General features: G+C 61.9%; 56 protein-coding genes and 1 pseudogene (1 of these 57 only partly in view). 19 read left to right on the top strand and 38 right to left on the bottom strand.

What is annotated here, in order from left to right:
• The 9 genes from NKH49_RS27045 to NKH49_RS27005 all read left to right on the top strand — a co-directional run.
• Window positions 1–324 carry the end of a hypothetical protein gene (locus NKH49_RS27045; RefSeq protein WP_352471863.1) on the top strand. The gene continues 408 nt to the left of window position 1, outside the view, so 324 of the gene's 732 nt are visible here — the last part of the coding sequence; the start codon falls outside the window, past its left edge; its stop codon occupies window positions 322–324.
• Window positions 325–598: 274 nt separating this feature from the next.
• Window positions 599–1822 (top strand): septal ring lytic transglycosylase RlpA family protein, encoded by a 1224-nt coding sequence (locus tag NKH49_RS27040; protein WP_352928698.1) that lies wholly within the window; start codon window positions 599–601, stop codon window positions 1820–1822.
• Between the two features lie 101 nt (window positions 1823–1923).
• The gene (locus NKH49_RS27035; RefSeq protein ID WP_352928696.1) at window positions 1924–3084 is read left to right on the top strand and encodes a D-alanyl-D-alanine carboxypeptidase family protein; all 1161 of its coding nucleotides are present in this window, start codon (window positions 1924–1926) and stop codon (window positions 3082–3084) included.
• Window positions 3085–3148: 64 nt separating this feature from the next.
• Window positions 3149–3823 carry a dTMP kinase gene (tmk, locus tag NKH49_RS27030; protein WP_352448921.1) on the top strand — a complete coding sequence of 225 codons (675 nt, stop codon included), beginning with the start codon at window positions 3149–3151 and terminating at the stop codon, window positions 3821–3823.
• Complete coding sequence (locus NKH49_RS27025; protein WP_352928694.1) at window positions 3820–4875, top strand: DNA polymerase III subunit delta'; 1056 nt, start codon at window positions 3820–3822, stop codon at window positions 4873–4875. Before tmk ends, NKH49_RS27025 begins: the two co-directional genes overlap by 4 nt.
• A gap of 122 nt (window positions 4876–4997) precedes the next feature.
• Complete coding sequence (gene metG, locus NKH49_RS27020; protein ID WP_352928737.1) at window positions 4998–6584, top strand: methionine--tRNA ligase; 1587 nt, start codon at window positions 4998–5000, stop codon at window positions 6582–6584.
• On the top strand, window positions 6584–7378 hold the full coding sequence (locus tag NKH49_RS27015; RefSeq protein ID WP_352928692.1) for a TatD family hydrolase: 795 nt from the start codon (window positions 6584–6586) through the stop codon (window positions 7376–7378). The genes metG and NKH49_RS27015 overlap by 1 nt, the downstream gene beginning before the upstream one ends.
• Before the next feature lie 3 nt (window positions 7379–7381).
• The gene (locus tag NKH49_RS27010) at window positions 7382–8200 is read left to right on the top strand and encodes an MBL fold metallo-hydrolase (RefSeq protein WP_023675062.1); all 819 of its coding nucleotides are present in this window, start codon (window positions 7382–7384) and stop codon (window positions 8198–8200) included.
• 205 nt (window positions 8201–8405) lie between these two features.
• Entirely contained in the window at window positions 8406–8996 is a 591-nt protein-coding gene (locus NKH49_RS27005; RefSeq protein ID WP_352928690.1) for a hypothetical protein, read from the top strand.
• A 102-nt stretch (window positions 8997–9098) separates the two neighbouring features.
• On the opposite strand, the gene NKH49_RS27000 is transcribed toward NKH49_RS27005, so the two are convergent.
• The 4 genes from NKH49_RS27000 to NKH49_RS26985 are packed head-to-tail and all read right to left on the bottom strand — an operon-like array spanning window position 9099 to window position 11721.
• Complete coding sequence (locus NKH49_RS27000; protein ID WP_352682718.1) at window positions 9099–9653, bottom strand: DUF2076 domain-containing protein; 555 nt, start codon at window positions 9651–9653, stop codon at window positions 9099–9101.
• Window positions 9654–9685: 32 nt separating this feature from the next.
• The gene (locus NKH49_RS26995) at window positions 9686–10393 is read right to left on the bottom strand and encodes a Bax inhibitor-1/YccA family protein (protein ID WP_352448927.1); all 708 of its coding nucleotides are present in this window, start codon (window positions 10391–10393) and stop codon (window positions 9686–9688) included.
• A 24-nt stretch (window positions 10394–10417) separates the two neighbouring features.
• Window positions 10418–11191 (bottom strand): anti-sigma factor family protein, encoded by a 774-nt coding sequence (locus NKH49_RS26990; protein ID WP_352471852.1) that lies wholly within the window; start codon window positions 11189–11191, stop codon window positions 10418–10420.
• Entirely contained in the window at window positions 11188–11721 is a 534-nt protein-coding gene (locus NKH49_RS26985) for a sigma-70 family RNA polymerase sigma factor (protein WP_502907949.1), read from the bottom strand. The genes NKH49_RS26990 and NKH49_RS26985 overlap by 4 nt, the downstream gene beginning before the upstream one ends.
• Before the next feature lie 218 nt (window positions 11722–11939).
• Between NKH49_RS26985 and NKH49_RS26980 the strand changes: the two genes are divergently transcribed.
• Window positions 11940–13124 carry an amino acid aminotransferase gene (locus NKH49_RS26980; RefSeq protein ID WP_352928686.1) on the top strand — a complete coding sequence of 395 codons (1185 nt, stop codon included), beginning with the start codon at window positions 11940–11942 and terminating at the stop codon, window positions 13122–13124.
• Window positions 13125–13260: 136 nt separating this feature from the next.
• Complete coding sequence (gene mazG, locus NKH49_RS26975) at window positions 13261–14085, top strand: nucleoside triphosphate pyrophosphohydrolase (protein WP_352542010.1); 825 nt, start codon at window positions 13261–13263, stop codon at window positions 14083–14085.
• A gap of 6 nt (window positions 14086–14091) precedes the next feature.
• Here the strand turns inward: mazG and hflX are convergent, their stop codons facing one another.
• From hflX to dusB, 8 genes are all read right to left on the bottom strand, one after another.
• Window positions 14092–15483, bottom strand: a complete 1392-nt coding sequence (hflX, locus tag NKH49_RS26970) for a GTPase HflX (RefSeq protein WP_352542009.1) — start codon at window positions 15481–15483, stop codon at window positions 14092–14094.
• A complete protein-coding gene (gene hfq, locus NKH49_RS26965) occupies window positions 15484–15729 on the bottom strand; it encodes an RNA chaperone Hfq (RefSeq protein WP_006202172.1) in 246 nt (81 codons plus the stop codon).
• A 145-nt stretch (window positions 15730–15874) separates the two neighbouring features.
• Window positions 15875–16738 carry a D-amino-acid transaminase gene (locus tag NKH49_RS26960; protein ID WP_352928683.1) on the bottom strand — a complete coding sequence of 288 codons (864 nt, stop codon included), beginning with the start codon at window positions 16736–16738 and terminating at the stop codon, window positions 15875–15877.
• Between the two features lie 88 nt (window positions 16739–16826).
• A complete protein-coding gene (gene ntrX / locus NKH49_RS26955) occupies window positions 16827–18188 on the bottom strand; it encodes a nitrogen assimilation response regulator NtrX (RefSeq protein WP_352471845.1) in 1362 nt (453 codons plus the stop codon).
• On the bottom strand, window positions 18178–20463 hold the full coding sequence (locus NKH49_RS26950; RefSeq protein ID WP_352928681.1) for a sensor histidine kinase NtrY-like: 2286 nt from the start codon (window positions 20461–20463) through the stop codon (window positions 18178–18180). Before NKH49_RS26950 ends, ntrX begins: the two co-directional genes overlap by 11 nt.
• A 128-nt stretch (window positions 20464–20591) precedes the next feature.
• Window positions 20592–22052 carry a nitrogen regulation protein NR(I) gene (gene ntrC, locus NKH49_RS26945; RefSeq protein WP_254817199.1) on the bottom strand — a complete coding sequence of 487 codons (1461 nt, stop codon included), beginning with the start codon at window positions 22050–22052 and terminating at the stop codon, window positions 20592–20594.
• On the bottom strand, window positions 22049–23191 hold the full coding sequence (locus tag NKH49_RS26940; protein ID WP_352747246.1) for a two-component system sensor histidine kinase NtrB: 1143 nt from the start codon (window positions 23189–23191) through the stop codon (window positions 22049–22051). Before NKH49_RS26940 ends, ntrC begins: the two co-directional genes overlap by 4 nt.
• Window positions 23188–24213: a tRNA dihydrouridine synthase DusB gene (gene dusB / locus NKH49_RS26935; RefSeq protein ID WP_352928679.1), complete on the bottom strand. Its 1026-nt coding sequence runs from the start codon at window positions 24211–24213 to the stop codon at window positions 23188–23190. Before dusB ends, NKH49_RS26940 begins: the two co-directional genes overlap by 4 nt.
• Window positions 24214–24393: 180 nt before the next feature.
• Here dusB and NKH49_RS26930 point away from each other — a divergent pair, with 180 nt between their 5' ends.
• Both NKH49_RS26930 and NKH49_RS26925 read left to right on the top strand, forming a co-directional pair.
• On the top strand, window positions 24394–25614 hold the full coding sequence (locus NKH49_RS26930; RefSeq protein WP_352772860.1) for a bifunctional 2-C-methyl-D-erythritol 4-phosphate cytidylyltransferase/2-C-methyl-D-erythritol 2,4-cyclodiphosphate synthase: 1221 nt from the start codon (window positions 24394–24396) through the stop codon (window positions 25612–25614).
• Entirely contained in the window at window positions 25611–26120 is a 510-nt protein-coding gene (locus NKH49_RS26925; RefSeq protein ID WP_352815539.1) for a CinA family protein, read from the top strand. Before NKH49_RS26930 ends, NKH49_RS26925 begins: the two co-directional genes overlap by 4 nt.
• Here NKH49_RS26925 and NKH49_RS26920 read toward each other — a convergent pair.
• The 11 genes from NKH49_RS26920 to eno all read right to left on the bottom strand — a co-directional run bounded on the left by NKH49_RS26920 (window position 26096) and on the right by eno (window position 36313).
• The gene (locus NKH49_RS26920; RefSeq protein ID WP_352815538.1) at window positions 26096–26557 is read right to left on the bottom strand and encodes a type II toxin-antitoxin system RatA family toxin; all 462 of its coding nucleotides are present in this window, start codon (window positions 26555–26557) and stop codon (window positions 26096–26098) included. The two genes, NKH49_RS26925 and NKH49_RS26920, sit on opposite strands and share 25 nt — an antisense overlap.
• A gap of 12 nt (window positions 26558–26569) precedes the next feature.
• Window positions 26570–27535 carry a lipoyl synthase gene (gene lipA / locus NKH49_RS26915; RefSeq protein WP_352448938.1) on the bottom strand — a complete coding sequence of 322 codons (966 nt, stop codon included), beginning with the start codon at window positions 27533–27535 and terminating at the stop codon, window positions 26570–26572.
• A gap of 137 nt (window positions 27536–27672) precedes the next feature.
• Complete coding sequence (locus NKH49_RS26910; RefSeq protein ID WP_023675081.1) at window positions 27673–27930, bottom strand: GlsB/YeaQ/YmgE family stress response membrane protein; 258 nt, start codon at window positions 27928–27930, stop codon at window positions 27673–27675.
• 98 nt (window positions 27931–28028) lie between these two features.
• Window positions 28029–29474: a dihydrolipoyl dehydrogenase gene (gene lpdA / locus NKH49_RS26905; RefSeq protein ID WP_352471838.1), complete on the bottom strand. Its 1446-nt coding sequence runs from the start codon at window positions 29472–29474 to the stop codon at window positions 28029–28031.
• 11 nt (window positions 29475–29485) lie between these two features.
• The gene (locus NKH49_RS26900) at window positions 29486–30124 is read right to left on the bottom strand and encodes an SGNH/GDSL hydrolase family protein (protein ID WP_023675083.1); all 639 of its coding nucleotides are present in this window, start codon (window positions 30122–30124) and stop codon (window positions 29486–29488) included.
• The gene (locus NKH49_RS26895) at window positions 30121–30540 is read right to left on the bottom strand and encodes a hypothetical protein (RefSeq protein ID WP_352815536.1); all 420 of its coding nucleotides are present in this window, start codon (window positions 30538–30540) and stop codon (window positions 30121–30123) included. The genes NKH49_RS26900 and NKH49_RS26895 overlap by 4 nt, the downstream gene beginning before the upstream one ends.
• Window positions 30541–30557: 17 nt before the next feature.
• Entirely contained in the window at window positions 30558–31934 is a 1377-nt protein-coding gene (locus tag NKH49_RS26890) for a pyruvate dehydrogenase complex dihydrolipoamide acetyltransferase (protein WP_352815534.1), read from the bottom strand.
• A gap of 18 nt (window positions 31935–31952) precedes the next feature.
• The gene (locus NKH49_RS26885; RefSeq protein ID WP_352815532.1) at window positions 31953–33356 is read right to left on the bottom strand and encodes a pyruvate dehydrogenase complex E1 component subunit beta; all 1404 of its coding nucleotides are present in this window, start codon (window positions 33354–33356) and stop codon (window positions 31953–31955) included.
• 15 nt (window positions 33357–33371) lie between these two features.
• Window positions 33372–34412, bottom strand: a complete 1041-nt coding sequence (gene pdhA / locus NKH49_RS26880) for a pyruvate dehydrogenase (acetyl-transferring) E1 component subunit alpha (RefSeq protein ID WP_502906897.1) — start codon at window positions 34410–34412, stop codon at window positions 33372–33374.
• Window positions 34413–34583: 171 nt separating this feature from the next.
• Window positions 34584–34904 (bottom strand): FtsB family cell division protein, encoded by a 321-nt coding sequence (locus NKH49_RS26875; protein ID WP_023675088.1) that lies wholly within the window; start codon window positions 34902–34904, stop codon window positions 34584–34586.
• A gap of 134 nt (window positions 34905–35038) precedes the next feature.
• Window positions 35039–36313: a phosphopyruvate hydratase gene (gene eno, locus NKH49_RS26870; RefSeq protein ID WP_352815531.1), complete on the bottom strand. Its 1275-nt coding sequence runs from the start codon at window positions 36311–36313 to the stop codon at window positions 35039–35041.
• Window positions 36314–36515: 202 nt separating this feature from the next.
• Here eno and NKH49_RS26865 point away from each other — a divergent pair, with 202 nt between their 5' ends.
• Entirely contained in the window at window positions 36516–36638 is a 123-nt protein-coding gene (locus NKH49_RS26865; protein ID WP_084642452.1) for a hypothetical protein, read from the top strand.
• A 77-nt stretch (window positions 36639–36715) separates the two neighbouring features.
• On the opposite strand, the gene NKH49_RS26860 is transcribed toward NKH49_RS26865, so the two are convergent.
• The 7 genes from NKH49_RS26860 to NKH49_RS26830 all read right to left on the bottom strand — a co-directional run bounded on the left by NKH49_RS26860 (window position 36716) and on the right by NKH49_RS26830 (window position 43519).
• Window positions 36716–37081 carry a PRC-barrel domain-containing protein gene (locus tag NKH49_RS26860; protein WP_352928675.1) on the bottom strand — a complete coding sequence of 122 codons (366 nt, stop codon included), beginning with the start codon at window positions 37079–37081 and terminating at the stop codon, window positions 36716–36718.
• 122 nt (window positions 37082–37203) lie between these two features.
• A complete protein-coding gene (kdsA, locus tag NKH49_RS26855; RefSeq protein WP_352815529.1) occupies window positions 37204–38055 on the bottom strand; it encodes a 3-deoxy-8-phosphooctulonate synthase in 852 nt (283 codons plus the stop codon).
• Complete coding sequence (locus tag NKH49_RS26850; RefSeq protein ID WP_352541999.1) at window positions 38052–38939, bottom strand: VOC family protein; 888 nt, start codon at window positions 38937–38939, stop codon at window positions 38052–38054. Before NKH49_RS26850 ends, kdsA begins: the two co-directional genes overlap by 4 nt.
• A gap of 306 nt (window positions 38940–39245) precedes the next feature.
• The gene (locus tag NKH49_RS26845) at window positions 39246–39533 is read right to left on the bottom strand and encodes a Dabb family protein (protein ID WP_254817185.1); all 288 of its coding nucleotides are present in this window, start codon (window positions 39531–39533) and stop codon (window positions 39246–39248) included.
• Window positions 39534–39636: 103 nt separating this feature from the next.
• Window positions 39637–39771, bottom strand: coding sequence for a hypothetical protein (locus NKH49_RS26840; RefSeq protein WP_292655342.1), 135 nt, complete (start codon window positions 39769–39771; stop codon window positions 39637–39639).
• A 371-nt stretch (window positions 39772–40142) separates the two neighbouring features.
• On the bottom strand, window positions 40143–42122 hold the full coding sequence (locus NKH49_RS26835) for a bifunctional 2',3'-cyclic-nucleotide 2'-phosphodiesterase/3'-nucleotidase (protein ID WP_352471831.1): 1980 nt from the start codon (window positions 42120–42122) through the stop codon (window positions 40143–40145).
• A gap of 131 nt (window positions 42123–42253) precedes the next feature.
• The gene (locus tag NKH49_RS26830; protein ID WP_352928673.1) at window positions 42254–43519 is read right to left on the bottom strand and encodes an NAD(P)/FAD-dependent oxidoreductase; all 1266 of its coding nucleotides are present in this window, start codon (window positions 43517–43519) and stop codon (window positions 42254–42256) included.
• Window positions 43520–43699: 180 nt separating this feature from the next.
• Between NKH49_RS26830 and NKH49_RS26825 the strand changes: the two genes are divergently transcribed.
• A complete protein-coding gene (locus NKH49_RS26825; protein WP_352471829.1) occupies window positions 43700–44356 on the top strand; it encodes a 5-formyltetrahydrofolate cyclo-ligase in 657 nt (218 codons plus the stop codon).
• A gap of 13 nt (window positions 44357–44369) precedes the next feature.
• Here the strand turns inward: NKH49_RS26825 and NKH49_RS26820 are convergent, their stop codons facing one another.
• Entirely contained in the window at window positions 44370–44843 is a 474-nt protein-coding gene (locus tag NKH49_RS26820; protein WP_023675099.1) for an Lrp/AsnC family transcriptional regulator, read from the bottom strand.
• Between the two features lie 157 nt (window positions 44844–45000).
• Here NKH49_RS26820 and ald point away from each other — a divergent pair, with 157 nt between their 5' ends.
• Window positions 45001–46116, top strand: a complete 1116-nt coding sequence (gene ald / locus NKH49_RS26815; protein WP_352928671.1) for an alanine dehydrogenase — start codon at window positions 45001–45003, stop codon at window positions 46114–46116.
• A gap of 244 nt (window positions 46117–46360) precedes the next feature.
• On the opposite strand, the gene NKH49_RS26810 is transcribed toward ald, so the two are convergent.
• The 6 genes from NKH49_RS26810 to NKH49_RS26785 all read right to left on the bottom strand — a co-directional run bounded on the left by NKH49_RS26810 (window position 46361) and on the right by NKH49_RS26785 (window position 51095).
• Entirely contained in the window at window positions 46361–46828 is a 468-nt protein-coding gene (locus tag NKH49_RS26810; RefSeq protein ID WP_352471826.1) for a DUF1203 domain-containing protein, read from the bottom strand.
• Between the two features lie 77 nt (window positions 46829–46905).
• Window positions 46906–47712 carry a 4-hydroxy-tetrahydrodipicolinate reductase gene (dapB, locus tag NKH49_RS26805; RefSeq protein ID WP_352928669.1) on the bottom strand — a complete coding sequence of 269 codons (807 nt, stop codon included), beginning with the start codon at window positions 47710–47712 and terminating at the stop codon, window positions 46906–46908.
• 149 nt (window positions 47713–47861) lie between these two features.
• Window positions 47862–48425 carry a GNAT family N-acetyltransferase gene (locus NKH49_RS26800; protein ID WP_352448953.1) on the bottom strand — a complete coding sequence of 188 codons (564 nt, stop codon included), beginning with the start codon at window positions 48423–48425 and terminating at the stop codon, window positions 47862–47864.
• Between the two features lie 5 nt (window positions 48426–48430).
• On the bottom strand, window positions 48431–49282 hold the full coding sequence (gene sseA / locus NKH49_RS26795; protein ID WP_352928667.1) for a 3-mercaptopyruvate sulfurtransferase: 852 nt from the start codon (window positions 49280–49282) through the stop codon (window positions 48431–48433).
• 35 nt (window positions 49283–49317) lie between these two features.
• Complete coding sequence (locus NKH49_RS26790; RefSeq protein ID WP_023675105.1) at window positions 49318–50061, bottom strand: alanyl-tRNA editing protein; 744 nt, start codon at window positions 50059–50061, stop codon at window positions 49318–49320.
• Window positions 50061–51095 carry a cysteine synthase A gene (locus tag NKH49_RS26785; protein ID WP_352457507.1) on the bottom strand — a complete coding sequence of 345 codons (1035 nt, stop codon included), beginning with the start codon at window positions 51093–51095 and terminating at the stop codon, window positions 50061–50063. Before NKH49_RS26785 ends, NKH49_RS26790 begins: the two co-directional genes overlap by 1 nt.
• 215 nt (window positions 51096–51310) lie before the next feature.
• Between NKH49_RS26785 and NKH49_RS26780 the strand changes: the two genes are divergently transcribed.
• Entirely contained in the window at window positions 51311–52132 is an 822-nt protein-coding gene (locus NKH49_RS26780; protein WP_352502944.1) for an SDR family oxidoreductase, read from the top strand.
• Window positions 52133–52160: 28 nt separating this feature from the next.
• Window positions 52161–52312, top strand: a pseudogene (locus tag NKH49_RS26775) (alpha/beta hydrolase); the annotation flags it as partial.
• A 102-nt stretch (window positions 52313–52414) separates the two neighbouring features.
• Here the strand turns inward: NKH49_RS26775 and NKH49_RS26770 are convergent.
• Window positions 52415–53833 (bottom strand): DEAD/DEAH box helicase, encoded by a 1419-nt coding sequence (locus NKH49_RS26770; RefSeq protein ID WP_352928665.1) that lies wholly within the window; start codon window positions 53831–53833, stop codon window positions 52415–52417.
• Window positions 53834–54221: 388 nt separating this feature from the next.
• On the opposite strand from NKH49_RS26770, the gene NKH49_RS26765 reads away from it, so the two are divergent.
• Window positions 54222–55428: acyl-CoA carboxylase subunit beta (locus tag NKH49_RS26765; RefSeq protein WP_352928663.1), on the top strand; the 1207-nt coding region annotated here is incomplete at its 3' end.

The following is a 55428-nucleotide window of genomic DNA, read 5'->3' as shown; positions in this document are numbered from 1 at the left end:
CTGGGCTGCCTGTCGTTGATCTGCATTTGCGACGGAGCAGCGTTCCCCCTGGTGTTGATGCCGCGCCGAATGTTGCACGGTGTTATCCGATGCCACCAAGTCATCTATTGCCGCTCGCTTGCGGATTTGAGCCGCTGCGCCGGCGCGATGGGGCGCTTTCTCTTGCGAAGCGGAATCCTGGTTTGCTTTGTCGACGCCAAGGAGCCGATTCCAGGCTTGGTGGGATGGTACCGCCCCAACAAGGGGCTGAAATACTTCAAAGGTCCCAGACCACCCGCACCTGGAGATCTGACGTTCACCGAACTTGTGATATTCGGTCCCTGAATCTGCGCTCGCAGCCACGCCAAGCCAGGGGCAAAGTGCGCCACCAACGAGCGTTTCTGATCGATAAGCGATGATTTTCATGCCGATCAGCGAAGCGGTCCATGCCACAATCTCGCCCGGTTCCGACCACAATCGGTTAATACGGTGATAAACAATTCCTGCGCACAAAAAGGATTGGGGTAGGGCGTCGCCGGCGTTTCCGGAGTGGGTGCTTTGGCATCGCTGACGTTCATGCTGCGGTGCCTTCGTCGATGCTATAGGGGACAATCAAAATATGCAGACCACGGCGCGCCCGCGTCTTCGTCGCGCTTCCGCTTTCGCGCTGTTTGCCTTGTCGGCAGCCTTTCTTGCAGCATGTGCCGGGCCGCAGCAAAGGGCGATGGTCAACAAGAAACCTCGCTCCAAGGAATATTTTTCCGAAGCCGAATACGGCGTGAAAGCCAGCCCGCGCGTCATGTTCAAGACGTCTCGCGGACGCGACCAGCTCGGCAAGCCCTATCAGGTGCGCGGCAAGTGGTATTATCCGAAGGAAGACAAACGTTACGCCAAGGTTGGCCTCGCATCCTGGTACGGTGAGGCCTTCCACGGCCGGTTGACGGCCAACGGCGAAGTCTACGACATGGCAGATCTGACGGCGGCGCATCCGACCATGCCGCTGCCGAGCTATGCGCGGGTCACCAACATGAAGACCGGCAGCTCGGTGATCGTGCGCGTCAACGACCGCGGGCCCTATCATGATGGACGCATCATCGATGTGTCGAAGCGCGCTGCTGAAATGCTCGATTATGCCAATGTCGGTACGGCCGAGGTGAAGGTCGAATATGTCGGCCGTGCGCCGCTCGAAGGCAATGACGGGCAGTATCTGGTGGCTTCGTATCGTCCAGGCAACAGGGCGCCGGATCCGTCGGACGGTCTGCCCAGCGGCGTCATGGTCGCGATGAATGGGCCGTCGCCAAGCCTGCCGGTGAGCGCTGCTGCCGTGCCGTTCCCCGGTCAGCTGACGAATTCCGGGCAGGGATCCGATGCACGGCCTGTCATGGCGGTGCAAGCATCTGCTTCGGGAGACATTGTACTGCCCGATTTCGGCCCGATCGTGCCGGAGCGTCCGGAGATCAACCTGCCGGCGCAATCGCCGTTCACCATGGCGTCGCTGTCTTACGTCGACGAGCGCGTGCAGCGCGCCTCTAACGCGTTTGCCGGGCTGGATCGCACCGGCATGTCGTCCGCCGAGCTTCTTCAACCGTGGAAGCGGCAAGCCCCTCCAGCCGGGTCGCCCACCGCCTATGTCGCGGCGGGTTCATTCGAGAATGCCGCCGAAGCGGAGCGTGTGGCTGCCCAGCTTTCCAGCTTCGGCAAGACCGAAATCCAGCGCTCGGAACTTGAAGGCAAGGACTGGTACTCGGTCAACCTCTTTGCCAACGGTCGTGGCAGCCTGGACGAGATGCTGCAGGCAGCGTGGTCGCATGGTGCGCCGGATGCGCTTGCGGTACGCAACTGAGTTCGGGGCTGCCTGGTTTTTTCGCGCGCGATTGATCCGCCAGGCAAAACCCTGATAGCTTCTGCCAACTTGCAAAAGCGCTGGCTCACTGGTCGAACCTGATGAAATCTTTTCACCCTTTCACCGGGCTTGTGGCGCTCGGCCTGCTGCTGCTCTCGCTTGCGCAGGCCTCAGCTCAGCTTTTCGAGACCAAGGCCGCCCAGGCCTTCATGATCGATGCCGAAACCGGAACCGTGCTGTTTTCCAAGGACGCCGACAGGTTGATCCCGCCGGCCTCGCTGGCCAAGCTGATGACGATGGAAGTGGCTTTCGACGCCATCAAATCAGGGCGCATGACGCTCGATGACACCTTCGTGGTGAGCGAGAACGCCTGGCGCAAAGGCGGCGCTCCTTCGGGGACATCGACCATGTTCGCCAAGCTCAAGTCGACGATCCGGCTGGAAGACCTGATCCAGGGCGTGACCGTGCAGGCGGCCAATGACGGCTGTATCGTCATCGCTGAAGGGATGGCCGGGTCCGAAGCAAACTTCGCGGCGCAGATGACCGGGCGTGCCCGCCAGATCGGCTTGCAGAAATCGACTTTCGTCAATTCCACCGGTCTGCCGGCCGATGGGCAGCAAACGAGCGTTCGCGAACTCGCGCTTCTGGCGCTGCATATCTGGCGCAACTACCCGGATCTCTACCGCTATTACGGCCAGAAGGATTTTACCTGGAACAAGATTTCCCAGAGGAACCGCAATCCGCTACTGGCCATGGACATAGGCGCCGACGGGCTCGCGGTCGGTGCCAGCGAGCAATCCGGGTTCGGCATTGTCGGCTCGGTCAGCCACAACGGCACAAGGGTGATCGCGGCGATGAGCGGTCTGGCAAACGACCGTGAGCGGGCTGAGGAAGCGCGAAAGCTGCTCGACTGGGGCGTTCGCTCCTTCGAGAAGACTGAAGTATTCGCCAAGGACGAAGTGGTTGGCGAAGCCCAGGTCTTTGGCGGCGCCAAGTCCGGTGTCGCGTTAAAGGTAAAAGGACCGGTGCAGATCTTCCGGCCGATCACCAACCGCGACAAGCTCACCGCCAGGATCGTCTATGACGGACCGGTGGCAGCGCCGGTGGAGGAGGGGCAGCCGGTGGGTACGCTGCGCGTCTGGATCGGCGATACGCTGAGCCAGGAGACGCCGCTGTTTGCCGCCGAGTCGATCGGTGTCGGTTCGCTGCCGCAGCGCGCGCTCGACGCCGCCAAGGAACTGGCCGTCGGCTGGCTGCGTTAGCACCGTCGCGGTGGACCTTTTTTTCCGCCGGGACTATACGGTCCCCGAAGTATGGACAAAGGCTTTGGCGCGCGGATTTTTCATCACTTTTGAAGGCGGCGAAGGAGCAGGCAAGTCGACGCAGATCGAGCGGCTGGCAAAGAAGATGCGCGCCAAGAAATACGATGTGCTGGTGACACGTGAGCCGGGTGGCTCGCCGGGCGCGGAGGCGGTCAGGCATGTCCTGCTTTCAGGCGCAGCCGAGCCGTTCGGCCCCAAGATGGAAGCTCTGCTTTTCGCCGCTGCGCGTTCCGACCATGTCGAACAGGTCATCCGGCCGGCAGTCGAGCGCGGTTCGGTCGTACTTTGCGATCGTTTCATGGATTCCTCGCGCGTCTACCAGGGCGTCACCGGCGGCCTCGACCCGGCATTCATGGACGCATTGGAGAAGGTCGCCATCAACGGCATGGTGCCGGACATGACACTGATCTTCGACATCGACCCCGCCGAGGGCCTGAGGCGCGCTACCGCCCGGCGGGGCAGCAGTGACGGACCGGACCGCTTCGAGAAAGAAACATTGGCCATCCACCAACGCCGGCGCGAGGCGTTTCTCGCGATCGCCTCAGCTGAACCCGAACGCTGCGTTGTCGTCGATGCCTCAGCCGACCTAGATGCGGTGGAGGATGTCGTTACCGCCGCGGTCTTCGCGGCTCTCGAGAGGATGATGCCGGCGCAAAGAAGGCAGGCGGCGCCAGCATGATTTTCGAACGCATCGCGCCCGAACAGCACGACACGCTGGACGGGGTGCCCGAGCCATCCGAGACGCCGCGTCTTGTCGGTCACCTGCAGGCGGCCAACATGCTCGCCACCGCTTACCGCTCGGGAAAGCTGCCGCACGCACTGATCTTTGCCGGACCGGTTGGCATCGGCAAGGCGACGCTGGCCTTTCACCTGGCGCATCATCTGTTGAAGCACCCGGCCTTCGAGCAGGCGCCGGAAAGCCTTGCCGTTCCAGATCCGGCTTCGTCGCTGTTTCGACAGATCGCCACCGGCGCGCATCCTTCGGTGCTGCATCTTACACGCCCGGTGAACGACAAGACCAAGAGCTTCAAGACAGTGGTCACGGTCGACGAAATCCGCAAGGTCAGCCGTTTTCTGTCGCTGACCTCGCACGACGGCAGCTACCGGGTGGTTATCGTCGATCCCGCCGACGACATGAACACCAATGCTGCCAATGCCTTGCTGAAGAATCTTGAAGAGCCACCCGCGCGCACCTTGTTCATCCTCATCGTCCATGCGCCGGGCAGTCTGCTGCCGACGATCCGGTCGCGCTGCCAGATGGTGCGGTTGGCGCCGCTCGATGCCGAGAGCTTGATGACGGTTCTGGAAGGCATCGAGCCGCCGCCGCCGGAGGATCCTGGGGCGCGCGCGGCGCTGGCGGAGCGGGCAGGGGGCAGCGCGCGCAATGCGATCCTGTTGACGCAGTATGGAGGGCTCGAAATCGCCGCCACCCTCGACGCCCTGGTAATGTCCAAGAAGATAGATGTCGCTGGCGCCTACCGTCTTGCCGAGGCGGTCGCCGGCCGCGACCAGGCGATCCCGTTCGAGATATTCAATCGCCGTGCGCTTGATCTGCTGTCGGCCGGCGCCAGCCAGGCCGCGCTCGCCGGCGATCTCGCGCGAGCCAAAACGCTGTCGGATACTTGGCACGCGGCTTTGAACGCTATATCTGAAACCGAGACCTACAACCTCGACAAAAAGCAGCACGCCCTGACCATGATCGACCGCCTGAATTCTGCAATGCGAATGTGACGGCCGCTGGCGTGGCTTTTGAAGCCCCTGAGTATTGATTCCCAATCAATCGCAGGAACTTCGAAGCCACCACATTGGCGTCGGATGGCAATTGCCGTTTCGATGCGATATCTCACCGCGACATCTTTCATTCAGACATTCATGACGGCTCATCCATGGCACGCGAAAAATACTACGTCACGACGCCGATTTTCTATCCGAACGGCAAGCCGCATATCGGCCATGCCTACAATGTCATCGCCAGCGACACGCTGGCCCGCTTCCAGCGGCTCGATGGCAAGGACGTCTTCTTCGTCTCGGGAACCGACGAGCACGGTTTGAAGATGCAGCAGACGGCGGACGCCGAAGGCCTGACGCCGAAAGCGCTTGCCGATCGCAACTCGGCGATCTTCCGCTCGATGCTCGAAGCGACCGGTTGCTCGAACGACGTTTTCATCCGCACCACCGAAGAGCGTCATTACAAGGCCTGCCAGGCGATCTGGACGCGCATGGCTGAGAATGGCGACATCTACCTCGACCGCTACAGTGGCTGGTATTCGGTGCGGCAGGAAGCCTATTTCGACGAGGCCGAAACCAAGGTCGGTGACGACGGCGTGCGCCGCGAACCGCTCGGCTCGCCTGTCGAATGGACCGAGGAAGAGAGCTATTTCTTCCGCCTTTCCGCCTATCAGGACAGACTGCTCGCGCTCTATGAGAACAGCCCCGAGTTCGTCGGACCGGCGGAGCGGCGCAATGAAATCATCAGCTTTGTCAAATCCGGCCTGAAGGATCTGTCGATCTCGCGCACCACATTCAAATGGGGCGTGCCGGTGCCCGGCGATGAGAAGCATGTGATGTATGTCTGGGTCGATGCCCTAACCAATTACATCACCGCCGCCGGTTATCCGGATCCGACCAATGAGAGATGGTCTTTCTGGCCGGCGAACGTCCACGTCATCGGCAAGGATATCATCCGCTTCCACGCGGTCTACTGGCCGGCATTCCTGATGTCGGCCGGCATCGAATTGCCGAAGCGCGTGTTTGCGCATGGTTTTCTGTTCAACCGTGGCGAGAAGATGTCGAAGTCGGTCGGCAATGTCGTCGACCCGTTCGCGATGATCGAGCACTACGGCCTCGACCAAGTGCGCTATTTCTTCATGCGCGAAGTGCCGTTCGGCCAGGACGGCAGCTACAGCCATGATGCAATCGTCAACCGCACCAATGCCGACCTCGCCAACGATCTCGGCAATCTGGCGCAGCGCTCGCTGTCCATGATCGCCAAGAACTGCGGCGGCGCGGTGCCTAAGCGCGGCGAATTGAGCAATGCCGACAAAGCGATCCTCGATCAGGCAGATACCGCCCTTGTCACGGCGCGCAGGACGATGGCCGACCAGGGCATCCACTTTGCTCTGGCGGCGATCTTTGGCGTGGTGGCCGAAGCCAACCGCTATTTCGCCGGGCAGGAGCCATGGGCACTGAAGAAGACCGATCCGGCGCGCATGGAAACGGTACTGTGGACGACCGCTGAGGTGATCCGGCGTGTCGGGTTGCTGTGCCAGCCCTTCATTCCGCAGTCGGCGGCAAAGCTACTAGACCTTTTGGCGGTGCCGGCCGGCAGCCGTAATTTCGAGCATGTCGCGGAAGGCCATTCGCTGGTATCCGGTACGCCGCTGCCGGCGCCGGAACCGGTATTTCCACGCTATGTCGAGCAAACGGATACAAGCGCCTGATGCTGGTCGACAGTCACTGCCATCTCGACTTTCCGGATTTCGCCGAAGAGCGGGCGGCCATTGTCGCCCGCGCCCTAGCGGCCGGCATCGGCCGAATGGTGACGATCTCGACGAGGGTGAAGCGATTTAACCAAGTGCTTGAGATTGCAGAGACTTTCGATGAGGTCTATTGCTCGGTCGGCACCCATCCGCATAATGCGGCCGAAGAGCTTGATGTCACTGTCGATGATCTGGTGCGGCTCTCTGCTCATCGCAAAGTGGTGGCGATCGGCGAGGCCGGACTCGACTATTTCTACGATTATGCGCCACGCGACGCACAGGCGCAGGGCTTTCGCACCCACATCGCCGCGGCGCGCGTGACCGGTCTGCCGCTGGTCATCCATTCGCGCGACGCCGACGACGACATGGCTGATATCCTCGAAGAAGAAACAGGGAAGGGCGCCTTCCCCTTCATCCTGCACTGTTTTTCGTCGGGGCACCGGCTGGCCGAGATCGGCGTGGCGCTCGGCGGCTACGTCTCGTTTTCCGGCATCCTGACCTTCAAGAACTCCGCCGAGCTGCGCGCCGTCGCCGCCGATGTGCCGCGCGACCGTCTGCTGGTCGAAACCGACGCGCCATACCTGGCGCCGATCCCGTTTCGCGGCAAGCGCAATGAGCCCGCCTATGTCGCGCATACAGCCAAGGTGCTGGCCGAGACGATCGGCGTCAGCGATGCCGAGATCGCTAATATCACCACGGATAATTTCTTCCGGCTGTTCAGGAAAATGCCGCGCCCGAGCGCGCCGGGCGCCTGACGCATGAGCGACCGGTTACGTCTTACCGTCCTCGGCTGCGGCTCATCGCCGGGCACGCCACGCATCACCGGCGACTGGGGCAATTGCGATCCCGCGAACCCCCGGAACCGGCGCACGCGCACCGCAGCGCTCGTCGAGCGAATCGCGGCGAGTGGCGCCCGGACCACGGTCGTCATCGACACCGGCCCGGATTTCCGCGAGCAGATGCTGCTGGCATCGGTCAAGCGCATCGATGCGGTGGTCTATACACATCCGCATGCCGACCATATCCACGGCATCGACGATTTGCGCGGCTTCGTGCTCGAGCAGCGCCACCGGATCGACATCCATGCGGATCAGGCTACCATGCTGCGCCTACGTGAGGCGTTCCGCTACTGTTTCGAAACACCGAAAGGCAGTTCGTATCCGCCGATCGTCAACGCCCATATCATCGACCACCACAGGCCGGTGGTGATCGCAGGCGAGGGCGGCGCCCTCACCCTCGAACCGCTGCTGCAGCTCCATGGCGACATCACCTCGCTGGGTTTCCGCATCGGCGGGCTGGCCTATTGCCCTGACGTCAGCGACTTTCCGGAGGCGACCGCCAAGCGTTTGCGCGGGCTGGACATGCTGGTCATCGACGCGCTGCAATACACCGTCCATCCGAGCCATCTGTCGCTTGGCCAGGCGCTTGGCTGGATCGAAAGACTGGCGCCGAAGAACGCGGTGCTGACGCATATGCATGTTCCGCTCGACTACGCTACGGTAATGGCCGAGACGCCGGCCAACGTCGAGCCTGCTTATGACGGCATGACGATCGAAATCCCTTACGAATCAGCGTGAAAGACTAAGTTTTTACGTCCTGGGTTCCCGAGTTGGATCTCGCGAGGTGCTAGCTTCACGTCACATCCAATCGGCCATGCCAGTTCCATAATCTATCTTATGCGACTAAAGGCTATAGCATCCGTTGGCGGCGAGATTAGACCGTTCACTCTTAGACATTCGCAACAGCGCTGTGGGGGCAACGGGCATGCTAGGATTGCGAATCATGAAGACGCTTCCGCTGCTTGCAGGTCTTGCCCTCACCCTCGCCTGCGCGCTCACCGATGCGCGAGCTCAGGATGTCAGTCGTACGCCAGGCGAGAACGACCTGGCTTTCGCCAAACGTGTTGTTGGGTTCGCCGACAATGCTGATCCGCACACCACAGCCGTGAGCTGGAACGGCCTCCAGACACTCTTCGTCGATTACCAGACCGCCGAGGAATATCCGGAACGCCCGCTCGTCGCGCTGCAACGGCTAGCTGACAACAGATATCGCGCAATCCAGGTCACGCTCGGTTTACAAGAGGGCGACACACCGGACATCGCGCTCGGCCTCGCCAACGCCGACCACGACCCGGCAAAGGAACTGATCGTGATACTTTCCTGGGCTCAGATGCACTACGATGTCGAAGGGACGCTCTACGAAGTTCGCATCTTCGATGGCCCCAAGCCAGGCCAGAAGGCGCTGACTCAATTGAAAGCGAGCCGGAAGTTCGACGCCACATGCGACTGCCATTGGCGCGACGGCACAACGAAGCACTTCCGCTTCAAGACGATCGCAGCGGTCAAGGCTGAACTGAAGCGCCTGGGTTATTAGCCGCCGGCGAGGGCTCGCTTCCCGGATGTTGCCCTCGCCATCTCGCCTATGCTTACCCGCAATCGTCCCCAGCGCCGGTACAGGCACAGTCTGGGTCGCTCATCAGAACTCCATATCACCGAAGTCACCGCCATTGTCGGAGCTGGCATCGCCTGCCTGATCGGCTTCGTCCGGCTGCGGCGTCGGCTGTTCAGCTGCCTTCGCTTCGCTGCCGCCAAACACGCCGGCGATCGCGTTGCCGAGCAGCACGCCGCCCGCCACGCCCATCGCGGTCTGCGCGGCGCCGGCAAGAAAACCGCCGCCTGCCCGCTGTGGCGTGTCCTGCGGCCCTTCAGTTGCAACGGAGGCGGTGCGCCCTACCCGCGGAACCGAGCCTGAGCGCCTGCCGTCGCTGCGGCCGAAGAAGCCGCTGAGCGGTCCACCGCCGGCCGGCTGCCGCGCCTGCTCCTCCAGTTCTTCTATGCGCGCCTGAGCTGCGTTCAGGGCCTGCTCCTGCACCACGATCGTCTGGGCCATGTAATATGGCGCCCCAGGCTGCTGGGTGATCTGGTCCTGGATGAAGCGCTCTGCTTCGGCATCGCGCGGGGGCGCCTGGCGCTCGGCGCTTGCCAACTTCTCGAAGAGCTGTCCGATCGCTTGCTGATCGTTTCTGTCCATGATGTCCAACTCCGGTCTTGGTTCAACGCCGGCTATTCGCGCTCGCCGGTGAAGTTCAACAGCAGTTGGAAGATGTTGATGAAGTTCAGATAGAGCGAGAATGCACCGAAGACAGCGAGTTTCTGCTGTGATTCCGCGCCGAAGTTTTCCGCATACTGCTCTTTGATCGTCTGGGTATCCCAGGCGGTGAGGCCTATGAAGACGGCGATGCCGATCACAGAGATCGCGAATTGGAGCGCGGTCGAGCCCAGGAAGATATTGACGATGCTGGCGATCACCACGCCGATCAGGCCCATGATCAGGAACGACGAAAACTGCGTCAGGTCGCGTTTGGTCGTGTACCCGTAAAGGCTGGTCGCGCCGAACATGGTGGCGGCGATGAAGAAGGTGCGTGCGATGCTGGTGCCGGTAAAGACCAGGAACACGGAAGCCAGCGACAGGCCCATGACCGCGCAGAATGCCCAGAACATCGCCTGGGCGCCGGCTGCCGACATCGCCTGCATCCGAAACGAGAACAAGAGCACAAAGGCCAGCGGGGCCAGCATCACCACCCATTTCAGCGGTGTGGAGAAGATCGGCACGTAAAGAGCGGGCGTGGAAGCCACCACGAACGCGATCACGCCCGTAACGACGAGGCCAAGGCCCATATAGTTATAGACGCGCAGCATGTGCCGGCGCAGGCCTTCATCGTAGACGGCTCCGGCTCGGGCTCCGGCCCCGATATATCCGAGATTGTTCATGTGGTTCTCCTTCTTGCAGGTCGATCAGTAAAGCGTTTTGGCGAGCGCTTCGGCCGTGCGATCGAGACCGCCGACATCGCTGCGTCCGACGACCGCGTAGGCGACCTCGCCGATCTGGAAATAAGCCGAGGAAACTTCGCCCGAGGGAACGACGGTCGGCTTGACGACGTCGAATGTTCCGGGCCTGATCGCGAACAACGAGACCAGCCCCATCTCTTTCGTCTCGACAGCCATCTCGACGCTCGGTCCGAATTGCGATGGATAGATCTGCACGTCACGGACCGTCCAGTCCGCCGGCAGCGATGGCATCACGATCGCCGTCGCGGCGCGGATTTCGTCGGCATTGTAGCCGGGTGCTTCGGGTTGCGACGACATCGCCTCGCGCACGAGCGTCGTGCGGTGCGCCCGGACCGCGTCCTCCACATAGGCCGGCGGATGGGTCGAAGCGACGACTTCCGTCACCGATATCGGTCCGATGAGCCCGTTCGCAAGCCAGCCGGCAGCGACGAAGACAGCAACTGCCGCAGCTCGCTGCAAAGCACCAAGGACGCGGCCGCGCGCCAATCCCCGCTCCAGCCGCCGTGCAGCATCGGCCGTCGCGGGCCGCGCCATGCCTTTCGATCCGGCAAGCGCCACGCGCAATTCGTCACGCATCCGTAAGTCGGACATCACCCGCGCGGCCGCGTCCGGGCGGGCCGAAAGGAACGCCTCGACCTCGATGCGACGAGCCACGTCCAGCTGATCGTCGACATAGGCGTCGAGATCGGTGTCGGTGACGGGATCGCGCAGTTGGTTCATGATCCACCTCCGACGATCTTCAGATGGCCTTTCGCGCGTGCCGGCACCGCGTCCTCCATCTCGCGCAGGGTCGCACGCGCCCTGCCGATGCGCGACATCAGCGTGCCAAGCGGCACGCCACTCACCTCAGCGGCCTGGCTGTAGCTAAGCCCCTCGATGGCGACGAGATGCAACGCCGAACGCTGCTCCTCCGGCAATTCGAAAAACGCTTCGCGCACCTGCGCCAGACGGACCGAATGTTCCTGCGGCGCCGGGACATTCGCCTCGGCGAGATAGCCGGCCTGTTCGATGCGCATTGCTTCGGATTTGCGGGACCGCAGACCGTCGATGAATGCATTATGGACGATCGACAGCAGCCATACGCGAAGATTTCCGCCGGAGCGGAAGCTGCCGCGTCGCTCATAGGCACGCACCAGCGCATCATGCACCAGATCCTCTGCATCGGCGCTGTCGCGCGTCAGCGAGCGTGCATAGCGGCGCAGCGAACCGAGCTGTCCCAGAATATCGAAGCGTGGCATCGGCCGTTTCATGTCCTGTTTACGGAGCAGGTCGGGATGTTAATCCCGCTCTCCCCGAAATTTTCTTACGGCTCGCCGCGTTCTCGTCCTGGGAGATATCGGGCCCGCTCTCGCCCGCCAGATAGTATCCGCCGCCTTCGAGGCAAACCGGCGCCGAGTTGGCGCATATGAAACTGCTGGCAAAGCACGGCCGGTTTGCGTATCACTCCGCCGCCAACGGAACCTTATCGATGTTCGAAAATCTCCAGCCCGCGCCTGCCGACAAGATCCTGGCCTTGATCGGCCTCTATCGCGCCGACCCGCGTCCCGACAAGGTCGATCTTGGGGTCGGCGTCTATAAGGATCGCGACGGCAAGACGCCGGTGATGCGCGCGGTGCGCGAAGCCGAAAAGCGGCTGTTGCAGGGCCAGGATACCAAGACCTATCTCGGCCTTGCCGGCGATACCGCCTTCAACGCGGCGATGGCCAGGTTGGTGTTCGGCCCAGCCGCCGACATGACGCGCATTCGTGCGGCGCAGGCGCCAGGCGGCTCCGGCGCGCTGCGGCTGGTAGCAGAGCTGCTGAAAAGGACCCGCACCGACGCGATGGTCTGGCTGTCGGATCCGACCTGGCCGAACCACATGCCGGTGATGCGCGCCGCTGGCCTGCAGACACGCGAATATCCCTATTTCGACGCTGCTTCTGGTGCGGTTCGCTTCGACGACATGCTGAATGCATTGAGAACCGCGAATCCTGGCGACGTCGTATTGTTGCATGGCTGCTGCCATAACCCGACAGGCGCCAATCTAGACATCTCGCAATGGGCTGCCATTGCCGATCTTGTCGTTGAGCGCGGCCTGCTGCCCTTTGTCGACATCGCCTATCAGGGCTTTGGCGAGGGACTTGATGCGGATGCCGCCGGCTTGCGTCTTCTGGCGGCAAAAGTTCCGGAAATGGTCGTTGCCTCCAGCTGCTCGAAGAACTTTGCCGTCTATCGCGACCGAGTCGGTGCAGCGCTGATCATGGCGAAAGGTGGCGCGCAGGCGGATTTGGCGATGGGCCAGATGCTGTCGGCGGCGCGCGCCATGTATTCGATGCCGCCGGACCACGGCGCGGCGGCGGTGCGCATCGTGCTTGAAGACCCCGCATTGCGTTCCGACTGGGAGGCAGAGCTTGAAGAGATGCGGCTGCGCATGCTGCGGCTGCGCGTCCAGTTCGCCGAGGCGCTGCGGCGGCAGTCCAACTCCGACCGTTTCGATTTCGTCGCCAGCCATCGCGGCATGTTTTCCCGGCTTGGCCTGTCGGAAGCGCAAGTCGAGCGGCTGCGCGCCGAGCATGCCATCTATATGGTCGGCGACAGCCGCATCAACGTTGCCGGCCTGCCCGAGGACGGCATGGATGCGCTCGCCAAGGCGATAGTCTCCGTGCTCGACTGATGCTTTTGCTAACTAGGATCTTCCGGAAACCGGCTTCCACTTTCGTATCATGGTCTGGCGGCCCGTCTGTGGACAAGGCGCCCTCACCGGCTGAAGCCGTTGGCCGCACAGCCGTGTACAGGATAGCGTTTCCCAGATGAAACCCTCGAAAGACATTTCCCGACTGATCGAGATCATGGCAGCGCTGCGGGCGCCGGAAACCGGCTGCCCGTGGGATATCGAGCAGGACTTTTCGACAATCGCGCCGTACACGATCGAGGAAGCCTACGAAGTGGCGGACGCCATTGCGCGTGGCGATCTGGACGATCTGCGGGATGAACTCGGCGATCTCCTGCTGCAAGTGGTCTACCACGCGCAAATGGCCGAGGAGGCCGGCGAATTTTCATTCGGCGATGTGGTCCTGGCCATCACCACAAAAATGATCCGCCGCCACCCCCATGTCTTCGGCGACGACAAGGCGCGCAGCGCCGGCATGGCCAAGGGCATGTGGGAAAAGATCAAGGCAGAGGAAAAGGCGGAGAAGCGCAGTGCGCGCCTCGCCCGTGGGCTCGACCCGGAAGACCATGGCAAGGGCTTTCTCGACAGCGTGCCGGTCGCCCTGCCCGCGCTGACCCGGGCGCTCAAGCTGCAGGAAAAGGCCGCCCGCGTCGGCTTCGACTGGAGCGAGGCGGCGCCGATCCTCGACAAGATCGAGGAGGAGATCGGCGAACTACGCGAGGCGCTGGCCAAAGGCGACACTGCGCCGATCAAGGACGAGTTCGGCGACATGCTGTTTGCGGTCGTCAATCTCGGCCGGCACCTCAAAATTGATTCCGAAGCGGCACTCAGCGGCACCAACGAAAAATTCCGGTCGCGCTTCCACTATGTCGAGCGGACGCTGCAAGCGTCGGGAAACAGCCTGGAAGAGGCGACGCTGGACGAGATGGAAGCGCTCTGGCGGCAGGCAAAAAGCGCGAAGTAAACGCCTCTACCCGTTGTTTTGACGGCGCAATCGGCTTTCGATCTCCTGCCGGGCGCTGTGTGTAGCTTTAAGCGCGACGGTTACGCTGCCATCCTCATTGTCGTCGCGCGAGATGATGTCGCCGTTGCGGTAAAGCCAGTCGACGACGCCGAGTTGGTCGGGCTTGAGTGTGACGGTGAAGGTCTCCAGTTCGCCCGACATCATCGTCTCGATGATCACCTTCAGCGCATCGATGCCCTCGCCGGTTACCGCCGATATGGCGATCGGCGGTGCCTTCTTGCCGTCAGCACCATCGGCAAGCAGCCGCGCCCGGTTGCCCTCGTCGAGCCGGTCGATCTTGTTCCATACTTCGATGACGCGCTTGCTATCGCGGGCATCGACGCCGAGATCGGCAAGGATGCGCTCGACATCTTCGGCCTGCGCGGCCGTATCGGGATCGGAGATGTCGCGCAGATGAATGACGAGGTCTGCCTCGACCACTTCCTCCAGCGTCGCCCTGAAGGCCGCGACCAGATGCGTTGGCAGGTCGGAAATGAAGCCGACCGTATCGGAAAGGATGATCGGCGTGCCGTGCGGCAGACGCACGCGGCGCAGCGTCGGGTCGAGCGTGGCAAACAGCATGTCTTCGGCCAGCACCCCTGCTCCGGTCAGCCGGTTGAACAGAGTCGACTTGCCGGCATTGGTGTAGCCGACGATCGCCACTACCGGAAATGGCACCTTCTTGCGCTTGGCGCGGTGCAGGTCGCGGGTGCGGCGCACAGTTTCGAGCTCGTGCTTCAGCTTGGTGATCTTGTCCTGCAGCACACGCCGATCCGACTCGATCTGGGTCTCGCCAGGGCCGCCGAGAAAGCCGGCGCCGCCACGCTGGCGCTCGAGGTGGGTCCAGCTCCGCACAAGGCGGCCTTTCTGGTAGTTGAGATGGGCAAGATCGACCTGCAGCGTGCCTTCCTTGGTGCGGGCGCGCTCGCCGAAAATCTCCAGGATCAGCCCGGTGCGGTCGAGCACCTTGGCGTTCAACTCTTTTTCGAGGTTGCGCTGCTGTACCGGGGTCAGCGGATGATCGACAATGACCACTTCCGCGTGGCCCTCTTTGACGATCTCAGCGAACTCCGCCACCTTGCCGCTGCCGAGCAAGGTCGCCGGGCGTGGATCGTTGACGGTCACCACCGCCGTGTGGACCAGGTCGAGGTCGATGGCGCTGGCGAGGCCGACGGCCTCGTCGCGACGAGCCTCGGCGGAACGGGTCAGGCGGGGGCGGTTGGTGTCGTCGTCGCCACGCGGCTGCCGGGTAAGCACCGGCACGATTACCACCGCCCGGGTCGGGCCGTTGGCCTCTGTCCCGGTCTGATGTGCTGGTTTTCCGCGAACGCGGCGGTCCGCGTCTTTCTCACGTGCCAATCAGGCGCCCTGGCTTTCCTCACCATCGAACATCTGAACCGGCTGGCTCGGCATGATCGTGGAAATAGCGTGCTTGTAGACAAGCTGGGAATGGCCGTCGCGACGCAGCAGAACGCAGAAATTGTCGAACGAAGTGACCACGCCGGTCAGCTTCACGCCGTTGATGAGAAAGATGGTGAGTGGATTTTTGCTCTTGCGAACTGAATTCAGGAACAGGTCCTGAAGATTTTGCGATCGTTCCGCCATTGTTCTTGTCTTTCGCCGATCCCCTTCGGTTTGCAGGCCAATGCGCCAAATTAGCCGGCACATGTCAAGCACGCAAACACCATCTTGCCGTCAGTAACGACAAGCAGAACGAGATATATTGATGTTCATTCCATCTGTGCGGTTATCAGGCTGGACTTTTTTCCGCAACGTCAAAAAAGGCCTGCCGTAATGAAACTGTTATCGAGCCCGGGTGGCCGTTGGCGACGGGAGCGCCATCGATCGCCACCACCGGCATGGCAATCGTGGTCGCGGAGCTGATGAAAACCTCGCGCGCGGCCTTGGCTTCGGCCACCGAAAAACCGCGCTCCTCGATCTTCAGGCCGAGCTTGGCGGCCACGTCGAACAGCGTCGTACGGGTGATGCCGCGCAGGATGCCGTGCTCGGCCGGCCGCGTCACCAGCACGCCATCCCCGGTGATGATCCAGGCGTTCGACGATCCACCTTCCTTGACGGTGCCGTCGACATCGACGAACCAGGCCTCCTGAGCGCCGGCTTCCTTGGCTTTCTGCTTGGCCAGCACGTTCGGCAACAGGCCGACCGACTTGATATCGACCCGATCCCACCGGTTCTCCGGCACCGTGATGATCCGGATCCCGCTCTCGGCCCGCTTCGCGGCAGCTGCAGGATCGGCTTTTCTGGCGGTCACCACCAGCGACGGCTTCGTGCCCGCTGGCGGGAAGAAAAACTCGCGGCTGGCGACACCGCGTGTCACCTGGACATAGACCAGGCCGTCAACGACACGGTTGCGGCGCACCACCTCGCGCATGACGAGCGGCAGCACGCTGCGCGTGACCGGCCAATCGATCGAGAGTTCGGTGAGCGAGCGGTTCAATCGGGCGACATGGCGCGGCATGTCGACGATGAAGCCTCGTGCCACCTCGCAGACCTCGTAGACGCCGTCGGCGAATTGATAACCACGGTCCTCGATATGCACGGAAGCTTCGGCGTGAGCGACGTAGCGCCCGTTCACATACGCAATGCGCGGCATGGCTAATCCCTGAGAGAAGTCCAGCCTTCTTATGCGATTCCAAGACCGCCGTAACCGATAATTGCGTGGGCCACGACTGGTTTGGCTGTCAGACGCCCAGCGACTTCAGCTTGCGGTGCAATGCAGAGCGTTCCATGCCGATAAACTCTGCCGTCTTCGAGATGTTGCCGCCAAAACGGTTGATCTGGGCGATCAGATAATCCTTTTCGAATTGTTCGCGCGCTTCCCGCAGCGGCAGCGCCATTATGTGCTGATCGGACTTGTTTGGAGTGCGAGGCATGACGTCGCCGATCTCGGCAGGCAAGAGGTCGGCGGTGATCGGCGCATCGACATCGTCGCCGCGCGCCAGGATCATCAACCGCTCGACATTGTTGCGCAACTGGCGAACGTTGCCCGGCCAGTTGTGCGCCTGCAGCACAGCCAGCGCGTCGTCGCCGATGCGGCGCGGCTTGATGCCGGCCTGGCGAGCGATCTGCTTCATGAAATTGTCGACCAGATAAGGAATGTCCTCGCGACGCTCGGCCAGTCCCGGCACCATGACCGGAACCACGGCCAGGCGATGATAAAGGTCCTCACGGAAACGGCCGTCGGCGATCATGGCTTCCAGGTTCTGCGAGGTCGACGAGACGATGCGCACGTCGACCTTGACCCGCTTGGTGCCCCCTACCCGCTCGAACTGCTGTTCGACCAGCACGCGTAGGATCTTGTTTTGCGTCTCGCGCGGCATGTCGGCCACTTCATCGATGTAGAGAATGCCGCGATGGGCCTCCTCCAGCGCACCGACCTTGCGTTCGACGCCGTTCGATTCGGTGCCGAACAGCTCGATCTCCATACGCTCTGGGGTGATGTTGGCGGCGCTCAGCGTCACAAACGGTGCACTCTTGCGCGCTGAGAGCGCGTGGATGGCGCGCGCCGCCAGTTCTTTGCCCGAGCCGGAGGGGCCAATGATCATGACGCGGCTGTTGGTCGGCGCGACGCGCTCGATGGTCTGGCGCAATTGGCTCATTGCCGACGACATGCCGATAAGGTCGAAAGTCTCGCCGCTGCGCAGCTTGAGATCCGAAACCTCGCGTCTCAATTTGGACGTTTCAAGCGCCCGTTCGGCAATAAGGATCAGCCTGTCGGCCTTGAACGGCTTTTCGATAAAATCATAGGCGCCGCGGCGGATGGCCGAGACTGCCGTTTCGATGTTGCCGTGGCCCGAGATCATCACGACCGGCAGGTTCGGGTGCATCGTCTTGATCTCGTCCAGCAAAGCCAGGCCATCGAGCCGCGAGCCCTGCAGCCAAATGTCGAGGAAGATCAGCCTGGGTGCCCGGTCGGCAACTGCCGCCAGCGCGCTGTCGGCGTCAAACGCCGTGCGTGTTTCGTGACCTTCGTCGCTCAGGATACCGGCGACGAGTTCGCGGATGTCTTCCTCGTCATCGACGATGAGAATATCAGACGCCATTACCGACCTTTTCAGTTTCTTTTTCGTGTTCCGTCTTGCCCTCGCCGCGCATCGGAACGGTGGCGGCAACCGGCAGGATGATGCTGATCATTGCGCCCCGCCCATCGTGGAAGTCCGCTGGTGCATCGTGCAATTCGAGTCGCCCGCCATGGTCCTCCACGATCTTCTTGACGATAGCGAGGCCAAGCCCGGTGCCTTTCTCGCGTGTCGTCATGTAAGGCTCGAGCAAGCGCTGCCGGTTCTCGCGCGGCAAGCCCCTGCCGTTGTCGATGACGTCGATTCGAATCGCGCCATTCTGACGCCCGGCTTGAATCCGGATTATGCCGTGCGGACGATCCTCTGCATCAAGTCCGTCGATGGCTTCGGCAGCATTCTTGATGACGTTGCCGAAAGCCTGCGCCATCAGCCGGCTGTCGAACGTGCCTTTGAGCGGCTCATTGCCGAAGACGCGCTCGAAGGTGATGTCGGCCCGGCTCACTTCGACCAGGAACGAGGCCTCGCGCAACGAATCGCGCAGATCGATGGCCTTCATTTCCGGTTTCGGCATGCGGGCGAACGCCGAGAACTCGTCGACCATGCGGCCGATGTCCTCCACTTGCCGGATGATGGTGTCGGTGCATTGATCGAAAACCTCACGGTCCTCGGTGATGACCTTGCCGTAACGGCGCTTGATGCGCTCGGCCGAAAGCTGGATCGGCGTCAGCGGGTTCTTGATCTCGTGGGCTATGCGCCGCGCCACGTCGGCCCATGCAGAGGAACGCTGTGCCTGGACCAAATCGGTAATGTCGTCGACTGTCACGACGTAGGATTTATCCTCCGAACCGTCGTCGCCGGCTTCAATCGTGATCTGCACGTTGAAGGTCCGTTCGGTGCCGGCACGATAGAAGGTGACCTGTTCGCGATAGACCGGCTTGCCCGATTTGCGGCCGATCTCGAAGACGCGGCCGACATGCGGCAGCACGGCGGAAAGGTTCTGCCCTAGCGCTGCCGTGGCGGATATGGCCAGCATCGTTTCGGCCGAACGGTTGACGATGGTGACGATGCCATATGGATCGACGCCGATGACCCCGGCGGTGACGCCGGCAAGCACCGCCTCCGAAAAGCGCCGCCGCTCGTCGATCAAATCCTTGGCCGACAGGATCTCGTTGCGCTGCGATTTCAGCTCCATCAGCATCTTGTTGAAGGTGTCGCCGAGCGAGGCGACGTCACCGTCGGAGGGGCGGACAGGCACGGCTACGTCGAGATTGCCGGTGGCGACCTCATCGGCCGCGCCGATGAGCTGACGAATCGGCCGCACCAGGCGGTCGGCCACCGCAATGCCGGTCCAGATGGCAGACAGGATGATGATCAGCGTCAGCGACAGATAGGGAAGCGCGAAAGCCACTTGCGAGGTGCGGCGATTGTCTTCGAGACCGCGATATTCGGCGGTGTTGGATTTGACGATCTGCCGTGCCTTGATCACCTCGGGATCGACGAGGCGGATGGTGTAGAGATAGAGCCCGTCGATCTCGCGCAGCTTGACGATCGCACCCATGATGTTGCGGGTGCGCGGCTCTATCAGCACCGGCTTGCCGTCGGCAGCGCTTGCCACGGCGCCCTCAGGCGGCTCCGGCATGGCAAAGTCCGCGTCGGTCTTGGCGCTCATAACGAAGGAACCATCGGGCTTGATGAGTGCTGCGTGCGCCAGCGAGCGTCCCACCGCCTCCTTGTTCATGAGATCGAGGAACCCGGTGCGATCGAGACCGTAGAGCGTGCGCGAAGCGTCGAGGTCGTAAGCCATCGACAACGTCGTGCCCTGAAGATTTCGCGCGTTTTCCTGCACATAGGCGTCGGCGATCGACAACGACGAATTGACGATCGTCTTGGTGCGGATCTCGAACCAGCGGTCGAGGCCGATGTCGAGCGTGATCGACGCGATGATCGCCACCATGATCGCGGGGATGGCGGCGACCAGCGCAAACATCGCCACAATGCGCACATGCAGGCGCGACGCAGCCTTGCCGTGCCGGCGTGCCATCAGGATGCGATGCACCTCGCGGCCGACCAGCAAGATCAGAAACAGGACGAACGCCGCATTAAGCGCAATCAGCGCCAGCGTCGTCCTCGCGTCGGGCGTGATCGGCGTCGCGCCGACCAGAATGGCGAAGGAGATCGCCGCCGTCACCAGCGCACCGGCAACGGCGATCACGCCCGGCAGCGCAAGCAGCCGGCGACCGTCTCGCGCGCCGGTATTGCTGAAAAGCGATTTGCTCAGTGTCGGTGCGTGCAGGGCCATGTCGCCGTCTAGAGCCAGTGATTGCGTCGGATGTATGCAACGCATTGTGGCGATTATGCAACAAGTGTGGCCGAGACGGAAATCTTTCGGCAATCGATCCCCTGGAAAGCGCTCTTAAAGGGATTCGTCTAGACCTGCCTGGACGACTTGTAGACGTTGACGCCGAGTTCGCGAATCTTCTTGCGCAGCGTGTTGCGGTTGAGCCCCAGCAATTCCGCAGCCTTGATCTGGTTACCGCGCGTTGCGGTCATCGAGGCGAGGACCAGCGGATATTCGACCTCGGAGAGGATTCGCTGATAGAGCCCGGCCGGGGGCAAGTCGCCGGCAAACGAGGCAAAATAGCGTTGCAGGAAATGCTCCACCGCCTGGCCGATGGAAAGGTCGTCGGGAATGAGGTTGCCGCCACCTGGAACGACAGGCCTTTCGCCGGTCTTCAACTCCGCCTCGATGATCTCCGCGGAGATCTCGTCCTGCGAATACAGTGCGGCCAGCCTGCGGATGAGATTTTCGAGTTCGCGCACATTACCGGGCCATGGGTAGCGCTTCATCAGCTCGATGCCGCCGGTGGAAATGCGCTTGGTCTGCAAGCCTTCACTGACGCCGAGCTTGAAGAAGTGGCGGACGAGGTCCGGAATGTCCTCCGAGCGCTCGCGCAGCGCCGGCAGCCTGAGCGGCACAACGTTCAAGCGGTAGAACAGGTCCTCGCGGAAAAGCCCCTGATTGATCAGCGTGCGCAGGTCCTTGTTGGTGGCAGCCACGATGCGCACGTCGGTCTTGATCGGCGTTCGGCCGCCGACCGTGGTGTATTCGCCCTGCTGCAGCACACGCAGCAGCCGCGTCTGCGCTTCCATCGGCATGTCGCCGATCTCGTCGAGGAAGAGCGTGCCGCCTTCGGCCTGCTCGAAACGGCCAGTGGAGCGGTTCTGTGCGCCAGTAAAGGCGCCCTTCTCGTGCCCGAATAGTTCCGATTCGATCAGGTCGCGTGGGATCGCCGCCATGTTGATGGCGACGAAGGGGCCACCACGACGACGGCCATATTCATGCAGCGCGCGCGCCACCAGTTCCTTGCCGGTACCCGATTCGCCCGAGATCATCACCGTCAGGTCGGTCTGCATCATGCGCGCCAGCATGCGGTAGATGTCCTGCATGGCCGCCGAGCGGCCGACCAGCGGCATCGTTTCAGGCGGCTCGTCGGCACGCGTATCGATCTTGGGCCGCCGCGGCTCGGAAAGCGCGCGGTTGACGATGTTGAGCAGTTCCGTCAGGTCGAACGGTTTCGGCAGATATTCATAGGCTCCGGTTTCGGAGGCCCGGATCGCGGTCATGAACGTGTTCTGCGCACTCATGACGATGACCGGCAGTTCCGGTCGCGCCTTCTTGATGCGCGGCAGCATGTCGAAGGCGTTCTCGTCGGGCATGACAACGTCGGTGATGACCAGATCGCCCTCGCCCGCCGCCACCCAGCGCCACAGCGTCGAGGCATTGGAGGTGACGCGCACGTCGTGACCGACGCGCGAAAGCGCCTGGTTGAGGACTGTGCGGATGGCCGCATCGTCGTCAGCGACGAGAATATTGCCGCGAACGGTCATTTGCGGTCTCCTTCAACGTCGTCGTCGGTGCCAAACTGGGTTTCTTTCCATGCCGGCATCAGGATACGGAAGGTGGTCCCGCGCGGCGTCGATTCGCATTCAATGATGCCGCCATGCTCGCCGACGATCTTTGCGACCAGCGCCAGACCGAGACCGGAGCCGTTCGGCTTGGTGGTGATGAAGGGATCGAACAGGATCGGCAGGATATCTTCGGAGACACCCGAACCGTTGTCACGCACGCAGAATTCCAATGGCAGCGACACGCGGTCCTGCGTTCCGGGCACAGAAACGCGAATGCCCGGGCGGAAGGCGGTCGACAGCATGATCTCGCCCTGCGGATCGCTGCCGATCGCCTCGGCGGCATTTTTTACCAGATTGAGGAATACTTGGATGAGCTGGTCGCGATTGGCGAAGACCGGAGGCAATGATGGATCATAATCCTCTAATATCTTGATTCTCTTGGCAAAACCGTTCTTGGCGATTGCCTTGACATGGTCGAGCACGACATGGATGTTGACGGGGTAGCGGTCGATCGGCCGCTCGTCCGAAAACACCTCCATGCGGTCGACCAGCGAGACAATGCGGTCGGTCTCGTCGGTGATCAGCCTGGTCAGTGCGCGATCCTCGTCGGACGCCGACAGTTCAAGCAGCTGCGCGGCACCACGAATGCCGGACAGCGGGTTCTTGATCTCATGGGCAAGCATCGCGGCAAGGCCGGTAACCGAGCGCGCCGCACCGCGATGCGTCATCTGCCGGTCGATCTTGTCGGCCATTGAGCGTTCCTGGAACATTACCACGACGGAGCCTGGAAATTCCGTCACAGGCGCGACGTAGAGATCGACCACCTTCTCGATGCCGAGCCGCGGCGACGACACGTCCACCCGGTATTCGTTGACTGGCGCCCGGCGCTCGCGCACCTGGTCAACAAGCGTCAGCAGCGGGCTGCCGAAAGGAATGAGCTTGTGCAGCGTGTTGCGGGCGAGCATCGTGGCGCTCGAACGGAAAAAATCCTCGGCATCGGCATTGGCGAAGGTGATGAAGCCTTGCGGATCGACCATGATCACCGGCCGACGAATGGTGTTGAGCACAATATGCGCGGCGTCCGCCATATCCGTGCTCTGTGTGACGGTGGCGTTCATGCCGCACTCCGCAGGTTCGCCGCTTCGGGAGCGCTCGAAAATACGTCGCGCAGCAAGGCTATGACGCGCCCAGGCTCGAAAGACGTGAGTATGGCCTTGCGCCGGTCGTCGCTTGTGGCGGCGTGGCGGTCGAGATACCAGCCGAGATGCTTGCGCGCCTGGCGCACTCCGCTTTCCTCGCCATAAAGCGCCAGCATGTCTTCGTAATGGGCAATGACGTAGTCGGACAGCGCTTGCGGGCTTTCCGGCATGCCGGATACCGGCTCGGCCAGCGCGGCCGCTACAATGCTGCCGGCCGTCCAAGGCGCGCCATAGTGCGCGCGGCCAACCATCACCGCGTCGGCGCCAGACTGCTCGAGGATCGACGCTGCCTCCGCCGGCGATCCGACATCGCCATTGGCAACCACAGGGATCGAGACGGCCTGCTTGACGCGTGCGATGGCACGCCAGTCGGCCCTGCCCTGATAGAACTGGCAACGCGTGCGGCCGTGTACCGTCACCATCATTACCCCGGCCTGCTCGGCGCGTCGCGCCAGCATTGGCGCGTTGAGCGCGGCTTCGTCCCAGCCGAGCCGCATTTTGACCGTGACCGGCACGTCGACCGCGCCGACTACCGCTTCGATCAGCGACAGCGCGTGGTCGAGGTCTCGCATAAGTGCCGAACCGGCATAGCCGCCCGTCACCTTCTTGGCCGGACAGCCCATGTTGATGTCGATGATGTCGGCGCCTTCGTCGGCTGCGATTCGCGCGCCCTCGGCCATGTGCGCCGCCTCACGGCCGGCAAGCTGGACCATGTGGATAGGCAGCCCGGAATGACGGATGCGCAGGCCGGAACCAGCCCTGCCCTTTGCAAGCTCGCCGCTCGCCACCATTTCCGATACGACCAGCCCGGCGCCATGCGCATGGGCGCGTTGCCGGAACGGTTCGTCGGTGATGCCCGACATGGGCGCGAGAAATACGCGATTGCGGATTCTCACGCCACCCACATCCAGCGGCGAAGCCAATTTGGTCACATCAGGCATGCACAAAAACCAAGCACCTTCGGTTGCTGCACATTCTCTAGCCAGAACGGCGGCAATGTGCAACGCGCAATGTCGTGACATTAAGGCGCATTTGGGAAAAAAAGGATCGCCGGATAGCATCAATCCTAGGTCTTCCGAAAGCGATACCACTTTTCGGGATCATGCGCTAAGCGTCTCGGCATGAGAGATGTGAGCGAAAAGCAAGCTGCGGACGACAAGGTCGCGGTGGTCATCGTTGCCGCCGGCCGCGGCGCGCGCGCCGGACAGGCCAATGGGCCGAAGCAGTACCAGCAGATTGGCGGCGGCGCCGTTATCGCACGCACGCTCGACGCCTTTCTGACGCATCCGAAAATTGGAGCTGTCGTCGTTGCTATACATGCCGAAGACGACGCGCTTTTCCGCCGCGCCGCCGGCGCGAACGCCGACCGTGTCGTCGCGGTGACTGGCGGTACGTCACGGCAGGAGTCCGTCCGCCTTGGACTGCTGGCGTTGAGAAGCCATGCGCCGGGCCGGGTGCTGATCCATGATGCGGCTCGGCCGTTTGTCGACGCGGAACTGATAGACCGCACGATCGCCGCCATTGGCGAGCGCCAGGGAGCACTGCCTGCCTTGCCCGTTGCCGATACGCTCAAGCGCGAAACGGCCGAAGGCATGATCGGCGAAACCGTGTCCAGGGCCGGGCTTCATGCCGCACAGACACCGCAAGGCTTTCCGTTCTGGCCGATCCTGGCTGCGCACGAAAAGGCTCATCATCTGGGCAAAGCGGATTTCACCGACGATGCGGCAATCGCCGAATGGGCGCATATTCCGGTGAAGATCGTTCCCGGCTCGCCGGATAATGTCAAACTGACCTGGGCACGGGATATTGCAATGGCGGATCAGCGGCTTTCCAGCGCCCCACGTTTTCCCGACATCCGAACCGGCAATGGCTATGACGTGCATGCGTTCGAGCCCGGCGACCATGTCACCCTGTGCGGCGTCGCCATTCCACACGACAGGAAGTTATCCGGCCATTCGGATGCCGATGTCGGTCTCCATGCCTTGACCGACGCCCTGCTGGCCACCTGCGGCGCCGGTGACATCGGCACGCATTTCCCGCCCTCCGACCCGCAGTGGAAGGGGGCCGCTTCACGCATCTTCGTCGAACACGCGGTGAAGCTGGTGCGCGCACGCGGCGGGCGCATCGCCAACGCCGACATCACCCTGATCTGCGAGGCGCCGCGCGTCGGCCCACATCGCGAGGCGATGACCGAAGCGCTTTCGGCAATGCTGCGAATTTCGCGCAATCGCATCTCGATCAAGGCGACAACCAATGAGAAGCTCGGCTTCGTCGGCCGTGAGGAAGGCATAGCGGCCATCGCGACCGCCAGCGTTGTGTTTCCAGGGGATGTCCCCGAGTGAGCAATAGCGATCTCGCAGATGCCCTGCTTCAGGCCTGCCAGCAGCGCGGCATCATGCTGGCGACGGCGGAGAGCTGCACCGGCGGCATGATCATCGCCGCGCTGACCGACATCGCCGGCTCTTCCGCGGTGGTCGATCGCGGCTTCATCACCTATTCCAACCAGGCCAAGACCGAGATGCTCGGCGTCTCGGCCGCTACACTCGAGGCGCACGGCGCGGTCTCGCGCGAGACTGCGGTGGAGATGGCGGCCGGAGCCTTGGCGCATTCGCCGGCCGGGCTCGCCCTGGCGGTGACTGGCATCGCCGGTCCGGACGGCGGCTCTGCGGAAAAACCTGTCGGCCTGGTCTGGTTCGGCGTTGCCGTGGCTGGCCGGCCGGTGGTCAGCGAATGCCAGCTGTTCGCCGACAAGGGCCGTGATTTCATCCGCCGGGAGACGGTCCATCATGCGCTTGAACTGGGTCTGCGCGCGCTCGCTGCGGATCAGGCCGTCGATGGCGCGCCGTAGATGATTTCGGCACGTTTCTCGAACGCCTCGGAGAACATACGGAAGGCGCGGTCGAACATGGTTCCCATGAGCGCACCCAGAATGCGGCTCTTGAACTCATAGTCGATAAAGAAGCAGACGTTGCAACCGCCGCCGTCCGCCGGGTCGAAGCGCCAGACATTGCTGAGATATTTGAACGGGCCGTCGATATATTTGACGTCGATGGCGTTCTCGTCAGGCTTCAGCAGCACCTGCGTGGTGAAAGTCTCGCGGATCGCCTTGTAGCCGATGCTCATGTCGGCGATGAGCAAGGTGCGTCCGTTGCGTTCCTTGCGCGAACGAACCGTAAGTGCCTCGCAAAGCGGCAGGAATTGCGGATAGGATTCGATATCGGCAACCAGAGCGAACATCTGTTCCGGCGTATGCGCAACGCGGCTATGGGCTTCGAATTGTGGCATGAAACCAGTGTGTTAGGCGGACTTTTTGAGAAACGCTTCGCGCGCCGCGCGCAACCTGGCAAAGTCGTCCCCGGCATGGTGCGACGAGCGCGTCAGCGGGCTCGACGCTACCAGCAGGAAGCCCTTGGTTCTGCCGATCGTCTCAAAGGACTTGAATTCCTCCGGCGTGACGAAGCGGATCACCGGATGGTGCTTCTTCGACGGCTGCAGATATTGGCCGATGGTCATGAAGTCGACATTGGCCGAACGCAAATCGTCCATCAGCTGCAGGATTTCGTTCCGCTCCTCGCCAAGGCCGACCATGATGCCGGACTTGGTGAAGATCGAGGGGTCGAGTTCTTTGACCCGCTGCAAGAGCCTGATCGAGTGGAAATAGCGCGCACCCGGCCGAACAGTCAGATAGTTCGACGGAACGGTCTCGAGATTATGGTTGAAAACGTCCGGCTTGGCCGCCACGACGATCTCCAGCGCACCGTCCTTGCGCAGGAAGTCGGGCGTCAGGATTTCGATCGTAGTCGATGGGGTCGCTGCCCTGATCGCGCGGATGACATCGGCAAAATGCTGGGCCCCGCCGTCGGCGAGATCGTCGCGATCGACGGAAGTGATGACGACATGGCTCAAGCCCATCTGCTTGACCGCATGCGCGACACGCGCCGGCTCGTCGGGATCGAGTGCGGTCGGGATGCCGGTGGCGACATTGCAAAAGGCGCAGGCCCGCGTGCAGATCTCGCCCATGATCATGAAGGTGGCGTGCTTCTTCTCCCAGCACTCGCCGATATTGGGGCAGCCCGCCTCTTCGCAAACCGTCACCAGTTTGTGAGACTTCACGATTTCGCGCGTCTCGGCATAGCCTTTCGACATCGGCGCCTTGACGCGGATCCAGTCAGGCTTGCGCAGTACGTCCTGGTCCGGCTTGTGCGCCTTTTCGGGATGCCGCAGGCGCGGCGCATTGGCAATCGTGTCGAGGACGGTGACCATGTGAAACCCGGCTCATTGGCAAGCGCTTGTCCAGCGCTCGCTCTACCCACGTCATCTAGGACTTTTCGGAGAAAAGAAAAAGGCCGCGATCACGCATGCCGCGGTGGCCTTTTTCGCATAGCAAGTGCCGACAGAGGTTAGCGGCGCACCAGTCGTCCGACCGCAATCAGAATGCAGGCACCGATGAAGCCGGTGATCAGATAGGCTATCCAGCCGACGCCGAAGATGCCGATGTTCAGGGCCTGCAAGATGGCATTCAACACTATTGCGCCGACAATGCCGAGAACGATGTTCATGAGGATGCCGGTATTGCTCTTCATGACCATCTCGGCGAGCCATCCCGCCAGGCCGCCGATGATGATGGCTGCAACCCAGCCCACGCCGTTCATTTCCATATGCCCTCTCCTTGTATGATGGATGATGCCTGCGAAACGAATTGCTCTGCCGTCGAGTTCCTCTGTGTCTTCCGTGTGAGACTCGCCCAACTAATTTATCATGCATTCAGTGCGCGGCCATAGGCGTCGAGTACACTCTCCTTCATCATCTCCGACAGCGTCGGGTGCGGGAAGATCGTGTGCATCAGCTCTTCCTCGGTGGTCTCCAGATTCATCGCCACGACGAAGCCCTGGATCAGTTCGGTTACTTCTGCGCCGACCATGTGGGCACCCAGCAACTGGCCGGTCTTCTTGTCGAAAATGGTCTTGACGAAGCCTTGGTCTTCGCCCAGCGCAATCGCCTTGCCGTTTGCGGCGAACTGGAAGCGGCCGACGCGGATGTCCTTGCCATCGGCTTTCGCTTTGGCTTCCGTCAGTCCGACCGAGGCGACTTGCGGATTGCAATAGGTGCAGCCCGGGATCTTCAGCTTGTCGATGGCATGCACGCCGGGGAAATTGGCGATCTTTTCCACACAGACCACGCCCTCATGCTCGGCCTTGTGGGCGAGCATCGGCGGTCCGGCAACGTCGCCGATGGCGTAGACGCCCGGCACATTTGTCTTGCCGTAGCCGTCGACGACGACGCAACCGCGGTCCGTCTTCACGCCGAGCGTCTCGAGGCCGAGGTTTTCGATGTTACCCTGTACGCCGACGGCCGAGATCATACGATCGGCGGTGATCTTCTCGACCTTGCCGTCCTTCATCTCGACATGCGCCGTGACCGAGTTAGTGCCCTGCTCGACCTTGGTCACCTTGGCTTCTAGAATGATCTTCATGCCCTGCTTCTCGAACTGCTTCTGCGCGAATTTCGAGACCTCGGCGTCCTCGACCGGCATCACAGCCGGCAGCAGTTCGACCACCGTCACCTCGGCGCCCATGGTGCGGTAGAACGAGGCGAACTCGATGCCGATGGCGCCCGAGCCCATCACCAGCAGCGATTTCGGCATCTCTTTCGGCACCATGGCCTCGAAATAGGTCCAGATCAACTTGCCGTCCGGCTCGATGCCGGGCAATGCGCGCGGCCTCGCTCCGGTCGCCAGAATGATGTGCTTGGCGCTGTAGGTGCCCTCGCCCTTGACGCCCTTGGGCGCCGGCGGCTGCGGCTCCATCGGCTTCTTCGACGATTTCGACACGACGATCTCGCCAGGTTTGGTCAGCTTGGCTTCGCCCCAGATGACGTCAACCTTGTTCTTTTTCATCAGGAAGCCGACGCCGCCGTTGAGCCGCAGCGAGACCTTTCGCGAGCGATCGACGACGGCGGCTGTGTCGACGCTGACCTTGCCATCGATCTTCAGGCCGTAGTCCTTCAGATGATCCGAATAGTGCATGATCTCGGCGGAGCGCAGAAGCGCTTTGGTCGGAATGCAGCCCCAGTTGAGGCAGATGCCGCCCAAGTGCTCGCGCTCGACGATCGCCGTCTTGAAGCCAAGCTGGGCCGAACGCACTGCAGTGACATAGCCGCCGGGGCCGGAGCCGATGATGATGACGTCGTAGTTCTCAGCCACGGCTTTCTCCTTCACAATTCCAACATGAGGCGCACGAGCGGCGCCAGCGCTTGCCCGACGTTCCGCGTGTTTTCTGCGTCCAGGTGGACGCCGTCGAGCGGCGTGGTTTTGGCTACCGTGCCGGCATCGAAGAAGCCGCAGCCGGCCTCGTCGGCAAGGGCGGAATATTGCGGCGCCAGCCGCTTTGACGCGTCATCGCCGCCGGCGAACATTTCCTTGAACTCGGCGTTTTCCGTGCGGCTGACTACGGGCGGCGCGACGATCAGGATCTGCGGCGCCGGCCAATCGAACGGGTAATCGTGACCGCGCACGATATCGATCAGGCGTTGCATGCCTTGCTTGGCCGCGACCGGATTACCATGAATCCACGGCTTCATATCGTTGGCGCCGAGCATGATGACGATCAAGTCGATCGGTGCGTGCGTCGTCAGGATGGTTGGCAACAGCCTTGCGCCATTGCGGTCCGCTCCGGCCAAGTGATCGTCAAAGGCGGTGGTTCGGCCATTCAGGCCTTCGGCGATGACCTCGACGCCGCTGCCCAATGCCGCCTGCAGCACGCTCGGCCAGCGATCTTCCAGCGGATGCCGGCCGAGGTTTGCCGCGTCATAGCCCCAGGTAAGCGAATCGCCGTAGCAGAGGACCGTCTTCATGTGCCTGCCCCGCCGAAACCCGGTTGCGAGCGCGCCAATCGCCAGCGCACGAAAAGCCACTGGACCAACACCGTAGCGATGCCCGGCAGGACGAGACCGGCGACTATGGGAAGATCGCCCGACCACTGGCTCTTGCCTGGGGGCTGGGAGAAAGTCCAGCCGATCAGGGAAACTCCAACGAGCACAAAAAACGCTACTCCTATGGTCGCCGTCAGCTTTGTTGCCCGTCGTGGGTCCGACATGAATTGTGCGATGAAGAACGCGACCGTCACGAGGATGGTGACGAGAGCCGAGATCATGAACACAAGGATGTACTCTACGTCGGCATTGGTGGCGACGGCGAGCCACTGCGCCACCAATCCGCCCGCCAAACCGGAAAGAAAGAAGGCAAAAAGGCTGGTGAAGAATTTCCGCACCGCCCTGTTCCCCTCGCTTAAACCAGCATGCCCATCGGGTTTTCGACCATGCGTTTGAAGGCGACGAGCAGCTCGGCGCCGAGCGCACCGTCGACGGCGCGGTGATCGGTCGACAACGTCACCGACATGATCGTGGCGATCTTGATCTCGCCGTTCTTGACCACCGCGCGTTGCTCGCCGGCGCCGACCGCCAGGATCGTCGCATGCGGCGGGTTGATGACGGCAGAAAAATCCTTGATGCCAAACATGCCGAGATTGGACACCGCCGTGGTGCCGCCCTGATATTCTTCCGGCTTCAGCTTGCGGCTGCGGGCGCGGCCGGCAAGATCCTTCATCTCGTTGGAGATGACGGACATCGTCTTTTCGTCAGCACGCCGGATGATCGGGGTGATCAGGCCGCCGGGGATCGATACGGCAACGCCGACATCGGCGTGCTTGTGCTTGATCATGGCGTTTTCTGTCCACGACGCATTGGCATCCGGAACCGCCATCAGCGCCATGGCAAGAGCCTTGATGACCATGTCGTTGACCGACAGCTTGTAGGCCGGCGTTTCGCCCTTCTCGGTCTTCTTCACCGGCGCGGCCGCATTGATCTGCGTGCGCAGGGCCAGAAGTGCGTCGAGCTCGCAGTCGAGCGTCAGATAGAAATGCGGGATGGTGGTCTTGGCTTCGACCAGCCGCCTCGCAATGGTCTTGCGCATATTGTCGTGCGGGATCAGCTCGTAGGAGCCTTCGGCAAACAGTTTGAGCACCTGCTCGTCAGACATCGCCTTGGGTGCTGCGGCCGCAGGTGCCGGAGCGCCGGCGGGCGCTGCTTTTGCTGCTGGCGCTGCCTTGGCGCCGCCACTGGAAATTGCGGCCTCGACATCGGCCTTTACTACGCGGCCGCGGGGGCCGGAGCCTGTCAGCGCCGCGACATCGACGCCGGCTTCCCTGGCAATGCGCCGGGCCAGCGGCGAGGCGAAGATGCGCTCACCGCTTGCGTGGCTGTTGGCGACCGGCACCCCTTCCGCCTTAGGCCCAGGTGCGGCAGGCTCCTGCTTCGACGCTTCGGGCTTTAATGTTTCAGCTTTGGGGGCTTCCGCTTTCGGAGCCTCAGCCTTGGCCGGCGCAGCGCCATCACCGCTTTTGGCGGCAGAAGCAGCATCCTCGCCCTCGGCAGCCAGCACTGCGATCAGCGCATTGACCTTGACGCCTTCTGTGCCGGCCGGAACCACCAGCTTGGCGACCGTGCCCTCGTCGACGGCTTCGACTTCCATCGTCGCCTTGTCGGTCTCGATCTCGGCAATCACGTCGCCGGGCGAAACCTTATCGCCTTCCTTGACCAGCCACTTGGAAAGATTGCCCTCTTCCATTGTGGGCGACAGCGCCGGCATGGTGATGTTGATCGGCATTTTGTCCTCCCGCCCTGCTCAGCGATACGTGACGGCTTTGACCGCCTCGACAACCTCGCCGACGTTTGGCAAAGCCAGTTTCTCGAGATTCGCCGCATAAGGCATCGGCACGTCCTTGCCGGCAACAGTGATGACCGGTGCGTCGAGGAAATCGAAGGCGCGCTGCGAAATTTGGTTGGCGATATGGTCGCCGACCGAGTTCTGCGGAAAGCCTTCCTCGACCACCACGAGGCGATTGGTCTTTTTGACCGAGGCGATGATCGTGTCGAAGTCGAGCGGGCGGATCGTGCGCAAGTCGATTATCTCGGCATCGATGCCCATGCCGCGCAACTCCGCCTCGGCCTTGATCGCGTAGGTCATCCCGATGCCGAACGAGACGATGGTCACGTCCTTGCCGGATTTGTGAATGCGCGCCTTGCCGATCGGCAGCACGAAATCGTCGATCTTCGGCACGTCGAAGGAGTGGCCGTAAAGGATTTCGTTCTCGAGGAAGATGACCGGGTTCGGGTCACGGATCGCCGCCTTGAGCAGACCCTTGGCGTCGGCGGCGGTATAGGGCATCACCACCTTCAACCCGGGAACATGGCTGTACCAGGCGGCATAGCATTGCGAATGCTGCGCGGCGACGCGGGCAGCCGCGCCGTTCGGGCCGCGAAAGACGATCGGGGCGCCCATCTGGCCGCCGGACATATAGAGCGTCTTGGCGGCTGAATTGATGATCTGGTCGATCGCCTGCATGGCGAAGTTGAAGGTCATGAATTCGACGATCGGCTTCAGGCCGGCCATCGCCGCGCCAACACCAACGCCGGCAAAGCCGTGCTCGGTGATCGGCGTGTCGACTACGCGCCGCGGACCGAATTCCTGCAACAGGCCTTGTGTGATCTTGTAGGCGCCCTGGTACTCGGCGACTTCCTCGCCCATGACGAAGACGTCGCCGTCGCGGCGCATTTCCTCAGCCATTGCGTCGCGCAACGCTTCACGCACCGTGGTCGAGACCATTTCGGTGCCGGCCGGGATGTCAGGATCGGCGGCAATTTCCAGCCTGGGTGCGGCGGCAACAGGTGCTGCCGCTTCGCTCTTGGCCGGAGCAGCAACGGGGGGCGGAGCAGCCGCGGGCGCTGCCGCTTGCGACTCGACAGCCTCCTCGCCAATGCCTTCGCCTGCCTCGTCGATGTCTTCGCCATCGACGGCCAGCACAGCGATCAGTGTGTTGACCTTGACACCCTCGGTGCCGGCAGGAACCACGATCTTGGCAAGCGTGCCGTCGTCCACGGCTTCGACTTCCATCGTTGCCTTGTCGGTCTCAATCTCGGCAATGGCGTCACCCGCCGCGACCTTGTCGCCCTCTTTCTTCAACCACTTGGAAACATTACCCTCTTCCATGGTCGGCGAGAGGGCGGGCATGAGAATTTCGATCGGCATGTCCTTGCCCTCTCGTTAAAGTACGATGTCGGTCCAGAGCTCGGACGGATCCGGCTCCGCGTCGTTCTGGGCAAATTCTGCGGCGTCGGCGACAACGTCGCGGACTTCCTTGTCGATGGCCTTGAGCTCGTCCTCGCTTGCCCATTTCTTGTCGAGCAGCCGCGCTTTGACCTGCTCGATCGGGTCACGTTCGGAGCGCATTTTCTGCACTTCTTCCTTGGAGCGGTATTTTGCCGGATCTGACATCGAATGGCCGCGGTAACGATAGGTCTGCATTTCGAGAATGAGCGGCCCGTTGCCGGCGCGGCACCATTCGGCGGCGAGGTCGCCGGCTGCCTTTACAGCGCGCACATCCATGCCGTCGACCTGGATGCCTGGAATCTTGAAGGACGCGCCGCGGTGCGAGAAATCCGTCTCGGCCGACGAGCGCGAGACCGAGGTGCCCATGGCGTAGCGGTTGTTCTCGATGATGTAGATCACCGGAAGCTTCCACAGCGAGGCCATGTTGAAGCTTTCGTAGACCTGGCCCTGGTTCGCCGCGCCATCGCCGAAATAGGTCAGCGTCACATTGTTGTTGTCGCGATAGCGGTTGGCGAAGGCAATGCCGGTGCCGAGCGACACTTGCGCGCCGACGATGCCGTGGCCGCCGTAAAAATGCTTCTCCTTGGAGAACATGTGCATGGAGCCGCCCTTGCCTCTCGACAGACCGCTACGGCGCCCGGTCAGTTCGGCCATGACGCCGCGTGGTGACAACTCCATGGCCAGCATATGACCATGGTCGCGATAGGCGGTGATCATCTGGTCGCCATCGATCAGCGCCATCTTCATGCCGGTAACGACCGCTTCCTGGCCGATGTAGAGGTGGCAGAAACCGCCGATGAAGCCCATGCCGTAAAGCTGGCCGGCCTTTTCCTCGAAGCGGCGGATGAGCAGCATGTGCCGGTAGGCGGCAAGCTCCTGGTCTTTGGTGAATTCAACAGGCTTCGGGGTGGAAAGGCCCGGCATCTTGCCGTCTGATTTGGATTTGGCAGGCGCTTTTCTGGCGGCGGTGGCCATGCATCACTCCCTGTTGGCGTCTCTTGGCGGACAGCGAGGGAGATCAGTTCTCCCACCGATTTGAGGCAGGCTAACATGCAGGGAAGGCTTTCGCCATGCCGAAAACGCATGGCTGTCATGCATCTAAGCAATTAAAATCATTGCAAATATCGCTGATTAACTGAGATCAGGTTATCTTGCGACCGGCAGCATGATGGTGATCTCGTCGGCGTGGGACAGATTAAGCGCCTTGCGCGCCTGCTCGTCCAGCATGTCCTTCTCCAGCGTGCCCTCATGCATCAGCTGAACGCGGCGCTCGAGATCGATCCGGCGCGCCCTGACGGCATCGAGCCTGCCCTGCAATTCGGCAGTCTCAGCTTCGAGCTGGTACTTGGAATAGATGCCGAACTCGCCATGATAGGCATGGAAACCGAAATAAGTCAGGAACACCACGCAGAGCGAGGGGATGATCAGCCGGCCGGTATTTCTTTGCTTGTGCTGGCGTGTCCACATGGTCCGAATCCTCTACGCCGCCTTTGTCGCCCGATTGTGCTTAATGGACGGTTACAGCCTGTTGGATTCAGAGCCTGGAAGCAAAAAAGGGCGGGAATGTCCCCGCCCTCGTCGCCACGGATTTTCTCTCGAAATCAGCTTTTCACGATCGACTTGCCGGCATATCGCGCCTGCTTGCCGAGCTCCTCCTCAATGCGGATGAGCTGGTTGTACTTGGCCATGCGATCCGAGCGCGACAGCGAGCCCGTCTTGATCTGCCCGCAATTGGTGGCAACGGCGAGGTCGGCGATGGTCGAATCCTCGGTCTCGCCCGAGCGGTGCGACATCACCGCGGTATAGCCGGCCTTGTGCGCGGTCTCGACGGCGTCGAGCGTTTCGGTAAGCGAGCCGATCTGGTTGACCTTGACCAGGATCGAATTGGCGACACCCATGCGGATGCCGTCGCGCAGCCGCGCCGTGTTGGTGACGAACAGATCGTCGCCAACCAGCTGCGTCTGCTTGCCGATGAGATCAGTCAGTATTTTCCAACCGTCCCAGTCATCCTCGGCCAGGCCGTCCTCAATGGTGATGATCGGGTAGTCGGCAGCGAGTTTGGCTAGATATTTGGCCTGCGCCTTCGGGTCGCGGGTTTTCCTCTCGCCTTCATAGACGTAGTTGCCATCCTTGAAGAATTCGGTCGCCGCGCAGTCGAGGCCTAGCGCAACCTCTTGGCCGGGCTTGAAGCCAGCCTGCTCGATCGATTCCATGATGAAGTCGAGCGCGGCCGGCGCGCTCTTCAGGTTGGGGGCAAAGCCGCCCTCGTCGCCGACATTGGTGTTATGGCCGGCGTCCTTCAGCTTCTTTCGCAGCGTATGAAAGATCTCCGAGCCCCAGCGCACGCCGTCGCGCAGCGTCGGCGCGCCGATCGGCAGGATCATGAATTCCTGGAAATCGATCGGGTTGTCGGCATGCGCGCCGCCATTGATGATGTTCATCATAGGCACCGGCAGCACATGGGCCTTGGTGCCGCCGACATAACGATAGAGCGGCAGGTCGGCCGCTTCGGCCGCGGCCTTGGCCACAGCCAGCGACACGCCGAGGATGGCATTGGCGCCGAGACGGCTCTTATTGGGCGTACCATCGAGCTCGTTCATGGTCTGGTCGATATGGATCTGATTCTCTGCCTCCATGCCGCCGATCGCCTCGAACAGCTCACCGTTCACCGCCTCGACCGCCGTGAGCACGCCCTTGCCGAGATAGCGGGGGCCGCCATCGCGCAGTTCGACCGCCTCATGCGCGCCGGTCGAGGCGCCGGACGGCACCGCGGCGCGACCCATCGAGCCGTCTTCGAGCACGACGTCGACCTCGACGGTCGGATTTCCGCGGCTGTCCAGGATTTCACGCCCGACAATGTCGATGATGGCCGTCATTGCGATGTCCCCGATTGATCGATTGAAGCGTCGCGCACCTCTTAGCCAAAGCGCCGCAAAACGCAATCGGGGCACTTGCAAATATTGCCCGTGCGCTACGGATTCACGAAGCACGAAGCGCTGTCATCATTTGTCATACGCGGCATGCCGGTTTCTGGTTTATGGCTGTTGTCGCGCGGGGCGAAACAGGAGGAGTTTCGCCATGTCCCAGTTGAGCGGTATTGTGAGTTTGTTCCTGATCGCGGCTGCGTTCCTGACGTCGTGCGACAATCAGCAACCCCCGCAGGGATCGTCGCCTTTGCCGGCCCTGCAGATTGCGCAGTAGCATCCCGCCACATCGAAAGGCCCCCGATTTCCCGGGGGCCTTTTTGATTCCAGGAGACTTAGTCAGTGCCAGTAAGGTCAGTGCCAGTAAGGCTCGACCTCGTAGTAGTTGTATGAGGCATCACGCGCGGCCTCGCCGTCGGCGCCGGTCAACTCGTTGATCGAATAGGAAGGAGCGGCCATCAGCTGGTCTTTGGTGAACGGCACGACATAGCCGCCCTTGTTCTCGTCATAGTCAAGGCTCGCCCACGGAATGGCGTGGTATTTCTCGCCGATGCCGAGAAATCCACCAAAACCGATCACGGCAAACATGATTCCGTTCGACAGTTTGTCGAGCATGACGTCCTCGATGTCGCCGATATGAGTGCCTTCCGTATTGTAGACCGATGTGCCGATAACCCGCGAAGCGGCGATGGCTTCGGTGTGTCCCGTCTGGGTCGTCATGGTGTGCTCCTCGTCGTCGTTGACATTAGATTTTGACAATGATGGCCGCGGGCTAAGGTTCCAGGCAGGTTCGAAATTCTTCAAAGTTTTCCTGGCGGCGCTGCTGTGGCGCAACTGCTGGTTCAACCCACGCTTTTGGCAATGCGATCGAACGCCATCAGCCGGTCAAGCAATGCGGGAAGATCCTTTAGCGGCACCATGTTGGGACCGTCGGAAGGCGCGTTGTCGGGGTCCTGGTGCGTCTCGATGAAGACGCCGGCGACGCCAACCGCGACGGCCGCGCGCGCCAGCGTCTCGACAAAGCGCCGGTCGCCTCCAGACGAACCGCCCTGCCCACCCGGCTGCTGCACGGAATGGGTGGCATCGAAAATCACCGGCGCGCCGATCTCGGCCATGATCGGCAGCGCCCGCATGTCAGACACCAGGGTATTGTAACCAAAGGATGCGCCGCGCTCGGTGACCAAGACATTGGCATTGCCGGAGCCAATGATTTTGGCGACGACGTTCTTCATGTCCCACGGCGCGAGGAATTGCCCCTTCTTCACATTGACCACCTTGCCGGTTTTTGCCGCAGCAATCAGCAAATCGGTCTGGCGGCTGAGGAAGGCAGGAATCTGCAGGATATCGGCATGAAGCGCGACGATCGCGCATTGTTCCTCAGTGTGGACGTCGGTCAGGATCGGCAAGGCAAAATTCTTGCGCAAGTCGTCGAAGATCGGCATTGCCGCTTCAAGTCCCGCGCCGCGCGTGCCGCCAAGCGAGGTGCGATTGGCCTTGTCGTAGCTGGTCTTGTAGACGAGCCCAATGCCGAGCCTGTCGGTCAATTCCTTTAGCGCACCGGCCATGTCGAAAGCGTGCTGCCGCGATTCCAGCTGGCATGGACCAGCGATCAGCGATAGGGGCGCGCTGTTGCCGAAAATGACTTTGCCGACCGCAACGGAAGAGTTCGGCATCAGTGGATTGAGCTTGTTCATGCGATCTCCCGGAAAATGAAGGCTGCGCCCTGCCCTGGCGCCGGCGGCACGATGGTATCACCGCCGCGCATGTGGTGTTCCACAGAATTGGCTGCAAGCAGCTTGGCGACGGCATCGCCGTGCCTAATCGAAAAGACGATCCCAGCAAAGCGGAGTTCAGATGGTGCGCCGGCAGGAATGCCGAAGCGTGCCGAATAGGCTGCAGGATCCAGAACGGTCACGACGGCATTCGGCAGCTCATAGACAGTGCCGCCGCCCTGCGCCTCGATTCCGGCTGCGATCGAAATCAAACGGCCTTGTTCGAAAGGTTCGCCAGTGACTGCCACGACTTCGACAATGCCGGTTGCGCCATTAGCGTGGGCCTGCAACGCAGTGCGGTCGACGTTCGGCGCATTGATCCGCTCGCAGGCGAAGAGAAAAGCGTCCGCTGTCTTGCCTGTAGCCGCGAAGGCCAGTTTGAACGATGCGGTATCGCTCTTTCCCGCCGCATCGGTGAAGGCGCGCGAAAAGCTTAGCGCGTCGCCCGCCGACAGACCGGCTTCCATGTAGCGCGCGTGGTCCGCGGCGGCGCTTTCGGTGCCCAGCGCCACGGCAGAAAATCCTTCATCGCCGTTTTCTTCGCGATACGTGCGATCACGCACGACAAAGACATTGCGGTTCGCGATCGCCGTTGCCACGGCCTGCCGGTCAGCGACCGCGAGCGGCTCGAGATAGGTGCCGTCGGTGAGAAAGACACAGCAGTTTTGCGTTCCGAAAGGGTGGATACCTGTCGGCGCAACGGTAAAGCCGAGCAGGGCCAAGCGCGCCCGCGCAACATCGAGGCTTGCTGTCGGCAGCACCAGGTGATCGAGCGGATGAGGCCTTGCGGGGGTGTTTTCGGTCATGTCCCGCGCGATGTGCCTCATTCCTGAAAATGGTTCAAGGGCTTAGCCGGTGCCTCAGCGGCGATCGCAGGCCTCGGCCGCGAGGAGCCGACTTGCCGCCCGCAAAAATCATCCTAGCTCATTGCTATGGGAAGAGACCTTTTCATCGCCCTGGCCGTTATTGCGATAGCAGTTATCGCCGTGCTGATCTGGAACGCGCCAAAGCGGCCGGGCGTCGATCCGACCGAAACCTCCGCGGCTCAGACGGAGTGAAGCGGGCTACGGCGCGGAGCCCCTCCGCGACGTCAAATCTGCCTTGGGAGGCGGTCAACTTGCAACGATGTCGGCCGAATAGCGTAATTCGCGCAGAGGTTTGACCCGGCTGGTCGTCTCTGCATAGAGCGGATGCGCCTTGTAGGCGGCGAGCGCCGCTTCGTCCTCGAACTCGGCGTAGACGACCACATCGATCTCATCCGAGAGCGGGTCGACCTTGGTGTTGAGCGTTACCTCGAAATGACGCGAATGAGGTATCTTGCCAAGCGCCAGGAGGCCCGTGCGCACTGCCTCGACATCCGCTTTATGCCGTGCGCTGAAGAAAACGATATGCCGGATCAACCCAGCCTCCTCGACCGTTGGACCGGCGTTCTTTTGTGTCAGCGGCAGCGTGCCGTCAATCGGCAGGTTTGTCGCGTCTGCGAACCGTAGGTGCGAAGAGAAACTACACCATGCTCGTTACATAGTGCACGATGCGGGTCACCTCCCTGACCGTCCTGTCGAGGTAGCGGCCTTGGTTGTAAATGCCGTCCCAGATCAGGAAAAAGGTGACAGTCGTGATGACGATGACATAACGCATGACTAAAACTAGCGCATATGGACGGTTGCAACCATAGCGATTCCAACGCTGCTGGGGACCCTTCCCCGAATTTAATGGCCTTTGTGGTCTGTCTGCTGCGATGCTTGCTGGCCAGAATGGCGCTACCGCCACAGGGCGCCTTGGAAAGATAACCCCGCTCGGCTTCGACGACCGCTTCCCGCCTCGATCGACCGACTGCCACACCATTATTCCGGCGGGATTTCGACGGACGCGCTGGATCCGGTCATGCCGCCGTCAAGCGGCGTTTCGCACCACCTGCTTGAAGAGGCCCCCTGTCTCAAACGGATTGGCCGTATCGGGGCAGTATCTTAACGCTGAGACAGTTTCGAGCCGACGTTCAAATCCTCGCCTCAAAGAGTGATGCGGTATTTTGCAAAGCCCGCTTCGCCCTCGCCCGCCGGCTCGATCTTCAGCGACTTCACTTGCGCAATAAACTCCTTCGCCTTGGCGCCGGTCTCGAATACGACGCGGGTTCCCGGCAGTGGCGCAAACGACCAGTTGGCGTCCGCCGACGGGTTGATGGTGCCTTTGCTGACGATATAGCGCACGATCACATCGCGGTTGGTGTCGGGCGCTTCGTAGATGATCTTCGAGGCATTGATCTCCGGGAAATTGCCCCCGCCGCCGGCTCGGTAGTTGTTGGTGGCGACGACGAATTTCCGCTTGGGGTCAATCGGTTTGCCGTCGAACATCAAGTCAATGATGCGGGTCGAGCCAGCATTCACCAGCCCGCCCTTCGAATCATATTTCGGTGGCTGCGACAGATCGATCTTGTATGTGACGCCGTCGATCACGTCGAAATTATAGGATGGGAAGTCAGTGTTGATGAGCGCCTGGTCGGCTTTGCCCGGTTCGATCCGGTTGAAGATGCCGGCCGACATTTCCAGCCATTCCTTCACCTCTGCCCCGGTGATTTCAACGGCGCGCACCGTGTTTGGATAGAGGTAGAGATCGGCGACGTTCTTGATGGCGATATCGCCCACCGCCACGTCGGTGTAATAGTCGGCGCCGTTGCGCCCGCCGGCCTTGAACGGTGCCGCCGCCGACAACAGCGGCATATCCTTCCACTCTGTGTTCTTCAGGATGTCCTTCAAATACCAGGTCTGCGCCTGGCTGACGATCTGCACCGATGGATCATCGGCGACCAGCGCAAAATAGGAATAGAGCGGCGCCGAGGTTTTGCCGACCGGCCGGCGCACATAGGCAAGCGTCGCCTCGTGGTCCTGTTTGAGCGCGTCGATGATGCGCTGGTCGTCCGCGACGGTCGGCTTGTTCGTTTTGTCGACCCGCTCAAAGATCGGCCTGGCCTCAGAGGTCGCCGAGACGATTTTCCACGTCGATCCGTCGCGCTCCAGCAACAGATCGATCAGCCCCATGTGCGAGCCCCAGAAGCCGGCCATGACGGCGGGCTTGCCTTGCAACGTGCCTTTCGCCGTATCGACGGCTTCCAGCGACTGAAAGTCCTTCTTGCCGGGGAAGACCAGATGCTGGTGACCGGTGAACACCGCATCGATACCTTCGACACCGGCAACGAAGAAGGAGGCGTTCTCCATCATGTCACTTTGCTTCACGTCGATGCCGGAATGGGAGAGCGCAATGACGATGTCGGCGCCTTCTTCCTTCATTTGCGGCACCCACGCCTTGGCCGCCTCGACGATGTCGCGTGTTTTGACGCTGCCCTCGAGATTTTTCAGGTCCCAGACCATGATCTGCGGCGGCACGAAGCCGATGATGCCGATCCTGATCGGTTGCTCGGCGCCCGACCCGTCTTTGATCTTCCTGTCGAGGATGACGTAAGGCTTGAGATAAAGCCTGTCGTCGCGCGGGTTCGCGGCGAGCTCCGTGCCGCGGATCAAATTCGCGCAGACAAACGGGAAATTGGCACCGGCCAGCACCTTGTCCATGAACGACAGGCCGTAGTTGAACTCGTGGTTGCCGAGCGTCGAGCATTCGTAGCCGAGCAGGTTCATGCCCTTCATGACCGGATGCAGATCGCCATCCTTCATCCCCCTCTCGTAGGCGATGTAGTCGCCCATCGGGTTACCTTGCAGAAGGTCGCCATTATCGATCAGCATCGCGTTGGTTGCTTCCTTGCGCACGGCTTCAATCAACGATGCCGTTCGCGACAGCCCCATCGTGTCGTTAGCTTTGTCGGCGTAGTAGTCGTAAGGCAGCACATTCACGTGGATGTCGGTCGTCTCCATAATCCTCAGATGCGCCTGATTGGCTTGAGCCCGGGCGGAGAACGGGTGCAGCATGATCAGCGCTCCGCTGGCGGCGACGCCGGCGAGGAAATCGCGGCGTGAGACGAGGTGGCGCAATTGGGACATTCGTTTTCTCTTTCTTCCACGACGTGACAAGTCCTGCCCGAAGCAAAGCTTCGCGCCGAAATCCAGTCGAGTCCAGAAGCCGATTCCATCAAGAGGAGGTGACGCGCCGATGAATGTCCGGCAGCGAACAATCAGCCCTTGTCGTCGTCGCCCTGCGTGATCAGCCGCGCGCTGCGCTGACCGGTGAAGTAGATCCATAGCCAACTCAGGGAAACCGCAAGCCGGTTACGAAAGCCGATCAGGAAGTAGATATGCGCCAAGCCCCATAGCCACCAGGCAAGCCGGCCGGTAAGCTTGATCCAGCCGAAATCGATGGCCGCGGCGCGCTTGCCGATCGTCGCCAGGTCGCCGTCATGCCTGTAGCTGAAAGGACGCGGTATCGTGTCACCGGTAAGCCTTGCCTTGATCGTCGCGGCGACATGCCGTCCCTGCTGCTTGGCGGCGGGCGCGACGCCCGGCACCAGCCGGCCATCCGGCCGCAGGACGTGCGCTGCGTCACCGATGACGAAAATCTCCGGGTTTCCCGGCACTCTCAAGTCGGGCTCGACAAGCACCCTGCCCGCGCGGTCCGCTGCCGCGCCGAGCCATTCGGCGGCCGGCGAAGCGGCGACGCCCGCCGCCCACAGGATTGTCCTGGCCGGCAAATGTGTGTCGCCGAAGACGACACCCTCGGCATCGCAGCGCGTAACCGCCCGGCCGAGTTCGACGGTCACGCCGAGCCGTTCGAGCGCCTTCGTTGCATAATCGGAGAGTTCGGGAGCGAAATTGGAGAGGATGCGGTCACCGGCCTCAATCAGCACCACACGCGTCTGCCGCGTGTCGATGTTGCGGAACTCGCCGCGCAGCGTGTCGTGCGCCAGCTCGGCAATGGTGCCGGCCAGTTCCACGCCGGTCGGCCCGCCGCCGACGATCGCCAGGGTCAGCAATGCCTGGCGCTGGGCGGGATCGGTTTCCCGCTCGGCCTGCTCGAAAGCCAAAAGAATACGCCGTCGAATGGTGGTGGCGTCCTCCAGCGTCTTCAGGCCAGGGGCGAACGGTTCCCATTCGTCATGGCCGAAATAGGCGTGCCGCGCGCCGGTGGCCAGCACCAGCGTGTCGTAAGCGACCGTGCCGCCGTCCTGCAGCAGCACGCGCTTGCCGGTGCGGTCGATGCCGGTAACGGTGGCGAGCAGCGTCGTCACGTCCTTGCGCCTGCGCAGAAGATGGCGGATCGGCCAGGCGACTTCGGAGGTGGCCAGCGCCGTCGTCGCCACCTGGTAGAGCAGCGGCTGAAAAAGGTGATGATTGCGCCTGTCGATCATCGTGATGCGCACCGGCGAGCCGGCTAGTGCGCGGGTGAACTCGAGGCCGCCGAAACCGGCACCTACGACGACGACGCGATGGTTGGCTGTGTTCATCTCACTCATCCCTCTCGCCAAGGCTGATGTAAGTATCGTTGTGCAGTGCAGCAATGCCTGCGCTGCAACTACCTGGGAGTCGTCGCTTGATGTCGTGAATACGCATGCTGCGGACTCGTTCCCGGATATAGCCTGCGTCCAGGATACTACTTGGTTGGAACTGTATATTGCAGGTGAAGCATGGCTAGCGATGAAGACGAAGGCTCAGCGCAGTACGCCTCGCCGCCTTGTTTTATGCACGAGCTCGATCCGGAGTTCCAAGCGCCGCTATCCGACTGGACCGACGTAAGGCGCTGGCGCAAGGCCGAGCGCGAGCGGTTGATCGCATCCCGCCTTGCCGTTTCAGCCGACACGCGCGCAGCTATGTCGCAGCGTATTGCCGAAGGGCTCGACGCGGTGATCGGCGACATCGCCGGCCGTTTGGTCAGCCTCTACTGGCCGTTTCGCGGCGAGCCGGACCTGCGCCCTTGGATGGAAACCGTTAACGCGCGAGGCGGGCGCACGGCGTTGCCCGTCGTCGTCGAGAAAGACCGGCCGCTTGTCTTTCGCGCCTATGCCCACGGAGACCGGCTGGAGAAGGGCGTCTGGAATATCCCGATACCGGCTGACGGTGATCCGGTGTTGCCCGACGTCGTCATTTCGCCGATCGTCGGCATCGATCCCGGGCAGTTCCGCTTGGGTTATGGCGGCGGCTTCTTCGATCGCACGCTTGCCGCGATGCCGTTCAAGCCGCTGGTCATCGGCGTCGGCTACGAGTTGCAGCGCATCACCACCATCTACCCGCAGCCGCACGATATTCCGATGGACCGTGTGGTGACTGAGGCATCCAAGGCCTAGGCGAGTTCGGGGCCTAGGCGAGTTCAGGCTTCATTCCCACGGCTGTGCGATCGACGATTTCGCGCAAGGCAAAGGACGAATTGATCTTCGTCACATGCGGCATTGCCGACAGCCACTCCTTGTGGATACGTTCGTAGTCGACGAGATCCTTTGCCGCTATGCGCAGGATGTAGTCATATTCGCCCGACATCAAATGGCAGGACAAGACGTTCGGGCAGCGCTTTATCGCTGCCTCGAAATCCGACAACGTCTTCTCGAATTGCCCGGACAGCGATATATGCACGATCGCCGTCATCTGGTGCCCAAGTGCAGCGTTGGACAGCCGGGCGTGATAGCCGCGGATGGTTCCGGATTTCTCCAGATTGTCCAGCCGCCGCGAGCAGGCCGACTGGGACAGGCCGACCTTCTCGGCGAGCGCTGCGTTGGGTATCCGCCCATCCTTCTGCAACGTCTCGAGAATGGCGATATCAATCCTGTCGAGCGGCATTTTTGCGGGTTCCTGCGACAATTCTAATGTTTCGCGCAACGATTATCGAACAGTGGCTTCTCAGGCAAGCGCATTCGCAAACACTTACCGAACGATTCGTGGTTCACTATCTCTAGACAGGGAACGAGCCCCAAAGGGCCTGATCAGGAGAAGAACGATGCGCATCGGCTGCCCCCGGGAAATCAAGAATCACGAATATCGCGTCGGCCTGACGCCGGGTTCGGTCCGCGAATATGTCGCGCATGGCCATGAAGTGTTGATCGAGACCGGCGCCGGCGCCGGCTTCGGCGCCGACGACAACGCGTATCGTGCCGCCGGCGCCACGATCGCCAAGACGGCAGCCGACGTTTTTGCCAAGTCCGACATGATCGTGAAGGTCAAGGAGCCGCAGCCCAACGAATGGGTTCAGCTCCGCGACGGCCAGATCCTCTATACCTATCTGCATCTTGCCCCGGATCCGGAGCAGACCAAGGGCCTGCTGGCCTCCGGCGTGACCGCGATAGCCTACGAGACCGTCACCGACGAGCGCGGCGGTCTGCCGCTCTTGGCGCCGATGTCGGAAGTTGCCGGCCGCCTGTCGATCCAGGCGGGTGCAACGGCGCTGCAAAAGGCCAATGGCGGCCGCGGGGTGCTGCTTGGCGGCGTGCCCGGCGTGCTCCCCGGCAAGGTAACCGTGCTCGGCGGCGGCGTCGTCGGCCTGCATGCTGCACGGATGGCCGCCGGCCTTGGCGCCGACGTCACCATCATTGACCGCTCGATCCCGCGCCTGCGTCAGCTCGACGACATCTTTGGCGGCCGCGTCCACACCCGCTACTCGACCGTCGAGGCGCTGGAAGAAGAATGTTTTTCGGCTGACATCGTCGTCGGCGCCGTGCTGATCCCGGGGGCAGCAGCGCCCAAGCTGGTGACGCGCGAGATGCTGTCGGGCATGAAGAAAGGCGCCGTGCTGGTCGACGTCGCCATCGACCAGGGCGGCTGCTTCGAGACCTCGCACGCCACCACCCATGCCGAGCCGACCTATGAGGTCGACGGCGTCATCCACTATTGCGTCGCCAACATGCCGGGTGCGGTGCCGGTCACCTCGGCCCACGCGCTCAATAATGCGACGCTGCATTATGGCCTGCAGCTCGCCGACAAGGGCCTCAAGGCGCTGGTAGACGACCACCATCTGCGCAACGGGCTGAACGTCCACAAGGGCAAGATCACGAATCGCGCGGTGGCCGAAGCGCTCGGTTACGAGCTGGTCGAGCCGAAGGCCGTTCTCGCCGCCTGAGCTTCCGAATCTGCCTCTCCAGTGCCCGTCGGATTCGTCCGACGGGTTTTTCTTATGTCGAAAAACTGAAAAGTGTCGGGCGCGCGGAATAACCGGACAACAAAAAAGCGGAGCCAAAGCCCCGCTTCCTCGGTTGTCGAAAATTCCCGCCGGTTCATCCGCGGTCGGCAAATCGATCGACAGTCTCTTTCTACCGCTGGTATGCGACGGGAGTACGACAGCCAAGCCGGTGCAGCCTGTCCGGTTACGCGCGGTCGATCCGGCACTGATAGCAATTGTTGCGCGCCGAGCGGATGTGGACGTAAGCGATGTCGTCGCGTTCGAACAACGTCTCTGCCCGTGCGGCAATGGCGTCGGTCGGAATGACGCCGCCGCTGCCGTAAACGATGCGGTCGTCCTTGCCATAACCGCGCACAATGTAATCGCTGCTTTCGAGCATTTCGGGAAGCATTTTCCCCTCGGCGGCGCGTTCGCATTCTTTCGCATGCAGAAAGATCGGCCCCGTTTCGGCATAAGGCTGCAGCTCCGGAAAAGGTCGATAGGCCAAAACAAGATAGGCTTCTCCCAAAGCAATATTTTTCAAGCAATGACGGCAAGGCACGCCGTCGCCATCCGAAATTTGCCGCTCTGGCTTCAAGCCATAAGCATCCGGCCCGCCGCGCTGAAGTGCCCGGACAGCATTGGTTGGCAAGGCTTTGAATTTTAGCGTCATGGCAAAATCTCCGGTGTCGTCGACCGGAAATTATGCTCGCAAGACAGCGTTTCCCACCCGATTCCTGCCGAAATGGATCAATCCATCAGCGCGTCGAGACCACGAACCAGACCTTTGATCTGCTGTACCCGTCTGATGGCGAGCAGCGTGCCCGCCACGTAAGGCGCCGCGGACGAGCCGGCGTCGTGGCGTATGGTCAGCCGCTCGTCTGGCAGACCGAACAGCGCCTCGCAGGACAGGATGTAGGACGGCAGGCGAAGCGCGTGCACTTGCACCCCCTCGCCTGCGCCGACCGCACCACCGCGTGTGGCCGGCACGCCGGAGACCTCGGAGACCGGCTTTGCCGTTGAGGCCTTGCGGATGTCGGCCAGCGCTTCAGCAAGCTCTCGTGCGGTTCCGGAGGGCGCGTCGGGCTTCTTTGCACTAGCATAATCGATGACCTCGACATCCGGCACGTATTTTGCCGCCATAAGTGCAAACCGCTTCATCAGCGTGGCGGTGATGGAAAAGTTGCCGGCGGCAACGACGCCGACGCCATTAGCGCGCGCCGCGGCGTCGATCTCGGCATAATCGGCAGCTCCCAGTCCCGACGTGCCGATCACCGTATGCCGTCCGTTGTCGATGGCGAGCAGCACATGGTCTTTCACGACAAGCGGCTTGGTGAAGTCGACCAGCACGTCCGACGGCGCCTCCAGCGCCTCGGCCAGCGAGGCCGAAACGGCAATACCATTAGCCGGCATACCAACCAGCAGACCGGAATCCTGCCCCGCGCCGCTGCGTGATACAGCCCCGGCCAGCGCCATGTCGCCCTGCGCCCCGATCGCCGGAACCAGCGCTTTGCCGACCCAGCCGGTCGCGCCGGCCATTACCACGCGTATTGCCATCGTGCGATCCTCCATCACCCATCGGTTTTTAGACGATAGCGATATGGAAAGAGCCAAGCTCATTCAAGTCGGGCTCGCCTTTGAGTGTTGATCCAGAGACTCTGGGACATTGCAAGACAAGCTGAAGCTCGGATGAACGGGCCTGAAAATCAGGGCCGCATGACGCTGGCCGCGCGCTCGGCAAAAGACATCGGATGTACGACCTCCTTTTTTTGCGCCACTGGCGTAAAGCCGAGTTTTTGATAGAGCGGCAGTGCTGCTGGGTGATCGAGGGTGCAGGTCTGCACCGTCACCCGCTTTGGCCCGTGCGACCATGCCGCGGCGATTGCCGCACCAAGGAACCAGCGGCCGATGCCTTGCCCGGTCGCGTGCTCCATCATTCCGAAATAAGCGAGTTCCACTTCCTCCGGCAAATGCGGCTTGAGGTCGAAGAAGCCGGCCGGCGCACCATCCAGATAAAGCACCCTGATGTCGCGGTCCTCGCGGTGGATGCCCGCCGCAAGCTCCTCGTCGCTCAGCCTCAGCACATTGACCCAGTGCCATTTGCGGCCCACTCGATCCATCAAATAGCGGTAGAAATGCAGCGGAATGTCTTTGGTCTTGAGCAGCGCGATCTGGCGGTTGTACGGCAGCGGCGGCGAATACGCAGGCGGCACATGCATTTCGAGAAACGTCACGGTGACGTCGATGTCTTCCAGCGATCCGTCTTCCATCCCCGTCAGTCCTTGCCCGTCACGACGGGCGTGTCGGAAAGCCCGCCCCATTCGGTCCATGAACCGTCATAAAGCCTGTTGTCGGCATGGCCAAGCGTCTCCAAAGCCAGCGTGACAGCTGCCGCGGTGACGCCCGACCCGCAGGAGGTGACGACCGGCTTCGACAGGTCGATGCCGGCTCCTTCGATCACTTTGCGCAGCCTGTCCTTCGGCAACAATTCGCCGTTTTCCGAAAGCGCCGAAAATGGCACGTTGTGCGCGCCCGGCATATGGCCGGAGCGGATGCCGGGGCGCGGCTCCGGCTCGGTGCCGGCAAAACGGCCAGGCGAGCGCGCGTCGGCGATCTGGCTCTCCCCCGTCTCGACGATCCGGCGCATGTCGGCAAGGCTGGCGACGCGGGCGGCATCGAAGTTGGCATAAAAAACGCAAGGCGCGATCTTCGTCGGCTCCTCCGTCACCGGCCGTCCGGCGGCTTTCCAACGATCGAACCCGCCGTCGAGTATATAGACCTGGAACACGCCCATGACGCGAAACAACCACCAGGCGCGCGGTGCAGAAAAGAACCCTGGCCCGTCATAGACAACAATCGTGTCATCGGCCGAAATACCCATCGCGCCGACATATTGCGCGAAATGCTGCGGCGACGGCAGCGTGTGCGGCAGAGCCGCGTCGGGGTCCGAAACCGCATCCTGGTCGAGGAAGCGGGCGCCTGGAATATGCGCTACGTCGTACTCGGCGCGCGCGTCACGCTTTTGCGCCGGCAGATACCAGGACGCGTCGACAATCGTCAGGCCGGGTTCGCCGAGCCGCTTCTGTAACCAATCGGCATCGATGGTGAAAGGACTGTCGTCGGCCATCTTTTCTCTCCTGTCCCGCCCGTCGCAGTCCTATATCAGGCTGGCGGCATAGGACCAAAGCGAATGCGGAAGCGCCGGTTCTCGCGGCCCTTCTTCTCGATCTTGCCGATATGGATCTCGCCGATTTCGCTGGTGCTCTTTACATGGGTGCCGCCGCAAGGCTGGCTGTCGATCGAAGCGTTCTCGCCGATGCAGACCAATCGGATCCTTCCCGTGCCGGCCGGGGGCCGCACATTCTTGGATTTCACCAAGCCCGGATTGGATGCCAGTTCCTCGTCGGAAATGAGCCGGGTGAAGATCGGGTGGTCGGCTCGCACCAGTTCCATCAGTCTGGCCGTCACGTCTTCCTTGGTAAAGCCGGCATCCGGGATGTCGAAATCGATACGGCTGTCGTCCTCGGAAACCGCGGCGCCGGTGATCGGGAACGGACAGACGACGGTAAGCAGGTGGCAGGCAGAATGCATGCGCATCAGCAACTGCCGCCGCGGCCAGTCGATGGCGAGCCTCATGCGCTCGCCCACCTTTGGAACTGCCTGCTCCGGCGCCGGCACATGGATGATCTCGTCCTTGGTTTCGCCGGTGATCGTAGCGGCAATCGCTATGCCGGTGCCGTCGGCGCGTTCGAGGCTGCCGGTGTCGCCCGGCTGCCCGCCCGATGTGGCGTAAAACACCGTCCGGTCCAGAATGATGCCGCCGCGATCATTGACTGCGACGACGGTGGCGTCGGCCGTCCCCAGATAGGCGTCGTCACGAAACAGCGCTTCGGTCTTGTGCGCCATCACGCAACCCTTTCGAACGGTACTGAAATCGTGCTCTGTTGCTCCATCCACCCCGGCACCGGCAGCTTCTTTTCGCGCAGGAATTCAGGATTGAACAGCTTCGACTGGTAGCGCGTGCCGTAGTCGCAAAGCATGGTCACGATAGTGTGGCCGGGGCCTAGCTCGCGCGCCAGGCGAATGGCGCCGGCAATGTTGATGCCCGTCGAACCGCCAACGCAAAGCCCCTCCTCCTGGATCAGGTCGAATACGATCGGCAGCGCGTCCTCGTCGGGGATCTGGAAGGCAAAATCGGGTGTAAAGCCTTGGAGGTTGGCGGTGATCCGCCCCTGCCCGATGCCTTCGGTGATCGAACTGCCCTCGGATTTCAGCTCGCCGCTGGTGTAGAAGGAATAGAGCGCTGCCCCCAGCGGATCGGCCAGCGCGATCTTGACCTGGTTGTTTTTGGCCTTCAGCCCGAAACCGACGCCTGCCAGAGTGCCGCCGGAACCGACCGCCGACACGAAACCATCCACCTTGCCGTCGGTCTGGTTCCAGATTTCTTCGGCCGTGGTGCGGATATGGCCGTCACGGTTGGCGACATTGTCGAACTGGTTGGCCCAGATCGCGCCGTTCGGCTCGCTCTTCGCCATCTGCTCGGCCAGCCGGCCCGACAGCTTCACGTAGTTGTTCGGGTTCTTGTAAGGCACGGCGGGCACTTCGATCAACTCGGCGCCGAGCAGTTTGATCGTATCCTTCTTCTCCTGGCTCTGGGTGTCGGGAATGACGATCACCGTGCGGTAGCCGAGCGCCTTGGCAACCAGTGTCAATCCGATGCCGGTATTTCCGGCCGTCCCCTCGACGATGACTCCGCCGGGCCGCAGCAGCCTGCGCTGCTCCGCATCGCGGATGATAAACAGGCCGGCGCGGTCCTTTACCGACTGCCCGGGATTCATGAATTCGGCCTTGCCCAGGATCTCGCAGCCGGTTGCTTCCGAGGCCTTGTTGAGGCGGATCAGGGGCGTGTTGCCGATCACGTCGATCACAGAACGGGGCATGGAGATTCCTTTGTGGGTGCGGCGAAACCCTAGAAACCCGAAGCTTCGGTTTCAAGGCAAGAATTTGCCTGGTCCAGTCGCATTTCGCACACTGCAATTCCTGCAGCCAGGCGCGCCCGATCGGTATTCATTTCAACCATGTACCGAAAAGCACTCTTTTCATTCGATTTCTTCACCGGTAGAGCACAGGCTAAGAAGAGCCGGCGGGGCGCAACATGACACTCTATCGGGCCAATCCGAAGCATGGCGTCGCCTGGATTACGGGCGGCAGCAGCGGTATCGGCCGTTCGCTGGCCAAGGATCTTGCCGCTCGGGGCTATGTCGTCGCGGTGACTGCGCCAGATGACCATCCGATCGATACGCTCATCGTCGAAACGGCGCAGATGGCGGGCCGTGTCGCAGCCTTTCCCTGCGACGTGACCGACGAAAAACGCATGGCAAAGACGGTTGCGGCGATCGAGAAAGATCTCGGTCCGATCGTGTTGGCAGTGTTCAACGCGGGAAGCTATATCGCAACGCCGGGCGAGGATCTTGTGGCGCGCAATTTCCGTCGGTCTTTCGAAGTCAATTATTTTGGCATCATCAACGGCCTGCTGCCGGTCATCGAACGCATGCGCGTGCGCTCGCGCGGCCACGTCGTGCTGATCGGTTCGGTCACCGCCTATTTCGGCTGGCCCACCACCGCCGCCTATGGCGGCACCAAGGCGGCGGTCAATATCCTGGCCGAGTCGCTGAAATACGATTTCGACAAGATGAACGTCCGCATCCAGGTGATTAATCCGGGCTTTGTCGACACGCGGCTGACCGAAAAGAACTTCCTGCCGATGCCGGGCTTGATGCCGGTCAATCTGGCCTCGCGCCGCATCGCGCAAGGCATCGAATACGGCGGCTTCGAAGTCACTTTCCCACGCCGCCTGAGTTGGACGCTGAAGTTGCTCAGGATGCTGCCGAGGCCGTTCTGCCGATGGGTGATCAGCACGGTCACCCGCTGGAATGCGCGGCCATTGAATTTCGACCGCAAGCCGCCAGTCGAGTAGGATCGGTGATGGGCGAGCGATCGTGTTTGCGGGTCGCTGGGGCGCCGCACATGAATTGGTGCCGGTCGACGATACCGGAGACCCGGACAACCACGTCATTGCCGGCGACGCGCTGTCGCATCGACCACGGCTTTCCTCGCGCAGCGGATCGTCGTGTCGATCGAGGCGGTGGTAAGGTGACCCAAAGGCCCCCAAGCAAGAGGGCGACCGAAGCATCGCTCCGGTCGCCCTCTTCAATCGTGTGTGACCAAGCCAGGCTTGGCCGACCGCAACACGGTCAGATTATGCGGCCCGCGCTGCTGGCCGCTTGCCGCCGAAGCGGCGCTTGTTATTGCCCTTGAAGGGCTTGGCGCCTTCCGGCTTGCGCTCGCCCGCAAAGGCCGGCTTGTCGCCGAACCGCTTCTTGCCGAAGCCGTTGTTTGCGCCGCCGGGCCGCCTGCCGTCGCGACGGCCATTGTGGTCGTTGCGATCATTGGCCGGTTCGAAGCTGCGCTCGTTCTTCTCGGCGGGATTGCGCTGCGGATCGGGGCTGCCGAGATGGTCGGCAACGATCGGCAGCTTGGTGCGGATGATGCGCTCGACCTGACGCAGCTTGCTGTTTTCAGACGGGTCGCAGAGTGTGATGGCGATGCCGTCCATGCCGTTGCGGCCGGTGCGGCCGATCCGGTGGACATAGCTCTCCGCCTCGTCCGGCAGGTCGAAATTCACCACATGGCTGATGCCGGGCACGTCGATGCCGCGTGCCGCAATGTCGGTCGCCACGAGAATGCGCACCGAACCCTCACGGAAATCGTTGAGTGCCTTCTGACGGGCATTCTGCGACTTGTTGCCGTGGATGACAGCGGCCTTGAAGCCGTCGCGCTCGAGATCCTTGGTCACCCTGTCGGCGCCATGCTTGGTGCGCGAGAAGATGATGACGGACTTCATCGCCTCACCGGCAAGCATGTTGGCCAGCACCTGGCGCTTCTGCTTGGTGCGGGCAAAGACGACACCCTGCACGATTTCGGCTGCCGCGGTGCTGTGAGGAGCGACTTCGACGCGGATCGGGTTCTTCAGCAGGCCTTTCGCCAGTTCGGCGATCTCGGCCGGCATAGTCGCCGAGAACAGCACCGTCTGACGGTCCGGCGCCGTTGCCTTGGCGATGCGCTTCACGTCGTTGATGAAGCCCATGTCGAGCATGCGGTCGCCTTCGTCGAGCACCAGCCATTTGGTGTCGGCAAGCATCAGGTCGCCTTCACGCACAAGGTCGGTCAGCCGACCGGGCGTTGCGATCAGGATGTCGACGCCGGGCGCAACCTTCTTCACCTGGCTGAAGCGCGAGACGCCGCCCAGCACGAGCGCGGTCGATACATGCGCGCCCTTGGCGAGCAGCTTGATCATCTCCTCGATCTGCACCGCGAGTTCACGTGTCGGCGCCAGGATCAGCGCGCGGGCCGTCTTCGGCCGGCGCTTGGTGCCAAGCGCGATGATCTTCGACAGGATCGGCAGCGCGAACGCCGCCGTCTTGCCCGAGCCGGTCTGGGCGATGCCGAAAATGTCGCGGCCTTCGAGCTGCGGCGGGATCGCCTGGGCCTGGATCGGCTTCGGATCGGTAAAGCCGGCGGCATTGGTGGCCTTGAGCAGTGCGCCGGTAATTCCAAGTGCGGCGAAACCGTTCAGTTCCCCAGTGTCCTTACCGGTCAAAGTGTTTTCATTGGTCAAAATATTCTTCTTTCATGCGGCTCCTGGCCGCAAACATCAATGGGCGGCAGGGCGCAACCTGCCGTCGAAAATTGTCATGAAACGACAAGGCGGGCGGACATTATCGTCCGCACGGCTGCGCTGTCGTGCCCGCAGGCATCATGCCACGGGGCTTTTTCGCCACCTTGCCGATCTGTCGGGAAGAGGGAAAACAGACGCAACCAGTCTCATTCGTCGAGAAGGCCGGATTATCCCGGCCCAAGCGCCTATGCCGCCGCATATGGCCCAGTTCCCATCGAAATGCAAGGGGCCCGATGCTGCAGCGCAGCAAAAGCCATGAGGAAGCGGCGCTTGCGCTCTCTCGCGGGCATGATTACCACAATGCAGCTTTCCGTTTCGGGGACCCGTCATGAAGGACGTGCTGAAGGAACTCGAGCGCCGCCGCGAGATCGCCCGCATGGGCGGCGGCCAGGCCCGCATCGACGCCCAGCACAAGAAGGGCAAGCTGACCGCCCGCGAACGCATAGACGTCTTTCTCGACGAGGGCTCGTTCGAGGAGTTCGACATGTATGTCGAGCACCGCTCGACCGATTTCGGCATGGAGAAAACCAAGATCGCCGGCGACGGCGTCGTTACCGGCTGGGGCACCGTCAACGGTCGCCCGGTCTATCTTTTCGCCAAGGATTTCACCGTGTTCGGCGGCTCGCTGTCCGAGGCGCATGCCGAAAAGGTGGTGAAGGTGCAGGAGATGGCACTGCGCAATCGCGCGCCGATCATCGGCCTCTATGACGCCGGCGGCGCCCGCATCCAGGAAGGCGTGGCAGCCCTCGGCGGCTACGCCGAGATCTTCCAACGCAATGTACTTGCCTCCGGCGTCATTCCGCAGATTTCACTGATCATGGGCCCTTGCGCCGGCGGCGACGTCTATTCGCCGGCGATGACCGACTTCATCTTCATGATCCGCGACACCTCCTACATGTTCGTCACCGGGCCGGATGTAGTGAAGACCGTCACCGACGAGACGGTCACCGCCGAAAGCCTCGGCGGCGCTTCCGTCCACACGACGAAGTCCTCAATCGCCGACGGAGCCTACGACAATGACGTCGAGGCGCTGCTGCAGATGCGCCGGCTGGTCGATCTGCTGCCCGCATCCAACACGGCGGAAATTCCCGAGATCGAATGCTACCAATCGGTCACCGATCACGATCTGTCGCTCGACAGGCTGATCCCCGACAACGCCAACAAACCCTACGACATCAAAGAGTTGATCCTTAAAGTTGCCGACGAGGGTGACTTCTTCGAGATCCAGCAGAATTTTGCGAAAAACATCGTCACCGGCTTCGGCCGTATCGAGGGCCGCAGCGTCGGCTTCGTCGCCAACCAGCCGATGGTGCTGGCCGGCGTGCTCGATTCGGATGCCAGCCGCAAGGCGGCTCGTTTCGTGCGCTTCTGCGACTGCTTCGCGATCCCGATCGTCACCTTCGTCGACGTGCCGGGCGTACATCCCCGCACCCCCCAGGAAATTTGCGGGGTTATAAAGCACCGCGCCAAGCTTATGTTAACCTATGCCCAAGCGACCCGGCCCAAAAAAACCCTGAACACCAAAAACGCCGATT

Source organism: Mesorhizobium sp. M1088, assembly GCF_040318575.1.
Classification (GTDB): domain Bacteria; phylum Pseudomonadota; class Alphaproteobacteria; order Rhizobiales; family Rhizobiaceae; genus Mesorhizobium.
Note: the sequence above shows the minus strand (reverse complement) of the source record. Positions and strands in the feature narration are given on the sequence as shown.

What these genes read in the sequence shown, in the direction of transcription:
- NKH49_RS27040 (WP_352928698.1), top strand. Translation starts at nt 599, where the DNA reads ATGCAGACCACGGCGCGCCCGCGTCTTCGTCGCGCTTCCGCTTTCGCG.
- NKH49_RS27035 (WP_352928696.1), top strand. Translation starts at nt 1,924, where the DNA reads ATGAAATCTTTTCACCCTTTCACCGGGCTTGTGGCGCTCGGCCTGCTG.
- NKH49_RS27025 (WP_352928694.1), top strand. Translation starts at nt 3,820, where the DNA reads ATGATTTTCGAACGCATCGCGCCCGAACAGCACGACACGCTGGACGGG.
- NKH49_RS27015 (WP_352928692.1), top strand. Translation starts at nt 6,584, where the DNA reads ATGCTGGTCGACAGTCACTGCCATCTCGACTTTCCGGATTTCGCCGAA.
- NKH49_RS27010 (WP_023675062.1), top strand. Translation starts at nt 7,382, where the DNA reads ATGAGCGACCGGTTACGTCTTACCGTCCTCGGCTGCGGCTCATCGCCG.
- NKH49_RS27005 (WP_352928690.1), top strand. Translation starts at nt 8,406, where the DNA reads ATGAAGACGCTTCCGCTGCTTGCAGGTCTTGCCCTCACCCTCGCCTGC.
- NKH49_RS27000 (WP_352682718.1), bottom strand. Translation starts at nt 9,653, where the DNA reads ATGGACAGAAACGATCAGCAAGCGATCGGACAGCTCTTCGAGAAGTTG.
- NKH49_RS26995 (WP_352448927.1), bottom strand. Translation starts at nt 10,393, where the DNA reads ATGAACAATCTCGGATATATCGGGGCCGGAGCCCGAGCCGGAGCCGTC.
- NKH49_RS26990 (WP_352471852.1), bottom strand. Translation starts at nt 11,191, where the DNA reads ATGAACCAACTGCGCGATCCCGTCACCGACACCGATCTCGACGCCTAT.
- NKH49_RS26985 (WP_502907949.1), bottom strand. Translation starts at nt 11,721, where the DNA reads ATGAAACGGCCGATGCCACGCTTCGATATTCTGGGACAGCTCGGTTCG.
- NKH49_RS26980 (WP_352928686.1), top strand. Translation starts at nt 11,940, where the DNA reads ATGTTCGAAAATCTCCAGCCCGCGCCTGCCGACAAGATCCTGGCCTTG.
- mazG (WP_352542010.1), top strand. Translation starts at nt 13,261, where the DNA reads ATGAAACCCTCGAAAGACATTTCCCGACTGATCGAGATCATGGCAGCG.
- hfq (WP_006202172.1), bottom strand. Translation starts at nt 15,729, where the DNA reads ATGGCGGAACGATCGCAAAATCTTCAGGACCTGTTCCTGAATTCAGTT.
- NKH49_RS26960 (WP_352928683.1), bottom strand. Translation starts at nt 16,738, where the DNA reads ATGCCGCGCATTGCGTATGTGAACGGGCGCTACGTCGCTCACGCCGAA.
- ntrX (WP_352471845.1), bottom strand. Translation starts at nt 18,188, where the DNA reads ATGGCGTCTGATATTCTCATCGTCGATGACGAGGAAGACATCCGCGAA.
- NKH49_RS26950 (WP_352928681.1), bottom strand. Translation starts at nt 20,463, where the DNA reads ATGGCCCTGCACGCACCGACACTGAGCAAATCGCTTTTCAGCAATACC.
- ntrC (WP_254817199.1), bottom strand. Translation starts at nt 22,052, where the DNA reads ATGACCGTTCGCGGCAATATTCTCGTCGCTGACGACGATGCGGCCATC.
- NKH49_RS26940 (WP_352747246.1), bottom strand. Translation starts at nt 23,191, where the DNA reads ATGAACGCCACCGTCACACAGAGCACGGATATGGCGGACGCCGCGCAT.
- dusB (WP_352928679.1), bottom strand. Translation starts at nt 24,213, where the DNA reads ATGCCTGATGTGACCAAATTGGCTTCGCCGCTGGATGTGGGTGGCGTG.
- NKH49_RS26930 (WP_352772860.1), top strand. Translation starts at nt 24,394, where the DNA reads ATGAGAGATGTGAGCGAAAAGCAAGCTGCGGACGACAAGGTCGCGGTG.
- NKH49_RS26920 (WP_352815538.1), bottom strand. Translation starts at nt 26,557, where the DNA reads ATGCCACAATTCGAAGCCCATAGCCGCGTTGCGCATACGCCGGAACAG.
- lipA (WP_352448938.1), bottom strand. Translation starts at nt 27,535, where the DNA reads ATGGTCACCGTCCTCGACACGATTGCCAATGCGCCGCGCCTGCGGCAT.
- NKH49_RS26910 (WP_023675081.1), bottom strand. Translation starts at nt 27,930, where the DNA reads ATGGAAATGAACGGCGTGGGCTGGGTTGCAGCCATCATCATCGGCGGC.
- NKH49_RS26900 (WP_023675083.1), bottom strand. Translation starts at nt 30,124, where the DNA reads ATGAAGACGGTCCTCTGCTACGGCGATTCGCTTACCTGGGGCTATGAC.
- NKH49_RS26890 (WP_352815534.1), bottom strand. Translation starts at nt 31,934, where the DNA reads ATGCCGATCAACATCACCATGCCGGCGCTGTCGCCCACAATGGAAGAG.
- NKH49_RS26885 (WP_352815532.1), bottom strand. Translation starts at nt 33,356, where the DNA reads ATGCCGATCGAAATTCTCATGCCCGCCCTCTCGCCGACCATGGAAGAG.
- pdhA (WP_502906897.1), bottom strand. Translation starts at nt 34,412, where the DNA reads ATGGCCACCGCCGCCAGAAAAGCGCCTGCCAAATCCAAATCAGACGGC.
- NKH49_RS26875 (WP_023675088.1), bottom strand. Translation starts at nt 34,904, where the DNA reads ATGTGGACACGCCAGCACAAGCAAAGAAATACCGGCCGGCTGATCATC.
- eno (WP_352815531.1), bottom strand. Translation starts at nt 36,313, where the DNA reads ATGACGGCCATCATCGACATTGTCGGGCGTGAAATCCTGGACAGCCGC.
- NKH49_RS26865 (WP_084642452.1), top strand. Translation starts at nt 36,516, where the DNA reads ATGTCCCAGTTGAGCGGTATTGTGAGTTTGTTCCTGATCGCGGCTGCG.
- NKH49_RS26860 (WP_352928675.1), bottom strand. Translation starts at nt 37,081, where the DNA reads ATGACGACCCAGACGGGACACACCGAAGCCATCGCCGCTTCGCGGGTT.
- kdsA (WP_352815529.1), bottom strand. Translation starts at nt 38,055, where the DNA reads ATGAACAAGCTCAATCCACTGATGCCGAACTCTTCCGTTGCGGTCGGC.
- NKH49_RS26850 (WP_352541999.1), bottom strand. Translation starts at nt 38,939, where the DNA reads ATGACCGAAAACACCCCCGCAAGGCCTCATCCGCTCGATCACCTGGTG.
- NKH49_RS26840 (WP_292655342.1), bottom strand. Translation starts at nt 39,771, where the DNA reads ATGCGTTATGTCATCGTCATCACGACTGTCACCTTTTTCCTGATCTGG.
- NKH49_RS26835 (WP_352471831.1), bottom strand. Translation starts at nt 42,122, where the DNA reads ATGTCCCAATTGCGCCACCTCGTCTCACGCCGCGATTTCCTCGCCGGC.
- NKH49_RS26830 (WP_352928673.1), bottom strand. Translation starts at nt 43,519, where the DNA reads ATGAACACAGCCAACCATCGCGTCGTCGTCGTAGGTGCCGGTTTCGGC.
- NKH49_RS26825 (WP_352471829.1), top strand. Translation starts at nt 43,700, where the DNA reads ATGGCTAGCGATGAAGACGAAGGCTCAGCGCAGTACGCCTCGCCGCCT.
- NKH49_RS26820 (WP_023675099.1), bottom strand. Translation starts at nt 44,843, where the DNA reads ATGCCGCTCGACAGGATTGATATCGCCATTCTCGAGACGTTGCAGAAG.
- ald (WP_352928671.1), top strand. Translation starts at nt 45,001, where the DNA reads ATGCGCATCGGCTGCCCCCGGGAAATCAAGAATCACGAATATCGCGTC.
- NKH49_RS26810 (WP_352471826.1), bottom strand. Translation starts at nt 46,828, where the DNA reads ATGACGCTAAAATTCAAAGCCTTGCCAACCAATGCTGTCCGGGCACTT.
- dapB (WP_352928669.1), bottom strand. Translation starts at nt 47,712, where the DNA reads ATGGCAATACGCGTGGTAATGGCCGGCGCGACCGGCTGGGTCGGCAAA.
- NKH49_RS26800 (WP_352448953.1), bottom strand. Translation starts at nt 48,425, where the DNA reads ATGGAAGACGGATCGCTGGAAGACATCGACGTCACCGTGACGTTTCTC.
- sseA (WP_352928667.1), bottom strand. Translation starts at nt 49,282, where the DNA reads ATGGCCGACGACAGTCCTTTCACCATCGATGCCGATTGGTTACAGAAG.
- NKH49_RS26790 (WP_023675105.1), bottom strand. Translation starts at nt 50,061, where the DNA reads ATGGCGCACAAGACCGAAGCGCTGTTTCGTGACGACGCCTATCTGGGG.
- NKH49_RS26785 (WP_352457507.1), bottom strand. Translation starts at nt 51,095, where the DNA reads ATGCCCCGTTCTGTGATCGACGTGATCGGCAACACGCCCCTGATCCGC.
- NKH49_RS26780 (WP_352502944.1), top strand. Translation starts at nt 51,311, where the DNA reads ATGACACTCTATCGGGCCAATCCGAAGCATGGCGTCGCCTGGATTACG.